51 protein-coding genes and 1 pseudogene (2 of these 52 cut by a window edge) are annotated in these 56560 nt (G+C 60.4%); 27 read left to right on the plus strand and 25 right to left on the minus strand.

Annotated features, from left to right (window positions below; all coding sequences use genetic code 11):
* Positions 1–265, plus strand: partial view of a beta-glucosidase BglX gene (bglX, locus tag ACIP8I_RS05935; RefSeq protein WP_400759438.1) — the 3' end only. It extends 2027 nt beyond the left edge of the window; the window shows 265 of its 2292 coding nt (coding positions 2028–2292); its start codon lies off the left edge, out of view; the stop codon is at positions 263–265.
* 134 nt (positions 266–399) lie between these two features.
* Here the strand turns inward: bglX and ACIP8I_RS05940 are convergent, their stop codons facing one another.
* From ACIP8I_RS05940 to ACIP8I_RS05960, 5 genes are all read right to left on the minus strand, one after another.
* Positions 400–1557, minus strand: coding sequence for a phosphatidylserine/phosphatidylglycerophosphate/cardiolipin synthase family protein (locus ACIP8I_RS05940; protein WP_400759440.1), 1158 nt, complete (start codon positions 1555–1557; stop codon positions 400–402).
* A 1-nt stretch (position 1558) separates the two neighbouring features.
* On the minus strand, positions 1559–2149 hold the full coding sequence (locus ACIP8I_RS05945) for a YceI family protein (RefSeq protein ID WP_400759442.1): 591 nt from the start codon (positions 2147–2149) through the stop codon (positions 1559–1561).
* Positions 2150–2392: 243 nt separating this feature from the next.
* Positions 2393–2698 (minus strand): amidase, encoded by a 306-nt coding sequence (locus ACIP8I_RS05950; protein ID WP_400759445.1) that lies wholly within the window; start codon positions 2696–2698, stop codon positions 2393–2395.
* A complete protein-coding gene (locus ACIP8I_RS05955; RefSeq protein ID WP_400759447.1) occupies positions 2695–3774 on the minus strand; it encodes a serine hydrolase domain-containing protein in 1080 nt (359 codons plus the stop codon). Before ACIP8I_RS05955 ends, ACIP8I_RS05950 begins: the two co-directional genes overlap by 4 nt.
* Before the next feature lie 149 nt (positions 3775–3923).
* A complete protein-coding gene (locus ACIP8I_RS05960) occupies positions 3924–4802 on the minus strand; it encodes an acyl-CoA dehydrogenase (protein WP_400759450.1) in 879 nt (292 codons plus the stop codon).
* 153 nt (positions 4803–4955) lie between these two features.
* Between ACIP8I_RS05960 and olsB the strand changes: the two genes are divergently transcribed.
* Both olsB and ACIP8I_RS05970 read left to right on the plus strand, forming a co-directional pair.
* Positions 4956–5711 carry an L-ornithine N(alpha)-acyltransferase gene (gene olsB / locus ACIP8I_RS05965; RefSeq protein ID WP_007963187.1) on the plus strand — a complete coding sequence of 252 codons (756 nt, stop codon included), beginning with the start codon at positions 4956–4958 and terminating at the stop codon, positions 5709–5711.
* Entirely contained in the window at positions 5711–6505 is a 795-nt protein-coding gene (locus ACIP8I_RS05970; RefSeq protein ID WP_400759453.1) for a lysophospholipid acyltransferase family protein, read from the plus strand. Before olsB ends, ACIP8I_RS05970 begins: the two co-directional genes overlap by 1 nt.
* Positions 6506–6613: 108 nt before the next feature.
* Here ACIP8I_RS05970 and ACIP8I_RS05975 read toward each other — a convergent pair whose 3' ends face one another.
* Positions 6614–7192: an ACP phosphodiesterase gene (locus ACIP8I_RS05975; RefSeq protein ID WP_400759456.1), complete on the minus strand. Its 579-nt coding sequence runs from the start codon at positions 7190–7192 to the stop codon at positions 6614–6616.
* Between the two features lie 169 nt (positions 7193–7361).
* On the opposite strand from ACIP8I_RS05975, the gene ACIP8I_RS05980 reads away from it, so the two are divergent.
* The 4 genes from ACIP8I_RS05980 (at position 7362) to ACIP8I_RS05995 (ending at position 10543) form a co-directional block, all read left to right on the plus strand.
* Positions 7362–7682, plus strand: a complete 321-nt coding sequence (locus tag ACIP8I_RS05980) for a helix-turn-helix transcriptional regulator (protein WP_003222436.1) — start codon at positions 7362–7364, stop codon at positions 7680–7682.
* Positions 7683–7687: 5 nt separating this feature from the next.
* Positions 7688–8854 carry an MFS transporter gene (locus tag ACIP8I_RS05985; protein ID WP_400759458.1) on the plus strand — a complete coding sequence of 389 codons (1167 nt, stop codon included), beginning with the start codon at positions 7688–7690 and terminating at the stop codon, positions 8852–8854.
* A 30-nt stretch (positions 8855–8884) separates the two neighbouring features.
* Positions 8885–9934, plus strand: a complete 1050-nt coding sequence (locus ACIP8I_RS05990) for an alkene reductase (protein WP_007963183.1) — start codon at positions 8885–8887, stop codon at positions 9932–9934.
* A gap of 159 nt (positions 9935–10093) precedes the next feature.
* Positions 10094–10543 carry a hypothetical protein gene (locus tag ACIP8I_RS05995; protein ID WP_367083543.1) on the plus strand — a complete coding sequence of 150 codons (450 nt, stop codon included), beginning with the start codon at positions 10094–10096 and terminating at the stop codon, positions 10541–10543.
* 344 nt (positions 10544–10887) lie between these two features.
* On the opposite strand, the gene emhR is transcribed toward ACIP8I_RS05995, so the two are convergent.
* Positions 10888–11520: an efflux system transcriptional repressor EmhR gene (emhR, locus tag ACIP8I_RS06000; protein WP_027614407.1), complete on the minus strand. Its 633-nt coding sequence runs from the start codon at positions 11518–11520 to the stop codon at positions 10888–10890.
* 267 nt (positions 11521–11787) lie between these two features.
* Here emhR and emhA point away from each other — a divergent pair, with 267 nt between their 5' ends.
* Genes emhA through emhC form a run of 3 tightly spaced genes read left to right on the plus strand, consistent with a single transcriptional unit; the run spans position 11788 to position 17552 of the window.
* Positions 11788–12942 carry an efflux RND transporter periplasmic adaptor subunit EmhA gene (gene emhA, locus ACIP8I_RS06005; RefSeq protein ID WP_400759461.1) on the plus strand — a complete coding sequence of 385 codons (1155 nt, stop codon included), beginning with the start codon at positions 11788–11790 and terminating at the stop codon, positions 12940–12942.
* Positions 12943–12945: 3 nt separating this feature from the next.
* Entirely contained in the window at positions 12946–16095 is a 3150-nt protein-coding gene (emhB, locus tag ACIP8I_RS06010; RefSeq protein ID WP_400759464.1) for an efflux RND transporter permease subunit EmhB, read from the plus strand.
* A complete protein-coding gene (gene emhC / locus ACIP8I_RS06015) occupies positions 16092–17552 on the plus strand; it encodes an efflux RND transporter outer membrane subunit EmhC (protein ID WP_007963178.1) in 1461 nt (486 codons plus the stop codon). The genes emhB and emhC overlap by 4 nt, the downstream gene beginning before the upstream one ends.
* 80 nt (positions 17553–17632) lie before the next feature.
* Here the strand turns inward: emhC and ACIP8I_RS06020 are convergent, their stop codons facing one another.
* Positions 17633–18130 (minus strand): hypothetical protein, encoded by a 498-nt coding sequence (locus ACIP8I_RS06020; protein ID WP_400759467.1) that lies wholly within the window; start codon positions 18128–18130, stop codon positions 17633–17635.
* Between the two features lie 239 nt (positions 18131–18369).
* Between ACIP8I_RS06020 and ACIP8I_RS06025 the strand changes: the two are divergent.
* The 5 genes and pseudogenes from ACIP8I_RS06025 to ACIP8I_RS06045 all read left to right on the plus strand — a co-directional run.
* Positions 18370–18540, plus strand: a pseudogene (locus ACIP8I_RS06025) (multidrug transporter); the annotation flags it as partial.
* Positions 18541–18903: 363 nt separating this feature from the next.
* The gene (locus ACIP8I_RS06030; protein WP_400759470.1) at positions 18904–20163 is read left to right on the plus strand and encodes an OprD family porin; all 1260 of its coding nucleotides are present in this window, start codon (positions 18904–18906) and stop codon (positions 20161–20163) included.
* Positions 20164–20345: 182 nt separating this feature from the next.
* Positions 20346–21536 carry an FAD/NAD(P)-binding oxidoreductase gene (locus ACIP8I_RS06035; protein ID WP_400759472.1) on the plus strand — a complete coding sequence of 397 codons (1191 nt, stop codon included), beginning with the start codon at positions 20346–20348 and terminating at the stop codon, positions 21534–21536.
* A gap of 26 nt (positions 21537–21562) precedes the next feature.
* Positions 21563–21943: a DUF1641 domain-containing protein gene (locus ACIP8I_RS06040; protein WP_400759474.1), complete on the plus strand. Its 381-nt coding sequence runs from the start codon at positions 21563–21565 to the stop codon at positions 21941–21943.
* Complete coding sequence (locus ACIP8I_RS06045) at positions 21940–22758, plus strand: methyltransferase domain-containing protein (protein ID WP_400759475.1); 819 nt, start codon at positions 21940–21942, stop codon at positions 22756–22758. The genes ACIP8I_RS06040 and ACIP8I_RS06045 overlap by 4 nt, the downstream gene beginning before the upstream one ends.
* Positions 22759–22862: 104 nt before the next feature.
* Here the strand turns inward: ACIP8I_RS06045 and pcaC are convergent, their stop codons facing one another.
* The 11 genes from pcaC to pcaR all read right to left on the minus strand — a co-directional run bounded on the left by pcaC (position 22863) and on the right by pcaR (position 33947).
* Entirely contained in the window at positions 22863–23255 is a 393-nt protein-coding gene (pcaC, locus tag ACIP8I_RS06050; protein WP_400759478.1) for a 4-carboxymuconolactone decarboxylase, read from the minus strand.
* Positions 23256–23265: 10 nt separating this feature from the next.
* The gene (gene pcaD, locus ACIP8I_RS06055; RefSeq protein ID WP_400759481.1) at positions 23266–24057 is read right to left on the minus strand and encodes a 3-oxoadipate enol-lactonase; all 792 of its coding nucleotides are present in this window, start codon (positions 24055–24057) and stop codon (positions 23266–23268) included.
* A gap of 11 nt (positions 24058–24068) precedes the next feature.
* On the minus strand, positions 24069–25433 hold the full coding sequence (locus tag ACIP8I_RS06060) for a 3-carboxy-cis,cis-muconate cycloisomerase (RefSeq protein WP_400759484.1): 1365 nt from the start codon (positions 25431–25433) through the stop codon (positions 24069–24071).
* A gap of 46 nt (positions 25434–25479) precedes the next feature.
* Positions 25480–26775: an MFS family transporter gene (locus tag ACIP8I_RS06065; protein WP_007963165.1), complete on the minus strand. Its 1296-nt coding sequence runs from the start codon at positions 26773–26775 to the stop codon at positions 25480–25482.
* 279 nt (positions 26776–27054) lie between these two features.
* Positions 27055–27621, minus strand: coding sequence for a protocatechuate 3,4-dioxygenase subunit alpha (gene pcaG, locus ACIP8I_RS06070; protein ID WP_003222412.1), 567 nt, complete (start codon positions 27619–27621; stop codon positions 27055–27057).
* A gap of 1 nt (position 27622) precedes the next feature.
* Positions 27623–28327: a protocatechuate 3,4-dioxygenase subunit beta gene (gene pcaH, locus ACIP8I_RS06075; RefSeq protein WP_025110743.1), complete on the minus strand. Its 705-nt coding sequence runs from the start codon at positions 28325–28327 to the stop codon at positions 27623–27625.
* Positions 28328–28363: 36 nt separating this feature from the next.
* Entirely contained in the window at positions 28364–29569 is a 1206-nt protein-coding gene (pcaF, locus tag ACIP8I_RS06080; protein ID WP_400759486.1) for a 3-oxoadipyl-CoA thiolase, read from the minus strand.
* Positions 29566–30345, minus strand: a complete 780-nt coding sequence (locus ACIP8I_RS06085) for a CoA-transferase subunit beta (RefSeq protein WP_400759489.1) — start codon at positions 30343–30345, stop codon at positions 29566–29568. Before ACIP8I_RS06085 ends, pcaF begins: the two co-directional genes overlap by 4 nt.
* Complete coding sequence (locus ACIP8I_RS06090; RefSeq protein WP_226501527.1) at positions 30345–31202, minus strand: CoA transferase subunit A; 858 nt, start codon at positions 31200–31202, stop codon at positions 30345–30347. Before ACIP8I_RS06090 ends, ACIP8I_RS06085 begins: the two co-directional genes overlap by 1 nt.
* Before the next feature lie 262 nt (positions 31203–31464).
* Positions 31465–32811, minus strand: coding sequence for an MFS transporter (locus ACIP8I_RS06095; RefSeq protein ID WP_400759491.1), 1347 nt, complete (start codon positions 32809–32811; stop codon positions 31465–31467).
* A 293-nt stretch (positions 32812–33104) separates the two neighbouring features.
* Positions 33105–33947, minus strand: a complete 843-nt coding sequence (gene pcaR / locus ACIP8I_RS06100) for a pca regulon transcriptional regulator PcaR (protein ID WP_007963153.1) — start codon at positions 33945–33947, stop codon at positions 33105–33107.
* Between the two features lie 655 nt (positions 33948–34602).
* Between pcaR and ACIP8I_RS06105 the strand changes: the two genes are divergently transcribed.
* Both ACIP8I_RS06105 and ACIP8I_RS06110 read left to right on the plus strand, forming a co-directional pair.
* Complete coding sequence (locus ACIP8I_RS06105; RefSeq protein ID WP_003222398.1) at positions 34603–34803, plus strand: hypothetical protein; 201 nt, start codon at positions 34603–34605, stop codon at positions 34801–34803.
* Between the two features lie 376 nt (positions 34804–35179).
* Positions 35180–36655 (plus strand): inorganic phosphate transporter, encoded by a 1476-nt coding sequence (locus tag ACIP8I_RS06110; protein WP_400759492.1) that lies wholly within the window; start codon positions 35180–35182, stop codon positions 36653–36655.
* Between the two features lie 1006 nt (positions 36656–37661).
* On the opposite strand, the gene ccoM is transcribed toward ACIP8I_RS06110, so the two are convergent.
* Positions 37662–37775, minus strand: a complete 114-nt coding sequence (ccoM, locus tag ACIP8I_RS06115; RefSeq protein WP_003222396.1) for a cytochrome c oxidase subunit CcoM — start codon at positions 37773–37775, stop codon at positions 37662–37664.
* Positions 37776–37924: 149 nt separating this feature from the next.
* A complete protein-coding gene (locus tag ACIP8I_RS06120) occupies positions 37925–38086 on the minus strand; it encodes a hypothetical protein (protein WP_007969497.1) in 162 nt (53 codons plus the stop codon).
* A 181-nt stretch (positions 38087–38267) separates the two neighbouring features.
* Here ACIP8I_RS06120 and ACIP8I_RS06125 point away from each other — a divergent pair, with 181 nt between their 5' ends.
* From ACIP8I_RS06125 to ACIP8I_RS06135, 3 genes are all read left to right on the plus strand, one after another.
* Positions 38268–39134, plus strand: a complete 867-nt coding sequence (locus ACIP8I_RS06125) for a LysR substrate-binding domain-containing protein (protein ID WP_400759494.1) — start codon at positions 38268–38270, stop codon at positions 39132–39134.
* An 88-nt stretch (positions 39135–39222) separates the two neighbouring features.
* Positions 39223–39693, plus strand: coding sequence for a RidA family protein (locus tag ACIP8I_RS06130; protein WP_007969495.1), 471 nt, complete (start codon positions 39223–39225; stop codon positions 39691–39693).
* On the plus strand, positions 39690–40901 hold the full coding sequence (locus ACIP8I_RS06135; RefSeq protein WP_400759497.1) for an aminotransferase class V-fold PLP-dependent enzyme: 1212 nt from the start codon (positions 39690–39692) through the stop codon (positions 40899–40901). The genes ACIP8I_RS06130 and ACIP8I_RS06135 overlap by 4 nt, the downstream gene beginning before the upstream one ends.
* Here the strand turns inward: ACIP8I_RS06135 and ACIP8I_RS06140 are convergent.
* The gene (locus ACIP8I_RS06140; RefSeq protein WP_003222394.1) at positions 40871–41212 is read right to left on the minus strand and encodes a hypothetical protein; all 342 of its coding nucleotides are present in this window, start codon (positions 41210–41212) and stop codon (positions 40871–40873) included. The two genes, ACIP8I_RS06135 and ACIP8I_RS06140, sit on opposite strands and share 31 nt — an antisense overlap.
* Positions 41213–41463: 251 nt before the next feature.
* Between ACIP8I_RS06140 and rapA the strand changes: the two genes are divergently transcribed.
* Positions 41464–44310 (plus strand): RNA polymerase-associated protein RapA, encoded by a 2847-nt coding sequence (gene rapA / locus ACIP8I_RS06145; RefSeq protein ID WP_400759500.1) that lies wholly within the window; start codon positions 41464–41466, stop codon positions 44308–44310.
* Positions 44311–44496: 186 nt separating this feature from the next.
* Here the strand turns inward: rapA and ACIP8I_RS06150 are convergent, their stop codons facing one another.
* Positions 44497–45846: an MFS transporter gene (locus ACIP8I_RS06150; protein WP_367083517.1), complete on the minus strand. Its 1350-nt coding sequence runs from the start codon at positions 45844–45846 to the stop codon at positions 44497–44499.
* 301 nt (positions 45847–46147) lie between these two features.
* On the opposite strand from ACIP8I_RS06150, the gene ACIP8I_RS06155 reads away from it, so the two are divergent.
* Both ACIP8I_RS06155 and ACIP8I_RS06160 read left to right on the plus strand, forming a co-directional pair.
* Positions 46148–46516: a YkgJ family cysteine cluster protein gene (locus tag ACIP8I_RS06155; RefSeq protein WP_400759503.1), complete on the plus strand. Its 369-nt coding sequence runs from the start codon at positions 46148–46150 to the stop codon at positions 46514–46516.
* 147 nt (positions 46517–46663) lie between these two features.
* Complete coding sequence (locus ACIP8I_RS06160) at positions 46664–48946, plus strand: putative bifunctional diguanylate cyclase/phosphodiesterase (protein ID WP_400759506.1); 2283 nt, start codon at positions 46664–46666, stop codon at positions 48944–48946.
* Here the strand turns inward: ACIP8I_RS06160 and ACIP8I_RS06165 are convergent.
* Positions 48837–49733, minus strand: a complete 897-nt coding sequence (locus tag ACIP8I_RS06165; RefSeq protein ID WP_400759508.1) for an NAD(P)-dependent oxidoreductase — start codon at positions 49731–49733, stop codon at positions 48837–48839. The genes ACIP8I_RS06160 and ACIP8I_RS06165 overlap by 110 nt on opposite strands.
* A 197-nt stretch (positions 49734–49930) precedes the next feature.
* Between ACIP8I_RS06165 and ACIP8I_RS06170 the strand changes: the two genes are divergently transcribed.
* Positions 49931–52129 carry a hypothetical protein gene (locus ACIP8I_RS06170; protein WP_367083513.1) on the plus strand — a complete coding sequence of 733 codons (2199 nt, stop codon included), beginning with the start codon at positions 49931–49933 and terminating at the stop codon, positions 52127–52129.
* 304 nt (positions 52130–52433) lie between these two features.
* On the opposite strand, the gene ACIP8I_RS06175 is transcribed toward ACIP8I_RS06170, so the two are convergent.
* Entirely contained in the window at positions 52434–52754 is a 321-nt protein-coding gene (locus ACIP8I_RS06175; protein ID WP_400759511.1) for a DUF2288 domain-containing protein, read from the minus strand.
* 351 nt (positions 52755–53105) lie between these two features.
* On the opposite strand from ACIP8I_RS06175, the gene ACIP8I_RS06180 reads away from it, so the two are divergent.
* The 3 genes from ACIP8I_RS06180 to ACIP8I_RS06190 form a co-directional block, all read left to right on the plus strand.
* Positions 53106–54233 carry a branched-chain amino acid ABC transporter substrate-binding protein gene (locus ACIP8I_RS06180; protein WP_367083509.1) on the plus strand — a complete coding sequence of 376 codons (1128 nt, stop codon included), beginning with the start codon at positions 53106–53108 and terminating at the stop codon, positions 54231–54233.
* Positions 54234–54463: 230 nt separating this feature from the next.
* Positions 54464–55387, plus strand: coding sequence for a high-affinity branched-chain amino acid ABC transporter permease LivH (gene livH / locus ACIP8I_RS06185; RefSeq protein WP_027614381.1), 924 nt, complete (start codon positions 54464–54466; stop codon positions 55385–55387).
* Positions 55384–56560, plus strand: the 5' portion of a protein-coding gene (locus tag ACIP8I_RS06190) for a high-affinity branched-chain amino acid ABC transporter permease LivM (protein WP_007969481.1). Its footprint extends 80 nt past the window's final position; only the first 1177 of its 1257 coding nucleotides appear in the window; its start codon is at positions 55384–55386; its stop codon lies beyond the right edge, outside the window. Before livH ends, ACIP8I_RS06190 begins: the two co-directional genes overlap by 4 nt.

Raw genomic sequence — 56560 nt, forward strand, 5'->3', positions numbered from 1 at the left:
CGGCAAACGTGACGGCGAAACCGTGGTGCAGCTGTACATCCAGGACGTCGCCGGTTCGATGATCCGCCCGGTGAAGGAACTGAAGAACTTCCAGAAAATCATGCTCAAGGCCGGCGAACAGAAAGTCGTGCACTTCACCATCACCGAGGATGACCTGAAGTTCTACAACGCCCAGCTCAAGTACGCGGCCGAGCCTGGCAAGTTCAACGTGCAGATCGGCCTGGATTCGCAGGATGTGACGCAGCAGAGTTTTGAGTTGCTGTAATTATTCAGGCAACACATAACCCCCTGTAGGAGTGAGCCTGCTCGCGATAGCGGTCTATCAGCCAGATCAATGCTGAATGACACGACGCCATCGCGAGCAGGCTCACTCCTACATTTGGTTTTGGGGTGCGACTGCTAGCCGCGTCGATCGAGAATATTGACCACCAGCCGATCCACCCAGCCCCAGATCCGCTGCTTCACTCGCCGCCACAACGGCCGGCGCTGCCACTCTTCCAAACTGACCTGCTGACTCAGGCCGAAATCCTTCTCGAAACTCTGCACCACCGCTGCCGTCAACGCCGGGTCCAGCGCCTCCAGATTCGCCTCCAGATTGAAGCGCAGGTTCCAGTGATCGAAGTTGCACGAACCGATGCTCACCCACTCGTCCACCAGCACCATTTTCAGATGCAGGAAACACGGCTGATATTCGAAGATCTGCACCCCGGCCTTGAGCAGGCGCGGGTAGTAGCGATGGCCGGCGTAGCGTACCGACGGGTGATCGGTGCGCGGTCCGGTGAGCAATAGCCGGACATCGACACCGCGAGCAGCGGCCTTGCGCAACGAGCGGCGGATTTTCCAGGTCGGCAGGAAATACGGGGTGGCCATCCAGATGCGTTTCTGCCCGCTGTTCAGTGCACGAAACAGCGACTGCAGAATGTCGCGATGCTGACGGGCATCGGCATAGGCCACACGGCCCATGCCCTCGCCCATGTCCGGGACTTTGGGCAAGCGTGGCAGGCCGACATGCGCCGAAGGTTTCCACGCTCGGCGATGGCGGTTGGCGATCCACTGGCGATCGAACAGCACTTGCCAGTCGAGCACCAGCGGGCCGCGAATTTCCACCATCACTTCGTGCCACTCGCTGCTGTCCTGCCCCGGCGTCCAGAACTCATCGGTGACACCGGTACCGCCGACCACTGCCAGACGCTGATCGACCAGCAGCAATTTGCGGTGATCGCGGTAGAAATTGCCGACCCAGCGCCGCCAGTTCAGGCGATTGTAGAAACGCAATTCGACCCCGGCCTTGGTCAGGCGCTGACGCAGGTGCAGGGTAAACGCGAGACTGCCGTAGTCATCGAACAGGCAGCGTACCCGCACGCCGCGCTCGGCAGCCTGGACCAGCGCCTGAACCACGGCTTCGGCGCAGGCGCCCGCCTCCACCAGATACAGCTCCAGTTCAACCTGCTCTTCGGCGCGGGCAATCTCCACCAGCATGCGCGGGAAGAATTGCGGGCCGTCGATCAACAGTTCGAAACGGTTGCCGTCACGCCATGGAAACACCGCGCCGCGCATGTCAGCGCGCCGTGAAAATCAGCACCGCACCCACCGGCACCGACAGACTGATGGCCGACAGACCAGCGAGGTTTCGCAGGGTTTCCAGCCCCGGCACAAGGTCGAAGTCTTCGGCGTTGATCACCAGCGGTTCCAGCGTCACCACCTGAAAACGCCGGTCGTCGAGACGCGTCGCCAGCAGTTCGGCAGGGTATTCATGTTGCTTGCCATGCAGGTTGACGGTCAGCGGCAAACGCAATTCCAGCTGCGCGCCGGGGGCCAGATCGTTGATCGGGCGCAGGTCGATTTGGGTGCTGATGGTCGCTTCGGGGAATTGCTCGATCTGGAACAGCTCCTTGCGCATGCGCTCGTCGCGCAGCGGGATGCCGCTGTTGATCGATTCCAGCTCGACTTCGACCTCGGCCCGACCGTCGGGATCGACCTTGCCGTGCAGCACCAGAAAGCGTTGCACTTCGGAAATGTGGGCGTTTTTCGTGCTGACAAACGACAGCCGCGACGACTCGCCATCCAGATACCAATTGGCCTGCGCCGGCAATGCGGCAGAGGCCAGCAGCAGACTGACAAAGGCTTTGTAGAGGGAGCGGTTGAACATTGAACACTCGTTGGGCGAAAAACCTGCACGAACCTTAACCGCCCACGCCGTTATTGCAAATGTTCAATCTGCGCAAATCTGCCGACAATAAAAATCTCTGTGGCGAGGGAGCTTGCTCCCGCTCGGCTGCGTAGCAGTCGCATGACCCGCCTACACAGTTTTACAGACAGCGCGCAAAGGGCCGCTGCGCGCCCCAACGGGAGCAAGCTCCCTCGCCACAATGGGGAAGTGGCGCTCCACAGATCAGGGATTTAGGCGACAACCCTGCCGTTCGCTCAACCACTGGGCACGGTTGCTGCGGCCCATGCCGCTGACGTTGACGGTTTTGCTCGTGCTGTCATCGCTGAATTCGCTGGTCGGCAGCCACTGTTTCACATAGCCCCGGCAATACTCGGCATCGTTGTTCATCACGTAGCGACACGAACAATATTCCTTCGCCGTGTACGCGCTGATGATGTCGGGGAACGCCCACAGGTTTTCCCGTTCGAGCCAGATCCAGCCCAGCAGCACGATCAGCGCCAGCAGCAGAATCCGCTTGACCAGCTTCATGGCTGCACCGCCTTGAGCACGCGCTTGAGCAATTCGTTATGGCGATAGCTACCGTCGCGATCATCGGCATAGCGCACGATCACCAGTTTCTCGCTGGGAATCACATACAGCGCCTGCCCCCAGTGGCCGAGGGCGGCAAAGGTATCGGGCGGTGCGTCGGGCCACGGTGCGGCGGCGCCATCCGCCGGGCGATTGAGCCACCAGTGGCCACCGGGTACCGCTTCGTCTTGGTGCGCCTTGTAGCCGGCAAAAGCCTCGCGGTTGAAGGCGACCCAATCCTTGGGCAGCAATTGCCGGTCGCGCCAGCGCCCGTCGCGAGCCATCAGCAGACCGACCCGCGCCAGATCCCGCGCCGTGAGATAGGCATAAGAGGACGCGACGAACGTGCCGCCGGCATCGGTTTCCCACACGGCGTGGCGGATGCCCAACGGCTCGAACAGCGCTGTCCATGGATAGTCGGGATAACGCTGCGGGCCAACCATGTTCTTCAGCGCCGCCGCCAGCAGATTGCTGTCGCCACTGGAGTAACGGAACGTCTGCCCCGGCGGCGCATAAGCGTCGTGATTGGCAGTGAACGCGGGCATGTCGCGGTGCCCACGGGTGTAGAGCATCGCCACCACCGAGGATTTCAGCGGGGCGTATTCGTAGTCTTCCTGCCAGTCCAGCCCGGAGGCCCAGTGCAGCAGATCCGCTATGGTGATCGCCGGGTGTTTTTCCAGTGCCGGATAAAACTTCGAAACCGGATCATCCAGTTTGAACAGGCCTTCGCCATAGGCCACACCCAGCACGGTGGCCATCAGGCTTTTGCTGATCGACCAGGTCAAGTGCGGGGTCTCGGCACGGCTCGGGCCGGCGTAGCGTTCGTAGATCAACTGGCCGTCGCGGATGATCAGCAGAGCGTCGGTGCGGATGCCTTGGCGGGTAGTGTCGTCGCGGGGTGGGAAGGCGTAGGTCTCCAATGCCTCGACTGCTGCGCCGCTGATTTTTGCGCCAGCCGGCCATTGCTCACCGGGCCATTGCCCGGCCTGGACCGTGAAGCTGATCAGCAGCAGAAACAGGGACAGGCCTTTGCACATGGTGAGGGCTCTTGGGGGAGAACCTGCTGAGGGTAGTCGGGGTTGATGACAGATGTGTGGTGGTTTCGAGACTGCCATCGCGAGCAGGCTCACTCCTACAAAGGAACGCATTTCACCTGTAGGAGTGAGCCTGCTCGCGATAAGGCCAGTCAGCCCACCGCCAAAGCTTTGGCCAAGCGCTTGGCCCGCGCACCGGCCGCCAACTGCATCACCCCCTGATCACGCTGCCACATCTGCGCCCACTCCGGATTACCCTCGGCCAACACCTGATCGATCTCGGGTTTGAGTGCATCAAACTGCGCAAACAACCCACCCAGCAACACATGCCCCGCCGGATTGTTCGGCGGCTGGCGGCTCGCCTCCGCGCACCCGGCCAACAGCGCCAGCAAGCGCAACAGCAGCGGCTGCGACCAGCCGCTGTCCTGACCGACGCCATACAACCACGCGGTCATCGCGCTCAGCACGTAGATATCTTCCAGGGTGCGAAACGGCTTCACATAAGCATCCCAGCCATCGCCCGCGAGCAACTCGCACAACGCGCCGTCCAGATGCAGCCGACCGTGACTGATGTCCGGCATCAGCGGCAGCGCCGGGAGTTTTTCCACGCGCACGCCGGGCTCGCCGGGATAGACCACCGCCAGACTCAGGCGCGGCGTTTCGCCGGGCTCTTCAGTGCGCGCGGCGATCAATAGCCAGTCCGCCGCATCCCCGGCGGTGACGAAATCCTTTCGCCCGTTGAGGCGCAAATCCGTCAGGCGCGTCTGCATGTCCGCCGGACGCAAACTGCGCTGTTCGGTCGCACACAAGGCGCCAAGGCTCGGCGGCGCGCTGGGCCAGAGCATGCGTAACGCCGCCTGATACCCCACCAGAAATGCCAGCCCCGGCGTCGCCATCCGCCGGCCTCCGGCCACGGCCAGTTCGAACGGCGTCACATTGCCCAATTGATGCAGCAAGGTGGCGAAACCTTCCGCCAGATCAGCCACGGCGGGCAGGCGTTCACGGCTTTCGAGCAGGCTGGGCCAGGGCATAAGAGGCTCCTTGTGGGCTGTCATACAAGCATCACCAAACGTTCATGGCGATGACACCGGGGCTACATAGCCTGACTTTGCACAACATGGCTGCATAAAGAAAGTCGATCGGCTGCAACCCACGACGGGTTCAAGGCCCGTACGGAGATTCAAATGACTCAGATCGCCCGCATCAGCGACACCGGCAATGAACGCCGCCTGCAAGCCGAACGCCTGATCGGCGCCGAGGCCTTGCAGCAAGCCCAGGCCTTGCGTTTCAGCGTATTCAGCGGCGAGTTCAACGCCAAGCTGAAAGGCGCGGAACTGGGTCTGGACATGGATGACTATGATGTTCACTGCAGCCACATCGGCGTGCGTGACCTGAACACCGGGCGTCTGGTCGCCACCACCCGTTTGCTCGATCACACCGCCGCCAGCAGCCTGGGCAAGTTCTACAGTGAAGAAGAATTCAGCCTGCATGGCCTCGCCCATCTGCAAGGCCCGATTCTCGAAATCGGCCGCACCTGCGTCGACCCGGCCTACCGCAACGGCGGCACCATCGCCGTGCTCTGGGGTGAACTGGCCGAAGTGTTGAATCAGGGCGGCTACAGCTACCTGATGGGTTGCGCGAGCATCCCGATGCAGGACGGCGGCGTGCAGGCCCACGCGATCATGCAGCGTCTGCGCGAACGTTATCTGTGCACCGAACATTTGCGCGCCGAACCGAAAAATCCGTTGCCGTCGCTGGATATCCCGTCGAACGTGATCGCCGAGATGCCGCCGCTGCTCAAGGCCTACATGCGTCTGGGTGCGAAGATCTGCGGCGAGCCGTGCTGGGACGAAGACTTCCAGGTCGCCGATGTGTTCATCCTGCTCAAGCGCGACGAACTCTGCCCGCGCTACGCCAAGCACTTCAAGGCGGCCGTGTGATGAGCCGGTTGCGGGTGTACGCGCGGATCGCGCGGGTGCTGCTGGTGGTGGCGCTGGGCCTGACCATGGCCAGCGTCTTCGGCGTGTTCGAACGCCTGGGCCTGGCGCATTCGATGCAACGTCGACAGCGCTGGTCGCGGTTTTTCATGGCGCGCCTGAGCCATGCCCTGCCCTTTCGCGTGACTGTGCATGGCGAATTGCCGAAGCAGCCGATGCTGTGGGTCAGCAATCATGTGTCATGGACTGACATTCCGCTGCTGGGCATGCTCACGCCGCTTTCATTTCTGTCCAAGGCCGAAGTGCGCACCTGGCCGGTGGCGGGTTGGCTGGCGGCCAAGGCTGGCAGTCTATTCATCCGTCGCGGCTCGGGTGACAGCCAGTTGATCCGCAAACAGATGACCCGCCATTTGCAGACGCAGCATCCGCTGCTGATGTTCCCGGAAGGCACCACCACCGATGGCCGCTCGCTGCGCACCTTTCATGGTCGCCTGCTGTCGGCGGCGATTGATTCAGAGGTGATGCTGCAACCGGTGGCGATCCGTTATCTGCGCGATGGCGAGATCGACACGCTGGCACCGTTCATTGGCGACGATGATCTGCTGTCGCACCTGATGCGGCTGTTCAGCCATGATTGCGGCGATGTCGAAGTGCACCTGCTCAAGCCGATCGCCTGTCAGGGACGCGAACGTGCGGCGCTGGCGTTCGAAGCGCAGCAGGCGGTGCAGAAGGCGTTGTTTGGTGATATCGCCAAACCAGCCGAACCACGGCGTGCCGGCGAGTTGATCGCTGCCTGAAACAAAGATCCCTTTTGTAGGAGTGAGCCTGCTCGCGATAGCGGAGGTCGGTCGATATTTATTCGACTGATCCACCGCTATCGCGAGCAGGCTCACTCCTACAAGGTTTCAGGGGGATGGCTGATGTTGTGCAAAATCCTGAAGCTGCGGATAAAAAAGCCGGAAATCCTCACTCAGCGGTTCATACAACCGCCGCAATTCCTGCATCGCCCCCGCCAATTCCTCAGGCCGCGTCAGACGCCGCGAGATCCCGCGCAGCACCTGCTCCAGCACTTCAAACTCCTGATACGACCCCAGCCAGTCATTGGCAACCATGTGCGGCGCGATTTGCGCCAGGCGCTCGGGCAATTGCCGTTCATTCGACAGCACCCGGTACACGTCACGGGTGAACTGCTGCAGCGGTTGATCGGCGTACAGCGTCCAGTCCCGCGCCAGGCAATGGTCGAAAAACACATCGAGGACGATCCCGGCATAACGCCGCCGGGTCGCGGTGAAACGCCCGAGGGCGATGTCCACCAACGGGTGGCGATCGGTGAACACATCAATGCGCCGATGCAGCTGAATCGCCGCTTCAATCGGCGGTGCAAACTGCCCTTGCAGGCGTCCTTTGACGAAATCGCCATACAGACTGCCGAGTAATTGCTCGGGGCGCTGGCCTCCGAGGTGTAAATGTGCGAGATAGTTCATGGGCGCAGCTTAGCACTGCGCGCTTTCATCGTTACACCACACGTATCGTTATAACCCGATATACCGATTTATGCGGTCGTCAGATCAAATTCATATTGGTATATCGCGAAATACCGATTTAAAGTTCGCCTCATCGCGATATAGCGCTACAGATCACGAGCACAAAGCCATGAACCTCGACCTCGACGAAATAATAAAAGCCCTGGCACACCCAGTACGGCGAGACATCCTCATCTGGCTGAAAGACCCCAAAGCCCAGTTTCCTGAGCAGATTCACAACCACGAGTACGGCATCTGCGCCGGGCAGATCGATCAACGCTGCGGCCTGTCGCAGTCGACCGTCTCCGCCCACCTAGCAACCCTGCAACGTGCAGGTTTGATCAGCAGCCAGAAAGCCGGCCAGTGGCACTTCTTCAAACGCAACGAGGACGTGATCCAGGCGTTCCTCGACGCCATCGTCAAAGAGCTCAGCGCTCCCACAAGGAATTGACTCAAATGCCCCTCTCGCTACTCATTCTGGCCTTGAGCGCCTTCGCCATCGGCACCACCGAGTTCGTCATCATGGGCCTGCTGCCCGATGTGGCGGCCGACCTTGGTGTGTCGATCCCCGGCGCTGGCTGGCTGGTGACCGGTTACGCCCTGGGCGTGGCCATCGGTGCGCCGTTCATGGCACTGGCCACCGCAAAACTGCCGCGCAAGGCTGCACTGGTAGCGCTGATGGGGATTTTCATCGTCGGTAACCTGCTGTGCGCCATCGCCAGTGACTACAACGTGCTGATGTTCGCCCGTGTCATCACCGCGCTGTGCCATGGTGCGTTCTTTGGTATCGGTTCTGTGGTAGCTGCCGGGTTGGTGGCGCCGAACAAGCGTGCATCCGCCGTGGCGCTGATGTTCACTGGCCTGACCCTGGCCAACGTCCTCGGTGTCCCGCTGGGTACGGCGCTGGGCCAGGAAGCCGGTTGGCGTTCGACCTTCTGGGCGGTGACCGTGATTGGTGTGATCGCGCTGATCGGTCTGATCCGCTTCCTGCCGGCCAAGCGTGACGAGGAAAAACTCGACATGCGCGCCGAACTCGCCGCCCTCAAAGGCGCCGGCATCTGGCTGTCGCTGAGCATGACCGCGCTGTTCGCTGCGTCGATGTTCACCCTCTTCACCTATGTCGCGCCGCTGCTCGGTGATGTCACCGGTGTCTCGCCAAAAGGCGTGACCTGGACCCTGCTGCTGATCGGCCTGGGCCTGACGGTGGGCAACATCATCGGTGGCAAATTGGCGGACAAGCGTCTCGGCGCGACCCTGATCGGCGTGTTCGTGGCGATGGCGGTGGTTTCCACCGTGCTGAGCTGGACCAGCGTTGCGCTGATCCCGACAGAAATCACTCTGTTCCTCTGGGCCACCGCTTCGTTCGCCGCCGTCCCGGCGCTGCAAGTCAACGTGGTGACCTTCGGCAAGGCCGCACCGAACCTGGTGTCGACCCTGAACATCGGCGCTTTCAACATCGGCAACGCCCTGGGCGCCTGGGTCGGCGGCAGCGTCATCGCCCACGGTTTCGGCCTGACCAGCGTGCCCTTGGCCGCAGCAGCCCTGGCGGTACTCGCGCTGCTGGTGACCCTGATCACTTTCCGTCAGAACGGCGATGCCGGTCTGGCCCCTGCTACCCACTGATTAACCACTTCACTGACGAGGGTTGTACACATGGCAACTATTTTCGATCCGATCAAACTGGGCGACCTCGAGCTGTCCAACCGCATCATCATGGCCCCGCTGACCCGCTGCCGCGCTGATGAAGGCCGCGTACCGAACGCGCTGATGGCCGAGTACTACGTGCAACGCGCCTCCGCCGGTCTGATCCTGTCCGAAGCCACTTCGGTGACGCCGATGGGCGTTGGCTACCCGGACACCCCGGGCATCTGGTCCAACGACCAGGTGCGCGGCTGGACCAACGTAACCAAAGCGGTGCATGCGGCCGGCGGCAAGATCGTCCTGCAACTGTGGCACGTCGGCCGCATCTCGCACCCGTCGTACCTCAACGGCGAAACCCCGGTCGCGCCGAGCGCCATCCAGCCGAAGGGTCACGTCAGTCTGGTGCGCCCACTGGCCGACTATCCGACCCCGCGTGCTCTGGAAACCGCTGAAATCGCCGAGATCGTCGAGGCCTACCGCACCGGTGCCGAAAACGCCAAAGCCGCCGGCTTCGACGGTGTGGAAATCCACGGCGCCAACGGCTACCTGCTCGACCAGTTCCTGCAAAGCAGCACCAACCAGCGCACCGACAACTACGGCGGCTCCCTGGAGAACCGTGCACGTCTGCTGCTGGAAGTGACTGACGCGGCGATCGACGTCTGGGGCGCCGGCCGTGTCGGCGTGCACCTGGCACCCCGCGCCGACTCCCACGACATGGGCGACGACAATCTGGCCGAGACCTTCACTTATGTGGCTCGCGAGCTGGGCAAGCGCGGCATCGCCTTCATCTGCTCCCGCGAGAAAGAAGGCGCCGACAGCCTCGGCCCACAATTGAAAGAAGCCTTCGGCGGCGCGTACATCGCCAACGAACGTTTCACCAAGGACAGCGCCAATGCTTGGCTGGCTGAAGGCAAGGCAGACGCGGTGGCGTTCGGCGTACCGTTCATTGCCAACCCGGATCTGCCAGCCCGCCTGAAGGCCGATGCACCGCTCAACGATGCGCGTCCTGAACTGTTCTACGGCAAAGGCCCGGTCGGCTATATCGATTATCCAGCGCTGTAAAAAACATCAACCAACAAGTAAGCCCTGCCTCGAAAGAGTCAGGGCTTTTTTATTTGCACACATTTAAAGATTCGCCTTCGAAAGAATACAAACCTAAACTTCGCCTTGCAACTTACCACTTGCACATCAACCAACTTAATCAAGCAAGGATATATAAAAATGAACAATATAGACCCAAATAAACTTACATTTCTCCTGCAAATCACCAATGCCACGGATTCTACTTTCTGGCTTGATGATTCCTCTCCAAAGCACCCACCCTTGACCCCTATCGATAAGATCCTTCCTTACCAGACCGTCTTTATGATGTTTGAGGGAGATCCTCATCTGAAGCAGGACATCGTTATTGATTACGATATCAAAAAAGAGATATTCAGCACTTACGTCTGTTACACCAACTACAAACAGAAAGTACAGTTCGACACCTCGCTCAGTTATTGCTACAGAAAAATGGCGGGGCACCGGGCTCCAAAATTCGAACTCTTCTGGGATAAAAATGCTTTCTCTATTGGCGCCGAACCCATCACCTGCGACGCATTATTGGCAAATGAAAACCCGGTTTATCCTTACAGCAATAAGATGGTCGCATTTATGACGCCATCGGACTGATAGAGAGTTATCCCCTCATGCAGTAACGGTAAAGGCGCAAGGCAACTCACCACCGTGGCTCCAGCCCATCGGAAGTGACGCAGCCCAGTGGTAAAAATCGGGCACAGGGGACACAGAAACAAAACGGACCGGTTGGTGCGTATCGGCTGCTCGGCGCCCTTTTAGCCCGAGCGTTAACACTCATTCACACAGTCGACACAAAACCCCTACAAAATACGTAGCTCGCTACCTATCAACCCGGCCGACGTACGTATATAAAAGCACCCCATTACAGAAAGTCTTGAAGCAGGGACATTTCCCCGCTTCAAGTCTTGACACGGATAGATTCAATTACGCATTTTGTTTCATTTGCGCAGACTGGGGCTCAGGCGCAGCATATCCAGCCCTGTATCGACCCAGCGCTCGGCTTCGGCATGCAATTGAAAGCTGTCCGGCGCCAACAGCCATCCATACAGGAGGCCATCGATATACGCATGAATGCTGATGGCCGCCCGGGCAGTGTCGAGATCTTCCGGCAACTGGCCGCGATTGACCGCATTACGCAGGGTCAGGCCGATGCGCAGGTTGCAATCGAGACTGGCCGTGCGGCGCTGCTGGCGCAGATCGCACATTTCATCGGTGAATTCGCACTTATGAAACAGAATCTCGTTGATGCGACGGGTCTTCGGATCCAGGGCTACCTGATGGAACAGATGGATCAACAGCTTGCGCATGCACCCCAACGGGTCGAGTTCATCCTCGCTCTCGCTGGCCTTGGCCAATTCATCCAGCGGTTCATGCAGGCTGTCGAGCATCGCCTGCACCAGATCAGCCTTGTTGCTGAAATGCCAATAGATGGCCCCGCGCGTGACGCCGGCCATTGTCGCGATATCCGCCAGGGTCGTGCGCGCCACGCCCCTTTCATAAAACGCTTTCTCGGCCGCTTCGAGAATCTGGCTGCGCGTTTCCTGAGCTTCCTCTTTGGTACGACGGACCATGGCAGTAAAACCTCAAACGGGATGTTTCAGGGATGGCTGAATATCCGCTGAATAAAGAGGGGGCCGATCTCTCACGAATCAGCTCCCCGGCCTACAATTTCAAACCTTGCGACGCATTTTGTAACAGGGTGGGTACGACGCCAAGCTATTTACAAACAACCATGAACGTAAGTATATTCCTTAGCAAGCTACTTATCCACTCGACCCGATTTTTTTACCCTTTCACACTTCTTGTGCGCAATGTGCGCGCCTGACCCGAGGATCTTCATGCAATTCAAGCCAGCTGTTACCGCTCTGGTCACTGCCGTCGCCCTGGCATCGCTGCTCAGCGGATGTAAAAAGGAAGAAGCGGCCCCAGCCGCTCCGCCTCCTCAGGTCGGCGTCGTCACCCTGCAACCACAAGCGTTCACCCTCACGTCGGAACTGCCGGGGCGCACCAGTGCGTATCGCATCGCTGAAGTTCGACCACAGGTCAACGGCATCATTCTCAAGCGTCTGTTCAAGGAAGGCGGCGACGTCAAAGCCGGCCAGCAGCTATATCAGATCGATCCGGCAGTCTATGAAGCGACCCTGAAAAGCGCAGAAGCCAACCTGCGTTCGACCAAGTCGATCTCTGACCGCTACAAGCAACTGGTCGACGAGCAGGCCGTGAGCCGCCAGGAATACGACACCGCCGTGGCCAATCGCATGGAATCGGAAGCGTCGCTGCAGAGCGCGCAGATCAACGTGAAATACACCAAGGTCTACGCGCCGATCTCCGGCCGCATTGGCCGTTCTTCGGTGACCGAAGGCGCGCTGGTCAGCAATGGTCAGGCCGACGCGATGGCGACGATCCAGCAACTGGACCCGATCTACGTCGACGTCACCCAGTCCTCGGTTGAACTGCTCGAACTGCGCCGCGAGCTGGAAAGCGGTCGTCTGCAGAAGGCCGGCGACAACTCGGCAGCGGTCAAGCTGACCCTGGAAGACGGCAGCCAGTACAAGCTCGACGGCAAGCTGGAATTCTCCGAAGTATCGGTGGATCCGACTACCGGTTCCGTGACCTTGCGCGCCGTGTTCCCGAACCCGGATCACACCCTGCTGCCAGGCATGTTCGTCCGTGCCCAGTTGCAGGCCGGTGTCAACGCCGCGGCCATTCTGGCGCCGCAGCAAGGCGTGACCCGCGACCTCAAAGGTACGCCGACCGCACTGGTTGTCGGCGCGGACAACAAGGTTGAACTGCGTCAGCTCAAGGCCAGCCGTACCGTCGGCAGCCAGTGGCTGATCGAGGATGGCCTGAAAGCCGGCGATCGTCTGATCACCGAAGGTCTGCAGTACGTTCGCCCAGGTGTTCAGGTCAATCCGACCGAAGCGACCAACGTAGCCAAGAACCCGGCCCCCGCTCAAGCAGCTGACAAAGCCGCTGGCGGCAAAGGGGAGTAACTCATGTCGAAATTTTTTATCGACCGTCCGATTTTCGCCTGGGTAATTGCCCTGGTGATCATGTTGGTCGGGGCTCTATCGATCCTGAAATTGCCGATCAACCAGTACCCGAGCATTGCGCCTCCGGCCATCGCGATCTCCGTAACCTACCCGGGTGCTTCGGCACAGACGGTTCAGGACACCGTGGTCCAGGTGATCGAACAGCAGCTCAACGGTATCGACAACCTGCGTTATGTGTCCTCGGAAAGTAACTCCGACGGCAGCATGACCATCACCGCGACATTCGAGCAAGGCACCAACTCCGACACCGCGCAGGTTCAGGTTCAGAACAAGCTGAACCTGGCCACCCCGCTGCTGCCGCAGGAAGTTCAGCAACAGGGTATCCGCGTGACCAAGGCAGGGAAGAACTTCCTGCTGGTGATCGGCGTGGTGTCGCGTGACGGCAGCATGACCAACGACGACCTGTCCAACTACATCGTGTCGAACATGCAGGACCCGATCTCGCGGACCGCCGGTGTCGGTGACTTCCAGGTCTTCGGTGCCCAGTACGCGATGCGCATCTGGCTCGACCCGGCCAAGCTGAACAAGTACAACCTGACTCCGGCTGATGTCAGCAGCGCGATCTCGGCGCAGAACGTTCAGGTGTCTTCCGGTCAGCTCGGCGGTCTGCCGGCGCTGCCTGGCCAGCAGTTGAACGCCACGATCATCGGCAAGACCCGTCTGCAGACCGCCGAGCAGTTCAAGGCGATTCTGCTGAAGGTCAACCAGGACGGTTCGCAAGTGCACATCGGCGATGTCGCTGACGTTGGTCTGGGTGGCGAAAACTCGACCATCTCGGCGCAGTTCAACGGCAAGCCATCGTCCGGTCTGGCGGTAAAACTGGCCAACGGCGCCAACGCCCTCGACACCGCCAAGGCGCTGCGCAAGACGATTGACGAACTCAAGCCGTTCTTCCCGCAAGGCATGGAAGTGGTATTCCCGTACGACACCACCCCGGTGGTGACCGAATCGATCAAGGGTGTGGTTGAAACCCTGGTCGAAGCGATCGTGCTGGTGTTCCTGGTGATGTTCCTGTTCCTGCAGAACTTCCGCGCCACGGTCATCACCACGATGACCGTGCCGGTGGTATTGCTCGGTACCTTCGGCATCCTCGCGGCGTTCGGCTTCAGCATCAACACCCTGACCATGTTCGGTATGGTGCTGGCCATCGGCTTGCTGGTGGACGACGCCATCGTCGTGGTGGAGAACGTCGAGCGGGTGATGAGCGAAGAAGGCTTGTCACCGAAGGAAGCGACCAAAAAGTCCATGGGCCAGATCCAGGGCGCTCTGGTCGGTATCGCGCTGGTTCTGTCGGCGGTACTGCTGCCAATGGCGTTCTTCAGCGGCTCCACCGGTGTGATCTACAAGCAGTTCTCGATCACCATCGTCTCGGCCATGGCCCTGTCGGTGATGGTTGCCCTGATCTTCACCCCGGCACTGTGCGCCACCATGCTCAAGGCCATCCCGAAAGGCGAGCACGGCACGCCGAAAAAAGGTTTCTTCGGCTGGTTCAACCGCAGCTTCGACCGTGGCGTGAAAAGCTACGAGCGCGGTGTCGGCAACATGCTGTCGCGCAAAGCGCCTTACCTGCTGGCCTACGTCCTGATCGTGGTCGGAATGATCTGGCTGTTCACCCGCATTCCGACCGCGTTCCTGCCGGAAGAAGACCAGGGCGTACTGTTCGCTCAGGTGCAGACCCCGGCCGGCTCCAGCGCCGAACGTACGCAAGTCGTGATCGACGAAATGCGTTCCTATCTGCTGGATAAGGAAGCGGGCGCAGTGGCGTCGGTGTTCACCGTGAACGGCTTCAACTTCGCCGGTCGTGGGCAGAGCTCGGGTCTGGCGTTCATCATGCTCAAGCCGTGGCACGAACGTGATTCGAACAACAGCGTGTTTGCCCTGGCCCAGCGCGCCCAGCAGCACTTCTTCAGCTTCCGCGATGCGATGGTGTTCGCCTTTGCTCCGCCGGCAGTACTGGAGCTGGGTAACGCCACCGGTTTCGACGTGTTCCTGCAGGACCGCGCCGGTATCGGTCACGAAAAACTGATGGAAGCGCGTAACCAGTTCCTCGGCATGGCTGCGCAGAGCAAGGTGCTCTACCAGGTGCGTCCGAACGGGCTGAACGACGAGCCGCAATATCATCTGGAAATCGACGATGCGAAGGCCCGCGCCCTGGGCGTGAGCATTTCCGACATCAACAGCACCCTGTCGATCTCCTTCGGTAGTAGCTACGTCAACGACTTCATCGACCGCGGTCGCGTCAAGAAGGTGTACATCCAGGGCCAGGCCGGCTCGCGGATGAGCCCGGAAGACTTGAAGAAGTGGTACGTGCGCAACAGCGCCGGGACCATGGTGCCGTTCTCCGCATTCGCCAAGGGCGAGTGGATCTACGGCTCGCCGAAACTGGCGCGTTACAACGGTGTGGAAGCGATGGAGATTCTCGGGTCTCCGGCGCCGGGTTACTCCACCGGTGAAGCGATGGCCGAAGTCGAAGCGATTGCCAAGAAGCTGCCGGCCGGTGTCGGTATCTCCTGGACCGGTCTGTCCTACGAGGAACGTCTGTCCGGCTCGCAGGCGCCAGCGCTGTACGCCCTGTCGCTGCTGATGGTGTTCCTGTGTCTGGCGGCGCTGTATGAAAGCTGGTCGATTCCGATTGCGGTCATGCTCGTGGTACCACTGGGGATCATCGGTGCGTTGATGGCCACCAGCCTGCGTGGGCTGTCCAACGACGTGTACTTCCAGGTGGGCCTGTTGACGACCATCGGTCTTGCGGCTAAAAACGCCATTCTGATCGTCGAGTTCGCCAAGGAGCTGCATGAACAAGGGCGCAGTCTGCGCGATGCGGCGATCGAAGCGTGCCGCATGCGTCTGCGACCGATCATCATGACCTCGCTGGCGTTCGTCCTCGGTGTAGTACCGTTGGCTATCTCCACTGGCGCAGGTTCGGGCAGCCAGCATGCGATCGGTACGGGCGTGATTGGCGGTATGCTCACGGCTACGATTCTGGCGATCTTCTGGGTCCCACTGTTCTTCGTCACGGTTTCGTCCATGGGCCAGCGTAAAATCGCCGACCAGGATGAGACGACTGAAACTCCTAAAGAGGCTGGCCAATGAGCAAGTCGCTACTCTCCATCGCAGTCGCCGCCTTCGTGCTGAGCGGTTGTTCGCTGATTCCTGACTATCAGCGACCAGAAGCACCGGTTGCGAACCAGTTCCCGCAGGGCCCGGCTTACTCGCCGGCCCAGGCACCGGCGCAAGCCGCTGCCGAGCAGGGCTGGAAGCAGTTTTTCCATGACCCGGCCCTGCAGCAACTGATCCAGGTATCGCTGGAAAACAACCGCGACCTGCGTGTCGCGGCGTTGAACATCGACGCCTATGCGGCTCAGTACCGCATCCAGCGTGCCGACCTGTTCCCGGCCGTTTCGGCGAACGCCACCGGCAGTCGCCAGCGCGTTCCGGCACGGGCTTCGCAGACCGGTGAAGCGGGCATCACCAGCTCCTACACCGCGACCGTCGGCATCAGCGCCTACGAACTCGACCTGTTCGGTCGGGTGCGCAGCCTGAGCGAACAAGCGCTGCAACAATACTTCGCCACCGAAGAAGCGCGCCGCAGCACGCAGATCAGTCTGGTGGCCAGCGTGGCCAACGCGTACATGACCTGGCAGGCCGACAAGGAACTGCTCAAGCTGACGCAAGACACCCTCGGTGCCTTTGAAGAAAGCTACAAGCTGACCAGCCGCAGCAACGAAGTCGGTGTGGCCTCGGCGCTGGACCTGGCGCAGTCGCGTACCTCGGTGGAAAACGCCCGGGCGCAACTGGCCAAGTACACCCGTCAGGTGGCTCAGGACGAAAACAGCCTGACCCTGCTGCTCGGCACCGGCATCCCGGCCAATCTGCAAGCGGCCAAACCGCTGTCGGATGACCTGCTGAGCGATGTACCGGCCGGTCTGCCTTCGGACCTGCTGCAGCGTCGTCCGGACATCCTGCAAGCCGAGTACAACCTGAAAGCGGCCAACGCCAACATCGGCGCCGCCCGTGCAGCGTTCTTCCCGAGCATCAGCCTGACCGCCAACGCGGGCAGCCTGAGCCCGGACCTGTCCGGTCTGTTCAAGGGCGGCTCGGGTACCTGGCTGTTCCAGCCACAGATCAACCTGCCGATCTTCAACGCCGGCAGCCTGCGCGCCAGCCTCGACTACGCCAAGATCCAGAAGGACATTGGCGTGGCGAACTACGAGAAGTCGATTCAAACCGCCTTCCAGGAAGTCGCCGACGGCCTGGCCGCGCGCCAGACCTACACCGAGCAGCTGCAGGCGCAGCGTGACTTCGTCGCGGCCAACCAGGATTACTACCGCCTGGCCGAGCGTCGTTATCGCATCGGTGTCGACAGCAACCTGACCTTCCTCGACGCCCAGCGTCAGTTGTTCAGTGCGCAACAGGCACTGATCACCGACCGCCTCGCGCAGCTGACCAGTGCGGTCAACCTGTACAAGGCTCTGGGTGGCGGCTGGAATGCGCAGACCGCGCAGAACGAACCGCTGAAAGAAGAAGCGCCGAAGATGAAGCTGTTTTGATCTTTGGTTGAGAAAAAAGCCCGCTATCCAGGCGGGCTTTTTTTTGCATGAAAGAATCTCTCAACAAACGTTCAGAAATATCAATATTCAAACTCAGCCCAAAAATCATCAGCTTCTACTTTTACTACCTGCCCATCACGATCTACATAATTAAACGAAAAAGTTCCATCAATGCGTTGCTTCACGTCATTATCAACGATGCCGTGAACTTTCAGTATGCCCTTACCAAATGCATCCCCACTAATTCCTCCATTCGGCCTTCCGGTTCCAAACATAGCGCAAACTTCCCAGTCGTCGTCGAAAGGATTCTTAATTTCGTAGGTCTTTTTTTGCAACTTATGATTAGCCAGCAGCATGACTGCTGGTACTCTGGCGTCCGTATCCTCCCCAAAGTAGGCCTCAACTACAGTACGCCAACTCTCAATATAGAAGTTGAACCATCCCGTCTGCAGCTTTTCATCCTCCTGCCCCTCTCGCTTGACACGAAGTTCAATGAACCCACTTGTAGATTTTACCAGCTTTAAATTTTCACCAAATTTTTTAACTTCACCAACATCAACACCACTCGAACCTTTCATAACAAGCCCTTCCCTTCCATAACAAGAGCAAAAAATTTACGCCACTTTCTCTCTCACGCACAACTGTCACTACTGACAGTTGACTTTTTTATACCACTGCAATCAGCATGAAATATTTTATAGAAAGCAAAAACTCCTGGTGCCACTTTCTGCAATCGCCGCGCCCAACAAGTTCAGAATATTCAGAGATTTGCAAAAGCCGCTACATCCGGGGCACAACGTTGGTACTGAAATTCACATGCGACGCCCAGCGTCAGTTGTTCAGCGCGCAACAGGCACTGATCACCGACCGCCTCGCGCAGCTGACCAGTGCGGTCAACCTGTACAAGGCCCTGGGCGGTGGCTGGAATGCGCAGACCGCGCAGAACGAACCGCTGAAAGAAGAAGCGCCGAAGATGAAGCTGTTCTGATCATCCGGTGAACACAAGGAGCCCACCATTTGGCGGGCTTTTTGTTGCCTGAAAATCAAAAGATCGCAGCCTTCGGCAGCTCCTGCATTTGAAATGCGTTTCCCCTGTAGGAGCTACCGAGGCTGCGATCTTTTGCTGTTCGATAATCGCCCAAAACCCGCTTTCACCGATTGAATCCCGCCCACCGCGCCCCGCACCATTCGCTCCACAACACCAATAACAACAGGTTCGACACCATGCTCACGCGCCCTGCCTCGCCCGGCTGATCACCACCGCCTTATCCCTGAATCTGCAATTTCTTGCCCGCCCCGAAAGCGGCGCAACGAACCCGTTCGCCCTAAAAAAATAACAAGAGACCCTGCGATGACTCATCCAACCGCGCCGTACGCATTCCCCGGCCTGATCGCCCTGGCCCTGACCGGCGTCGCCTTGCCCGCCGCTGCCGAAGAAGCCGGTTTTGTCGAAGGCGCCAGCGCCAACCTGAACCTGCGCAACTTCTACATCAACCGCAACTTCACCAATCCGACCAAGGCTCAGGGCAAGGCTGAAGAGTGGACGCAGAACTTCATCCTTGATGCCAAATCCGGCTTTACCCAGGGCACCGTCGGCTTCGGCATGGACGTGCTCGGCCTGTACTCGGTAAAGCTCGATGGCGGCAAAGGCACCGGTGGCACGCAACTGCTGCCGCTGGATCACGACGGGCGGCCGGCGGACAACTTCGGCCGCACCAACGTCGCGTTCAAGGCCAAGCTCTCTCAGACCGAAGTGAAGGTCGGCGAATGGATGCCGGTGCTGCCGATCCTGCGCTCGGACGATGGCCGCTCGCTGCCGCAAACCTTCCGTGGCGGGCAGATCACCTCGAAGGAGATCAACGGTCTGACCCTGTATGGCGGGCAGTTCCGCGCCAACAGCCCGCGCGATGACAGCAGCATGAGCGACATGTCGATGTTCGGCAAAGCGGCGTTCACCTCCGATCGCTTCAACTTTAAGGGCGGTGAATACCAGTTCAACGAAAAACGCACGCAGATCGGCCTGTGGAACGCCGAACTCAAGGACATCTACAGCCAGCAATACCTCAACCTGACACACAGCCAGCCACTCGGCGACTGGACGCTGGGCGCCAACCTGGGCTTCTTCTACGGCAAGGACGATGGCAGCGCCCGCGCTGGCGAACTCGACAACAAGACCTGGTCGGGGATGTTCTCGGCTCGCTACGGCGGCAACACCTTCTACGTCGGCCTGCAAAAACTCACCGGCGACAGCGCCTGGATGCGCGTCAACGGCACCAGCGGCGGCACCCTGGCCAACGACAGTTACAACTCCAGCTACGACAACGCTCAGGAGCGATCCTGGCAGGTGCGCCACGACTACAACTTCGCCGCCCTGGGCATCCCCGGCCTGACCCTGATGAACCGCTACATCAGCGGCGACAACGTGCACACCGGAACCATCACCGATGGCAAGGAGTGGGGCCGCGAATCGGAACTGGGCTACACCGTGCAGAGCGGCACCCTGCGCGACCTCAACGTACGCTGGCGCAACTCGACCCTGCGCCGCGACTTCAGCAACAACGAGTTCGACGAAAACCGTCTGATCATCAGCTATCCGATCAGCCTGCTCTGAACCCGCACGCCGGCGCTACGGCGCCGGCATCAACCACTGGTCAGCCCGGACTGGCGATTTGTCGAGGCGCAGATACAGTCAACAGAGTGTGTAAATTCTCCAGCCTGCTGTAGGAGCCCTTAGTTTTCTTCCGTTATCTCCGGATGCTGTACGCGAAGCTGCCTTGGCCACGGAGGTCAGGTATGAGCAAGCGAATAGTTATCGTCGGTGGCGGTGTAGGTGGAACCATGCTGGCCAATCAACTGGTCGGCAAGCTGTATCCCGAAGTTCTACGCGGCGACGTCTCGATCACATTGCTGTCCAGTTCCCCCGATCATTACTACAAACCTGCGTTCATGTACGTGGCGTTCAGTCAGTTCTTCGAAGAGGAACTCAAACGTCCGGAACGCTCATTGTTGCGCCCGGAAATCAGTTTCCACGTTGAAGAAGTCACCCGTTTCGACTTTTCCGGGCAGCAATTGCGCACCCGAACCGGCAAGCGCTTCGACTATGATTTTCTGGTGATCGCCACCGGTTGCGTACCGGCGCCGGAACGCATCGCGGGTCTGCAAGAAGCCGGCGACCACTTCTATCAATACCTTCCTGCCCGGCAGCTGGCGCAACGCCTGAACAGCATCGAAAAAGGCCGGATTTTCATTACCGTGTCCTTCCCGCAAACACCGAACGTCCCGCACCAATGCGGAATCGCGCCCGTGGAAACGACATTGATGCTGGATGATTTGTTGCGTCGCCGGGGCGTTCGCGAGCAAGTGGAAATCATCTACACCTACCCGACGGTTGCCCAGCTATTGCGCAATTGTCTGTTCTTGCAGCGTCCCACGGGTGAAATCCTGCCGAGCATTTTTGCCCGGAAAAACATTCAATTTCAGCGCGGCTTCACCCTGAGCCATGTGGATCCCGATGCAAAAGTCGCCTACTCGGCCGAGGGCGATGCGCAACCCTTCGATATCCTGATGGCTACTCCGCCAATCCAGGCCGTCGAGGTGGTGCGTGAATGCGGCATCTCACAAGCCGCCAATGATGAAGGATGGCTGCCGACCAATCACGAAACGCTGCAGGTCTACGGCCTGGAGAATGTCTACGTGATCGGCGACACCGTCGATCTGCCGGTCAGCAAGGCCGGCGGCGCCTGTCATAACCAGGCGCCGGTGATCGCCAACAACATCACCGCCCAGATCCGTCTTGGCGCACCCAACTCGGTATACGACGGTCGGGTACAGGCGGTAGCACAAATGGGCCTGAATGCCGGGATGCCACTGTGGTACGACTACACCCACGATGTATTGCCGACACCCCCGACCAAATTGGGCGGCCTGCTCAGAAACGGTTTCAATCGCGGTCTTTACTGGGCGGTGGCCCGGGGAATGCTTTGACCCTGCACAGGGAGGAGTGATTGCTCATGAACATGCCCGAGGAAATGTCAGCCACGCCCGGGTTCACTGCCTTGATGGCAAAACTGCAGCCGTTAATCGACGGCGGACGCCTGGAGAATATTGTCGACCTGCTTTCACTGGTTTCCGACATCGCCGATCTGCTCGACACGGCCATGGTGGAAAAACTCGCGCAATTGTTCGAGAGCGGCACTGCCGCCACCTGGACAGTCAGTAATGCAGTGCGCAAGGCCAAAGCCGAAGTATCGGCACAGTCAGAGGCGCCGGGCACTCTGGCGTTACTCAAACTGCTGAATGAAGAGGACACACGCAAAGGCGTGGCCGTTGTTCTGAAAACCCTCAACGTCATTGGACGACAACTGTATCCGCCAGAGAGGACCTCCTCATGAGCGCCAAACTCGAAACGGCAGGGAACGCCTGCACTCACTGGGACGCCAAGGCGTACCAGCAGTTTTCCCGTCTCAGGCAACGCCCGGTCCACGAATTGCTCGACCGTGTCGATCTGCACGACCCCAAACGCATTTATGACCTGGGCTGTGGCACCGGCATCGCCACGCAGTTGCTGGCCGAGCGCTGGCCGCGTGCGCAGTTGCTGGGAGTCGACAGCTCGCGGCAAATGCTTGATCAGGCTCGTTGCCTGCCGATCAACGCCCAATGGCAAGAGTGCGACCTGCTCGATTGGCAACCCGGACAACCCGCCGACCTGCTGCTCGCGGCGGCGGTGCTGCATTTCATCGGCGATCATCAACAGCTGCTGCCGCGCCTGCTGGGGCATCTCAACCCCGGCGGCTGTCTGGCGGCGCACATGCCGGACTGGCGCGATGCCCCGTGGTATCGATTGATGCTCGACACCCTCGACGATGCCGGCCCGGGACACACCCCCATCGGCACAGCAGAACTGCGCCGGCGCATGGCGGCGCGGCCGTTGTTGACGCTGGAGGACTACTACCGCTTGCTGGCGCCGCTGACCACGTCGCTGGATATCTGGGAAACCGAGCAATTGCAGGTGGTTGACGGCAAGTCACCGGTGTACGACTGGGTGAAGGTTTCGGCGCTGCGGCCGGTGATGCAGGCGCTGGATTCAGAGGAACAGGCGCGGTTTATCTATCACTTCCTGATGCGGGTGCACGAGCATTACCCGCCGGAGAAAAACGGGCATACGCTGTTTCCGTTCAAGCGGATTTTCATTGTTGCCAAGGTGTGATGTGTCACGACAAGTATCGCCATCGCGAGCAGGCTCACTCCTAGAATGGAACACGTTCATCTGTAGGAGTGAGCCTGCTCGCGATGGCGTCAGTTCAGGCACCATCACTCCCGGGATTCGACGCCCAGCTCATCCCACACCGACTCCGCCAGATGAAACGTCGCATTCGCCGCCGGGATCCCGCAATAAATCGCGCTCTGCATGATCACTTCCTTGATCTCGCCCCGGCTCACACCGTTGTTGGCCGCCGCACGCAAATGCAGTTTCAGCTCGGCCTCGCGGTTCATCCCGATCAGCATGGCGATGGTGATCAGGCTGCGGGTATGCCGTGGCAGGCCCGGGCGCGTCCAGATGTCGCCCCAGGCGTGGCGGGTGATCATCTCCTGGAATTCCGAGTTGAACTCGGTCAGTGTGGTCAGGCTGCGATCGACATGCGCATCGCCCAACACCGCACGGCGCACTTGCAGGCCTTCGTCGTAACGTTGTTTCTCGTCCACAAATCTTCCCTCACTGAGCGTTCAGAAACGCCAACACCCGATCACTGAAATCGGCACCGGCCTGCACGTTGGACAGGTGCGCGGCATGGAACTCGGCGTACTCGGCGCCGCGCACATGCTCCTGAATGAAATGCCCACCAGACGGTGGCGTTACCGCATCTTCGGTACCCGCGATGACCAGCAGCGGCAGGTTGATCGAGGCCAGTTGCTCACGGAAATCGGCATCACGCACCGCCGCGCAATTGGCCGCATAACCTTCCGGCGAAGTGGCTGCGAGCATGTCGGTGATCTTCTTCGCTGCAGCCGGATTGGCCGCGGAAAAGTCCGGAGTAAACCAGCGCGCAATCGACGCATCACGCAGCGCGACCATCGCTGCCGGGCCATCACGCAGCACGGTTTCGATGCGCGGGTTCCACACCGATGGATCGCCAATTTTTGCGGCGGTATTGCACACAATCAGTTTGTGCAGACGATGACCGGCATTGATCCCCAGCCACTGACCGATCAAGCCACCCATCGACAATCCGCAGAAATGCGCACGTTCGATGTGCAGCGCATCCAGCAGCCCCAGCACATCACGGCCCAGTTGCTCGATGCTGTACGGCCCCGGCGTCACCAGCGACTGGCCGTGACCACGGGTGTCGAAACGCAGCACCCGGAAGTGCTCGGTGAACGCGGGTATCTGTGCGTCCCACATGTGCAGATTGGTGCCCAGCGAGTTGGACAGCACCAACACCGGCGCATCGACCGGGCCGTCCCATTGATAGTGCAGTTCGCCATCGGCGAGTTGAACAAAAGCCACAGCCCTCTCCTTCAGACAGACAATGCGTTGTGTTCGGCCACTGCGCGCTCGACCCAGACTTGTGCCTGGCCGAGGTAGTGCGCAGGGTCGAGCAGATGATCCAGTTCAGCGCTGCTCAGTTCGGCGGTCACTTGCGGCTCGTCGCCGAGCACCGCACGCAGGTGGCGCTGTTCGGCCACCGCGCGTTTGCAGCATTGTTCGAGCAGGTGATGTGCGGTGTCGCGGCCGACCCGCTGGGCGAGGACGATGCTCACCGCTTCGGCCAGCACCAGCCCTTGAGTCAATTGGAGGTTGCGCGCCATGCGTTCGGCATCGACTTCCAGACCATCGGCCAGCAGGCGCGCCTGTTGCAGCGCACCTGACACCAGGCAGCAGATCTCCGGCAGGGTTTCCCATTCGGCATGCCACAGACCGAGACTGCGTTCGTGCTCCTGGGGCATGGCGCTGAACAACGTCGAGACCAGCCCCGGCACCCGTGTCGCCGCGCCGATCAACACCGCCGCGCCGACCGGATTGCGTTTGTGCGGCATGGTCGACGAACCGCCCTTGCCCGGCGCCGACGGCTCGAACACTTCCGCCGCTTCGGTCTGCATCAACAGACTGACGTCGCGCCCGAGTTTGCCGAGGCAGCCGGCGATCAAACCGAGCACCGCGCCGAACTCGACGATGCGATCCCGCTGTGTGTGCCACGGTTGTTCAGGCAAGCTCAGTTGAAGCTCTTCGGCCAACGCCTGGGCGATCGGCAGCGCTTGCTCGCCGAGCGCCGCGAGGGTGCCGGAAGCACCGCCGAATTGCAGCACCAGCAGCCGTGGCTTGAGTTCGCGCAGACGCTGACGGCTGCGGGTCACCGCGCCGAGCCAACCGGCGATCTTCATCCCGAGGGTGACCGGTGTGGCGTGCTGCAGCCAGGTGCGCCCGGCCAGTGGAGTCGCCGCATGCCGTTGGGCTTGGGTGGCGAGCGAATCGGCCAGCGCTGCCAGATCGCTTTCAATCAGTTCCAGCGCCTGCCGTAATTGCAGCACCAGCCCGGAATCCATCACGTCCTGACTGGTGGCGCCCAGATGCACATAACGCTCGGCCTCGGCACTGCTCGCAGCGATCTGCTTGCCCAACGCCTTGACCAGTGGGATCGCCGAGTTACCGGCCGTGGCAATCGCCTCGCCCAGCGCCGCGAAGTCATACAGACCGGCATTGCAGGCGGCGGCAATCGGTGCCACGGCAGACGCCGGAATTACCCCGACCCGCGCCTCGGCCCGGGCCAGTGCCGCTTCGAAATCGAGCATCGCCTGCACCCGGCCCTGATCGCAGAACACCTCGCGCATATCGCGGGCCGTGAAATAGGCATCGAACAATTGATTGCCCGGTCGCTGAGTCATAAACAGTCCTTGCCGGCGCGGGTCAATGCGGCCCGCGCTCATCGGTTTACAGATCGTGGTGCAGATACGCCGCCTGTTTTGGCAGGCGCAGGCTGAACAGGAACGCCACCGCCATCATCACCGTGACGTACCAATAGAACGCGTTTTCCATGCCCCCGGCTTTCAGGCTCAGGGCCACGTATTCCGCCGAACCGCCGAAGATCGCGTTGGCCACCGCGTAGGCCAGACCGACGCCGAGGGCGCGGACTTCCGGCGGAAACATTTCGGCTTTCACCAGGCCACTGATCGAGGTGTAGAAACTGACGATCGCCAGCGCCAGGGTGATCAGCACAAAGGCCAGAATCGGGCTGCTGATGCTTTTCAGGCTCAACAGAATCGGCACGGTGAACAGCGTGCCGAGCGCGCCGAACCAGAGCATCGAATTACGTCGGCCGATCTTGTCGGCGAGCATGCCGAACAGCGGCTGCATGCACATATAGAGGAACAGCGCGCCGGTCATGATGTAGCTGGCGGTCTTGGCGTGCATACCGGCGGTGTTCACCAGATACTTCTGCATGTACGTGGTGAAGGTGTAGAAAATCAGCGAGCCACCGGCGGTGTAACCGAGCACGGTGATGAACGCCGCTTTGTGATCGCGGAACAGTGCACTGATGCTGCCGGCGTCCTTGTTCTCGCGCATTTCCTTACTGGTGGTTTCTTTCAGCGAACGGCGCAGGAACAGCGAAATCACCGCCGCCACCGCACCGACCACAAACGGAATCCGCCAGCCGTAGGCACGCAATTCGTCTTCGCTGAGGAACTGCTGCAGGATCACCACCAGCAACACCGCCAGCAGTTGGCCGCCGATCAGGGTCACGTACTGGAACGAGGCGAAAAAGCCGCGCTGGCCCTTGAGCGCGACTTCACTCATGTAGGTCGCGGTGGTGCCATATTCGCCACCCACCGACAGGCCTTGCAGCAGTCGCGCGAACAGCAACAGCAGCGGTGCCCAGACGCCGATGCTGGCGTAGGTCGGCAGACAGGCGATGAGCAGCGAGCCGAAGCACATCATCAGCACCGAAATCATCATCGAGGTCTTGCGACCCTTCTTGTCCGCCAGCCGCCCGAAAATCCAGCCGCCGATCGGGCGCATCAGGAACCCGGCAGCGAACACCCCGGCCGTGTTGACCAGTTGCACCGTGGGGTTGTCGGAGGGGAAAAACGCCGGGGCGAAATAGATCGCGCAGAAGGCATACACGTAGAAGTCGAACCATTCGACAAGGTTGCCGGACGAGGCACCGACAATGGCGAAGATGCGCTTGCTGCGCTCCTCGCCGGTGTAATGAGCGGTGGTAGTTGTCATTGTTTTTTACTCTGAAGGGACAGGTGAGAGTCTAGACACACTTCGCAACAGTCCCGTTCCACGGATACATCGTCAAGGGCACCGCACGACACTGTGGCGAGGGAGCTTGCTCCCGCTCGGCTGCGAAGCAGTCGTAAAACCGGAAAACACGGTGATATGAATCACCGCATTCACAGGATTTGGGCTTGCTTCGCAAGCCAGCGGGAGCAAGCTCCCTCGCCACAGGTAGATCAACAGTTGCTCTGTGTAGGAGCTGCCGCAGGCTGCGATCTTTTGCTTTTAATAATCGAAGAACACCGTCTCCGCCTCAGTGCCCTGCAAAATCACATTCCACTGATACACCCCCGCCGCATCCGGCTTCGCCAGCAACGTCCCGCGGCGCTCGGCGGGCACACATTCGAGCAGCGGATCATTGACGTTCGCCGGGTCGCCTTCGAAGTAGATCCGCGTCAGCAAGTGCTTGACCAGCCCACGGGCAAACACCAGCACCACCAGATGCGGCGCCTGGGTCGAGCCCTTCAGGCCTTCGACCGTGCCCGGTTTGATCGTGGTGAAACGGAAGCGCCCTTCGGCGTCCACCGGCACCCGGCCAAAACCTTCGAAGTGCGGATCCAGCGGTTTGTCCTGCTCGTCTTCCGGGTGCGCGTACTTGCCGGCGGCGTTGGCCTGCCAGACTTCGAGCATCGCGTCGTTGACCACATCGCCGTTGCCGTCAACGACCTGGCCGGTGATCGCTACGCGCTCGCCGAGGGTTTGTTCGACCGCGAGGTTTTCGCGGTTCAGCCAGGTCAGGCCGATGTGGTAGTACGGCCCGACGGTGTGGGACGTGGTGGCAGTCAGCGTCATCTTATTTCTCCATCGGCGTGGCGTCGCGGCCGCGCAAGACGATGTCCCAGCGATAGCCGAGGGCGTAGGACGGAATGGTTTTTTCCAGATCGAAAGCGGCGATCAGACGCTCCTTGGCGGAGGTGTCCGGCACGCAGTTGTAGATCGGGTCATAAGCCAGCAGCGGATCGCCGGGGAAATACATCTGCGTCACCAGACGGGTGAGGATGCTCGGCCCGAACAGCGAAAAATGGATGTGCGCCGGACGCCACGCGTTGTGGTGGTTGCCCCACGGATAGGCGCCGGGCTTGATGGTCTGGAACTGATACCAGCCGTCGGCGTCGGTCACGGTGCGGCCGGTGCCGGTAAAATTCGGGTCCAGCGGCGCGTCGTGCAGATCACGCTGGTGGTTGTAGCGGCCGGCGGCGTTGGCCTGCCAGATCTCCACCAGAATCCCCGGCACCGGCAGACCGTTTTCGTCGAGCACACGGCCGTGAATGATGATGCGCTCGCCCAATGGCTCGCCGTCGTGCTGAGCAGTCAGGTCGTTGTCTTTCTCGGCGACGCGTTCGGCACCGATAGTCGGGCCGGTGATCTCCGACAACGAATGCGGCAGAAACACCAACGGCTTGGACGGCGAGCGCAGGTTGGTGGATTGATACGTCGGGTGCAGGTACTCGGGCTGGGTGCCTTCCTGCGGACGACGGTAGCCAGGCTTGTCAGTCATTTCGCTTTCCTCAGTTCTTATTCGTGCAGCTGTGCGTCAGACGCGTTCGATGGCCAGGGCCAGACCCTGCCCGACGCCGACGCACATGGTCGCCAGACCTTTCTTGCCGCCGGTCTTTTCCAGCTGATGCAGCGCCGTCAGCACCAGTCGCGCGCCGCTCATGCCCAACGGGTGACCCAAGGCAATCGCGCCACCGTTCGGGTTGACCTGCGGCGCATCATCCGCCAGACCCAACTCACGCAGCACCGCCAGGCCTTGGCTGGCGAAGGCTTCGTTGAGTTCGATCACGTCGAAATCGCTGACCGCCACGCCGAGACGCTCGATCAGTTTGCGCACCGCTGGCACCGGGCCGATGCCCATCACCCGTGGAGCAACCCCGGCGCTGGCCATGCCCAGCACTTTGGCCCGTGCTGTCAGGCCGTGTTTTTTCACCGCTTCCGCCGACGCGAGAATCAGCGCAGCAGCACCGTCGTTGACCCCGGACGCGTTGCCGGCGGTGACGGTCTTGTCCGGGCCGTTGACCGGTTTGAGTTTGCTCAGCGCTTCAAGCGTGGTGTCGGCGCGCGGATGTTCGTCCTGGCTGACCACGGTTTCGCCCTTCTTGTGGACGATCCGCACTTCGACGATTTCCTCGGCGAAGTAGCCCGCCGCTTGTGCAGCGGCCGTGCGTTGCTGACTGCGCAGGGCGAAAGCGTCCTGATCGGCACGCGAAACCTTATAGTCGTCAGCGACGTTGTCGGCGGTCTGCGGCATCGCATCGACGCCGTACTGGGCTTTCATCAACGGGTTGATGAACCGCCAGCCAATGGTGGTGTCTTCCAGTTTCATGTTGCGCGAGAACGCTGCGTCCGCCTTGCCCATCACGAACGGCGCGCGGGACATCGACTCGACGCCGCCGGCAATCGCCAGCTCCATCTCGCCACTGGCAATGGCACGGAACGCCGTGCCGATCGCGTCCATGCCCGAAGCGCAGAGACGGTTGAGGGTCACCCCCGGCACGCTCTCCGGCAGGCCCGCCAGCAGCAGCGCCATGCGCGCCACGTTGCGGTTGTCTTCGCCAGCCTGGTTGGCGCAGCCGAGGAACACTTCGTCGATTGCATTCCAGTCCACCGAGGGATTGCGTTCCATCAGCGCCTTGATCGGCACAGCGGCCAGATCATCGGCGCGCACGGCGGACAAACCGCCGCCAAAACGGCCGATGGGGGTGCGAATCGCGTCGCAGATATACACGTCACGCATCATGCTTCTCCCGGTGCCTGGCCGTGGGCCGCAGCGGTGCGCGCTTCGAGATCGCGCAGCGCGGTCAGTTCAACCTCGGTCGGCGCAGCGGTGGTTTCAACGTTGTCGGCAAAGCGGATCGCCCAACCGGTGGCAGCGACCACTTGCTCGCGGCTCACCCCCGGGTGCAGTGCGGTGACCACGAATTCGTGAGTGTCCGCCTCCGGCTCCATGATGCACAGGTCGGTGATGATCCCGACCGGGCCGGCACCCGGCAGGCCCAGACGCTTGCGCGAATCGCCGCCCTCGCCGTGACCAACCGAGGTAATGAAGTCGAGCTTGTCGACAAACGAACGCGCCGACTGCTTGAGGATGATCAGCACGCTTTTCGCCGAGCCGGCGATTTCCGGCGCGCCACCGGCACCCGGCAGGCGTACTTTCGGTGCGTGATAGTCGCCGACCACCGTGGTGTTGATGTTGCCGAAACGGTCGACCTGCGCCGCGCCGAGAAAACCGACGTCGATGCGCCCGCCCTGCAGCCAGTAGCGAAAAATCTCACCGGTCGGCACGACGGTGTCTGCAGTTTCCGCCAACTCGCCGTCACCGATCGACAGCGGCAGCACGCTGGGCTTGGCGCCAATCGGGCCGGATTCGTAGATCAGTACCACGTCCGGCGACGACGTCAGGCGCGCGAGGTTGGCGGCTTTCGATGGCAGGCCGATGCCGACGAAGCACACCGAACCGTTCTTCAGGCGACGGGCCGCGGCGACGGTCATCATTTCATTGGTGGTGTAAGTCATTACTTGGCCTCCGAAGCAGCAGCCAGTTTGGCCTGGAACTCGCTGAAGTCAGCGCAGCCATGGATGTATTCGTTGATCCACGCGGTAAACGTCTCACGGTCACGGGCGATCGGATCCCACGCCTGATAGAAACGATTGTCACGCTCGGTGTAACCGTGAGCGTAGGACGGATGCGCGCCACCGGGAACGTGGCAGACCGCGCTCAAAGCCCAGGTCGGCAGCACGCAGGCATTCATCGGGGCGTTGAGGTTGTCGACGATTTCCTCGACGGTGACGATGCAGCGCTTGGCCGCCAGTGCCGCTTCTTTCTGCACCCCGAGAATGCCCCACAGCAGCACGTTGCCCTGACGGTCGGCTTTCTGTGCGTGGATCACGGTCACGTCCGGACGTACCGACGGCACCGCCGCCAGCACTTCACCGGTGAACGGGCAAGTGACCGTTTTGATCAGCGGATTGACCTTCGGCAAGTCGGAACCGGCGTAGGCCCGCAGCACGGCGAACGGTAGGCCGGACGCGCCGGCGACGTAGGCATTGGCGAGGTCGGCGTGGCTGTGCTCTTCGATTTCCAGCGCATGCGGCCATTGTTTCTCGACCGCGTCGCGCAGTCGGTGCAACGAACCCACACCCGGGTTGCCGCCCCAGGAAAAGATCAGCTTGCGCGCACAACCGGCACCGATCAGTTGGTCGTAGATCAGGTCAGGCGTCATCCGCACCAGGGTCAGATCTTTCTTGCCCTGACGAATGATTTCATGACCTGCCGCCGTAGGGATCAGGTGAGTGAAGCCTTCGAGCGCGACGGTGTCGCCGTCGTTGACGAATTGCTTCACCGCGGCGTGCAGCGAAAGGATCTCGGCCATGGAGCAGGCTCCCGTTTTTGTAGTGAATCGCCAGTGATAAAAAGGCGCGAGGTTCAGCGCCGGAGTCACTGCAGATTAAGCCGCTGAAAATCGCCAAACAATCCGATAATCGACTGAGTGTTCGTTTATCGAACAGATTGTTATCAACCTATCGTTCTGTGTTGTCGGCAAAAGATCGCAGCCTGCGGCAGCTCCTACAGGTGTACGCATTCCAATGTACGAGCTGCCGAAGGCTGCGATCTTTTCGGCTTAAACCGCGATATCAGGTCGCATCCGCATGACTGACCATGCCTTTGATCACCACCGCCGCCGTCGCCAGCCCCGCCGGAATCACCAACGCCGTCAGCACCTGCTCGAAATTCCAGCCCAACCCCAGCAACGTCGCCCCCATCCACGCCCCAAGAATCGCGCCAAAGCGGCCAATCCCGAGCATCCACGAGACCCCGGTCGCGCGCCCCTGGGTCGGATAAAACCGCGCCGCCAGCGACGGCATCGCCGATTGCGCGCCGTTGACGCACATACCCGCCACCAACACCAAGGTCGCGAGCAGCGTGATGTTGCCCAGGCTCTGCCCCACCGCGTAGGCAAACACCCCGGCCAACAGATAGAACGTGCCGATGACCTTGTGCGGATTGAAGCGGTCCATCGCCCAACCCACAGCGACCGCACTCAACACCCCGCCGAACTGGAACAGCGCACCGATGAACGCTGCCTGCTCCATGCTCGCGCCGCTGTCACGCATCAGGGTCGGCAGCCAACTGGTCAGCAGATAAACGATGACCAGGCCCATGAAGTAGGTCAGCCACAGCAGCAAGGTGCCGACGCTGTAGGTGCCGGAGAAAATCACCGCGAACACGTTGCGCGCCTTGACGGTTTTCTGTTCCGGCACGCTGAAACTCGAGGCCTGCGCGACGGTGACCGGATCGATCGGCGACAAGGTCTTGCGTACTTTGTCGGTGCCGCGATTGCGCACCACCAGAAAACGCGCCGACTCCGGCAGCCAGAACAGCAGCACCACCGCGAGGATCAGCGGCAGAATCCCGCCGATCAGCAACAGGCTGTGCCAGCCGAACGCCGGGATCAGCTTCGCCGAAATGAAGCCGCCACCGGCCATGCCGAGGTTGAAGCCGCAGAACATGCTGGTCACCAGCAACGACTTTTTGCGCTCCGGGGTGTATTCCGAGAGCAGCGTGGTGGCGTTGGGCATGCCGGCGCCCAGACCGAGGCCGGTAAGGAAACGCAACACCAGCAGTTGCTCGACGTTGGTGCTGTAGGCCGAGGCCAGGCTGAAAGCGCCGAACAGCAGCACCGCGCCAACCAGCACCACTTTGCGCCCGAAGCGGTCAGCCAGTGGGCCGGAACCCAATGCACCGAAGACCATGCCGATCAACGCGGCACTCATCACCGGGCCGAGGCTGGCGCGGTCGATGCCCCAGTCCTGGGACAGCGCTGGCGCGATGAAGCCCATCGCGGCGGTGTCGAGGCCATCGAGAAACACGATCAAGAAACACAGGATCACCACGCGCCACTGATAGCGCGAGATCGGTTGGGCATTGATGAAGGTCTGCACGTCGAGGCAGTTACCTACAGCGGACTGAGGCTGGTTCATTATTTTTATTCCACGCAAAAAACGCAGTCGAACGGCGGCCGGCCAATGAGCGGCACGGTCACAAGAATAGAAGGCTGAAATCAGATGTTGCGGTGAATCCGGCAACAGGGAATGGGGCTGAGACAGTCGGGGAGCATGCGCATGATGAATTGCCTCTTGTCATTATTATGGGAGTCGACAATCCGGCAGGCTCATTCACATCTGGCCGGATGACGCTGCCGCGACATTAATGATCCGAGGCTTTTAGCGTCAATTCGATAAACGCAACACTGTGCGTTTATCGAACAGCTTCCTCAGGCGAACAACTGCGCGCTGAGGTCGCGGCTGGCGCTGAGCAGGCCCGGCAGAAAGCGTTGTTCCAGTTCGGTACGGCTGACGCGACCGGCGTGGGTGCTGACATTAAGCGCCGCTACCACCTGGCCCGACGCATCGTAAACCGGCACGGCAATCGAACGCAGGCCTTGTTCGAGTTCCTGATCGACGATGCACCAGCCCTGCTGCCGTACTTCCTGCAGGCATTCGAGCAGACTTTCCGGGGTATGCAGCGTGCGGCTGGTCTTGGCCACCAGTTCGGCATGGTCGAGGTATTCGCGCAGCGAGGTGTCGTCCAGCGCCGCCAGCAGGATGCGGCCCATCGAGGTGCAATAGGCCGGCAGCCGCCCGCCCACCGACAGATCCACCGAGATCAGCCGTTGCGTGGTCGCCGAACGGGCGATGTACAGAATGTCGTCACCTTCGAGCGTGGCCATGTTGCAGGCTTCGTGCAGTTGCTCGCTCATGCGGTCGAGGTACGGCTGAGCCGATACCGCCAGCGGCGTCGAAGACAGATACGCGTGTCCCAGGGTCAGCACTTTGGGCAGCAACGAGTAAGTACGGCCATCAGTGGTGGCGTAACCCAGTTTGATCAGTGTGTGCAGGCAACGGCGCACGGCGGCGCGGGGAATCTCCGTGCGATGGCTGATCTGAGCGATGGTCAGGTGCCGCTTGCGCTCCTGAAATGCCTGCACCACCGCCAGGCCACGGGCCAGCGAAGTCATGAAATCCGGATCGCCGGTCAGCGCCTGGATACGCTTGGCCGGCGAAGCGACGATCGGCGGCGCCACGGAAGTGAAGGAGTTGCGCATTTGATCGTTCATTTCTTGTCCTTTTTTGCGGCACGGATCAATGGCTATACAAGCGACTCGCCAGCGGATGCACAAGAGTCGAGACGCCAAGATTGGGCGATTATCGAACCGCCGACCGATTATCGCAATCCATCACCCGCTGTCCTTCGCAGCGTCTTCAATCGTTCGCCTGACCTGTTCATCCAACTTTGCATGCCCCATTAGTTGATCGACTTAATGGCGCCAGAAACTGAACGCGAGTCCTTAAAAGGTTTCGGCGAATTTCAACTAGCGATAAAACTTGTCAGTAACAAAACGATCACACATCCCGAACCGTTTTTAACTTGGCAAAGATAGTCATTCCCGAATCGACCGCTATAATGCACCTCAGTGGCGCCGCGTTTTCATTGGCCGAGGGTGCCGCCTGCTGACCCGATGCCTATTGCCGTCAGCCCCGGCCAGCGCCTGACGCTCTTTATTCATGCACCGCCAGCGCGCTTGCTGAAACAGGAAACTGATGCTGCGTCAGTTTTAGTCTGGTGCCGTAGCCGCCTGCAACATGGAAGTCTTGATCGCCCTGCCGATAACGCCAATGCCTGAACCGGCATGGCCCTTCGTTGGACGTGTTCAATCGACTCGTTGCCGTGCGTTTCACCAGATATTTATCTCAACTCAAACAGGTAGCACTGTGACGAAAGACGAACTGCGCGCGGAACTTGAGCGCCAGGAACAACGTTACAAGGAAGTTTACGGCGGGGAAGTCACCACCTACGCCGCGCAACCCGAACCGGAACGCAAGGCATGGCGCAAACGCCCGACCGTTCAGGATCAGGTTTTCCAGCAAGAACTGAAAAAGATGGAAGAAGAACTCAAAACCGAAGAGCCATGACCGGGCGATCCTGAGATTTTCGAGGGTCTGCGTCGCCACCGGCTAAAAGCTCGGTGACCCGACCATGCCTTGCGCGCCCGCTACCCGCGGGCAGCGGCCCCCCTCCCCCGGCCTGAACGGGAAAGGAGCGTGTCTGACTCGTTTCAGAGATATTTCACACAGACGTTTGAGGCCCTTACGCACTCGACAAAATGCCTGCCGCCTGAAGGTTTTTCCAAGCCAATCAATGACTTGAAAAACCCTGCAACACGCTGGGGCTTTGCACCTTGCAACAATTTAATTCGACATTGATTGCTACCGATGAGCAGGTAGGGGATCGATTTCCAGTCTTTTCTGGCATAATCGCGCCCCCTTATGACCGGGTCAGAAAACCTTCATGATCGATTTATTCAGCGGACTGGATGCTTGGGTGCTTGTGAGCCTCTTGCTCGCCCTGACGTTTGTCCTCGCCTTCGAGTTCATCAATGGATTTCATGACACCGCTAACGCGGTAGCCACTGTTATCTACACCAAAGCCATGCCGCCTCACCTGGCGGTGTTCTTCTCCGGTGTGTTCAACTTCCTCGGCGTGTTGCTGGGCGGCGTTGGCGTGGCGTATGCCATTGTTCACCTGCTGCCGGTAGAACTGCTGATCAATGTGAACACCGGCCATGGCCTGGCGATGGTGTTCTCGTTGCTCGCCGCGGCGATCACCTGGAACCTGGGCACCTGGTACTTCGGTATCCCGGCTTCCAGTTCCCACACCCTGATCGGCTCGATCCTCGGTGTCGGCCTGGCCAACGCCCTGATCAACAACATCCCGTTGGCCGACGGCGTGAACTGGCAGAAAGCGATCGACATCGGCGCCTCGCTGGTGTTCTCGCCAATGGCCGGTTTCCTGATCGCCGCGCTGGTCCTGATCGGCCTGAAGTGGTGGCGCCCGCTGTCGAAGATGCACAAGACCCCGGAACAGCGCCGCAAGATCGACGACAAGAAGCACCCACCGTTCTGGAACCGCCTGGTCCTGGTGATCTCGGCCATGGCCGTGAGCTTCGTGCACGGTTCCAACGATGGTCAGAAAGGCATCGGCCTGATCATGCTGGTGCTGATCGGTATCGTGCCTGCGCAGTTCGTACTCGACCTGAGCAGCACCACCTACCAGATCGAACGCACCCGCGACGCGACCCTGCACCTGAGCCAGTTCTACAAGCGCAATGCCGACTCCCTGGGCGAATTCCTGGCCCTGGGCAAAAGCGTCGAAGGCGACCTGCCGGAGAAATTCCGCTGCAACCCGCAGCAGACCGAACCGACCATCAACGCCTTGCTTGACACCCTTAAAGGTGTAGCGGACTACCATTCGCTGTCCTCGGAAAGCCGCATCGAAGTGCGTCGCTATCTGTTGTGCCTGGATGACACCGCGAAGAAAGTCGGCAAGCTGCCGGGCCTTGAAGCCCGTGAAAAGGCTGACCTGGACAAACTGCGCAAAGACCTGACCACCACCACTGAATACGCCCCGTTCTGGGTGATTCTCGCGGTGGCCCTGGCCCTTGGCCTGGGTACCATGGTCGGCTGGAAACGCGTGGTACTGACCATCGGCGAGAAGATCGGCAAGCAAGGCATGACCTACTCTCAGGGCATGTCGGCGCAGATCACTACTGCCAGTTTGATCGGTATGGCCAACATCTTCAGTCTGCCAGTGTCCACCACTCACGTGCTGTCCTCGGGCGTGGCTGGCACCATGGTCGCCAACAAGAGCGGCCTGCAGGGTGGGACTGTTCGCACTATCCTGCTGGCGTGGGTTCTGACCTTGCCAGCGACTGTGGCGTTGTCGGCTGGGTTGTTCTGGTTGGCGTCCAAAGCGTTGGGTAGCTGATAGACCGCAACACATGAGAAAGGCGTGATTCGTGAGGATCGCGCCTTTTTTTTGGGTTTGGTTTTGTGAGCATATCCGTTGTTGCGGTAACGGCCTCCTATGGTTCCGCCCTTACGGCGGGTCACTTTTTCCAAACGCCGAAAAAGTAACCAAAAAGGCTTCCCCCGGCGTACGGCACTTCGCTGAGGCTCAGTGTTCCCTCGCTACGGTATCCATCCGGGGGCATCGCCTACGGTTTGCTTCGCTGCACCTCCTCTCGATGTATGCGGCTTCGCCGCATGGCGCTACGCGCCTAACCCCCGGATGGACACCTACGCTCGGCCTGCCGAAGGGGCTGAAGATCAAAAGCTAGAGCCAAAGCCAAAGCCAAAGCCAAAGCAGATCAAAAGATCACAGCCTTCGGCAGTTCCTACAGGGGATTGGGTTTATTCAGATAGAGATTGGTCGGCTGTCAGGCCGCCATCGCTGGCAAGCCAGCTCCCACATTTGGACTGAGTGAATTGAGTTAGAGACTGGTCGGCTCGCAGGCCGCCATCGCCAGCAGGTACAGTTCAGATTGCGTGCTCCCCATGCGGCAAAGCCGCCCCACTCAACACAATGAGCGTTAGCTCGAGTACCGCTTTTGATCTCCAGGCCCGTCGGCAGGCTGAGTGGAGGGATTTATCCGGGGGTGGGAGCGCAGCGACCGTTTGGCGCAGCCAAACACAGCGAGAGGAGGTGCAGCGAAGCAAACCGTAGGCGCTGCCCCCGGATGAATCCCGCAGCGAAGGAACCCGAGCCTAGGCGAGGGCCGAACGTCAGGGTAAAGCCTTTTGGGTTACCTTTTCGGCGTTTGGAAAAGGTGACCCGCCGTAAGGGCGGAACCGTAATAAGCAACACCCGCAGCAACGGATATGCACACCCAACAACCCACAACATGGTCGGCCCAAAGGCCGCCAAGTAGCCAAAAAAAAGGGCAACCGAAGTTGCCCAAAATGCCTTGCGTGCTCATCAAACCCGGAAAGACCTACTTCTTGCGCTTATTCGCATCCTTCCAGATAAAAAATCCAAACCCTGCAAAAAACAGAACCATGAGACCTACGGTCAGAACCCCGGCAAACACCACGTTATCGAAAAACATGACTGTGGCCTCCTGGCCCCTGCTTTGCTGCGATGGAGCTAAGTTAACCAATCACGCAGGCGCAGAAATTGACCAGGATCAAGTCCGGTCAACACAGAAGGCAAAGGCGGGAAAATAACTGACCTGCATCAAAGGATGCAGGGGGGAGATCAACGCTTTTTCGGCTTGTTTTTCGACTTTTTCTTTACTTTTCCCAACGGCATCGCCTGCTCGAAGGCCTTGCGCACTTCGTTCAGGCGCTTCTCGTTGAGGTCATGCACACGCTTGGCGCGTTCGGTGCTGAGGTCGATCAGTTTGTCGTCTTGGCTCATGGCGGGAGCATCACTTAGAAGAATCACAACTGCCGCATCAAAGGCAGGACTGCGCCAATAATGCCGCCTGGCGCCGAGCCTGACCAGCCGTCGACGCTGGCGACCTGGAACAATTGATGTACCGCATGACGGTTTTCACCGCACAATCTGCGCTTTGCCGCGAACCCCAAGGATGTTTGCCGTGCCCCTGCATCAGGACCTGCCACCGCTGATGGCCCTGCGCGCCTTTGAAGCCGTGGCCCGCCATTTGAGTTTCATCAAGGCTGCCGACGAGTTGTCAGTGACCCAGAGTGCGGTCAGTCATCAGGTGCAAAAACTCGAAGAGTTTCTCCGCCTGCGTCTGTTTGTCCGACGCACCCGCGCCATCGATCTGACGCCGGCCGGGCAAGCGTACTACCAGCAAATCGAACCTGCCCTCGCCGCCATCGCTGCCGCCACCCGGCCACTGCGCGGTGAGCAGCCAAGCACCTTGCGCATTGGCCTGCTCGCCTCGTTCGCCACTTTATGGCTGGCACCGCGACTGGCGGATTTCAGCACGAAAAACCCACACATCCACGTCGAACTGCTGCCCTCCGTGCAACTGGCCGATGTCGCTGGCGGCGAGGTGGATCTGGCGATCCGCTATGGCAAGGGTGGCTGGCCGAAAGTCCTGGCCCGACGCTTCATGAGCGAAACCCTGACCCCGGTATGCAGCCCCGACTTCAAGGCCAATGGCGTGAAAAACGGCCCGTTGCTGATGGCCAAGTCGCACCAGCCTTTCGAATGGACAGACTGGTATCAGCACAGCGGCATCGACCTGAGCCACGTCCCCAGTGTCATGCTCCATGACTACAACATCGTCGTCGAGGCGGCGGTCGCCGGTCAGGGCATCGCCATGGGCCGTCAATGCCTGATCGAACGCCGGCTCAAGGAGGGCTCACTGGTCCCGGCCTTTGACACGCCGCCGTTGCACGGCGAAATCGGTTATTGGCTGGTCACTCCCCAGCGCCTGCCCGAGGCAGACGTGCAGAGTTTCAGCCAATGGCTGGATGCAAAGGCCCACCCATGAGCGATTTCGATACATCGGATTAGATCTATCCGTTTGTCGGTGATCCGTCGCTTCAACATGCTGATGCCCTCACTCAGGAGGACTCAACATGACAGATCTGCTCAGCAAGCGCGTTGAACAACTCGGGCTGCAACTTCCGCCTCCCAGCCAGCCCATCGCCAATTACGTCAATCAGGTCGGCACTCAAAACCGCCTGTACATCTCCGGACAAATTCCGTTGATTGACGGCAAACCGGCCTTCATCGGGCGCCTGGGTGAAGCCATCAGCGAAGAGGAAGGGATCAAGGCTGCCGAACTGGCGGCCTTGGGCCTGCTCGCGCAATTGGGTGATGCCTTGGGCGATGATTTGTCCAGGCTGGGACGTATCCTGCGACTCGGCGTTTTTATCGCCACCACGCCCGACTTTCAACGCCAGGGCGCTGTGGCCAACGGGGCTTCGAATCTGCTGGTCAACGCACTCGGTGAAAAGGGCAGGCATGTCCGTACCGCTGTGGGTGTGTGCAGTCTGCCGAGCGGTGTGGCGGTTGAAGTCGATGCGATTTTCGAGCTGCTCCCGTGAATGCCGAGGCCGTCGAATATCTGCGAGCGGCCACGCCCGGCTGCGCCCGGATCATTCACTTCAACCATGCGGGTGCCTCCCTTCCGAGCCAGGCAACCCTCGATGCAATCATCGAGCAGTTGCAACGCGAAGCGCTCGGCGGCCCGATGGAGGCCGCTGATACTCAACTGCAGCACAGAGCACGCAGCGCCGCCGCGACACTGCTCAATGCGCCCCCTGAAGACATCGCCTTCGCCAGCAGCGGCTCGGCGGCATGGAGTCAGGCGTTCAATGCGCTGGGGCCATGGCAACCCGGCGAGCGGATCCTCGTCGGACGTCACGAATGGGCCGGTAATCTGGCGTGCATGGCTGAAGCGGTAAAGTCCGGTGCGCGACTGCAGGTGATCCCGTGCGATGCCGATGGCGCTGTCGATCCACAAGCGCTCGCGCGGATGATCGACCGCAATGTGCGCCTGATCGCCCTGACCTGGCTGCCGGCCAATGGTGGCCTGATCAACCCCGCCGAGCGGATCGGCCAGGTCGCTCGACAACATGGAGTCCCCTACTTCATCGACGCCGGTCAGGCGCTGGGGCAGTTGCCCTGCGACGTCCAGGCCTTGCAGTGCGATGTGCTCAAGGGCGCCGGGCGCAAGTTTTTGCGCGGCCCGCGCGGTACGGCATTGATGTACATCCGGGAGGCGTTTCTGCAACGTCTGTTGCCACAGCAACGTGATGTGTTGTCAGCGCCATGGGATGGCCGGCGCTTCACCCTGCGCGATGATGCGCGCCGTTTTGAAACCAGTGAAGTGTCGCTGGCCCTGCTGGCCGGGCTGGCCAATGCGCTGGAAGAACACAACCGGATCGGCGCAGGGGCGATTCGCCAGCGCATCGAACACTTGAGCGAGAGCCTGCGCCAACGCCTGCCGAGCATTCCCGGCCTGACCCTGCGCAATCTCGGTCCGGCGGACCAACAGTCCGGGCTGATCGCCTTCACCCTGGAAGGCTGGGATTGTGTCGAACTGAAGCAGGCGCTGGCTGCACGGCGAATCAACATCGGCGCCAACGGCGTGGCCTACACGCCCCTCGACATGCAGGCCCGCGGGCTCGAAAGCCTGGCGCGGGTCGCGGTGAGTTATCTCAACACTGAAGAGGAAATCGAGGCGTTGCTGGACAATCTGGGCGAACTGGCGGCCTCGCCTCAGATCTCGATATCGACCCACAAGCCCTGACGCGGCTGATCTTCCATCAGCGGCACCACCGGAACGGTGTTGTCGGCATTCAGCTCGGTGCCCGGCACGGCCAGATGCTCTTCCGGGTCTTCGTCGGCTTCGCGGCGGCGACGATCACGCTCCTGCTGACGGCGCTGCTCTTCGCGCGCCAGCAGGCGATCCTCTTCCGGGTCGCGTTTTTGCAGGTCGATCGTGCTTTCGTTGGAGCTTTCCTGCACCGGCACCACCGGAGGAATGTCCGGCCGCTGGCGAATCGGATCCTGCTGGGAAGTGATCGGCACAGCGCTCAGGGGGAGCATCGGTGGCAGCATATGAAGGGTCTCCTGTCAGCAGGCTATCGGCTGCGGCAAAGGCGCCTTGAGCCACTGGTCGCAAACTTGTGACCGGGTTGGCACTGTAGGAGCTGCCGCAGGCTGCGATCTTTAATGGAACACCGTAGAACGCAAGCGTTCCCAAAGATCAAAAGATCGCAGCCTGCGGCAGCTCCTACCCAGTAATCTTTGGCCCTGAAGCCTGCATTCCGTTAAGATAGCCCGCTTTTTCAAGGTGGGAGTCAGGCAGCATGGCGCAGCAGTATCAACCGGGGCAACGCTGGATCAGTGACAGCGAAGCAGAGCTTGGTTTAGGCACCGTTCTGGCACAGGACGGCCGCTTGTTGACCGTGCTTTACCCGGCCACTGGCGAAACCCGCCAGTACGCGCTACGGAATGCGCCCCTCACCCGCGTGCGGTTCTCGCCGGGTGACACCATTACGCACTTCGAAGGCTGGAAGATGACCGTGCGCGAAGTCGACGACGTCGACGGGCTGATGGTCTATCACGGTCTCAACGGGCAGAACGAAGCCGTCACCCTGCCGGAAACCCAGCTGTCGAACTTCATTCAGTTCCGCCTGGCCAGCGACCGTCTGTTCGCCGGGCAGATCGACCCGCTGTCGTGGTTCTCCCTGCGCTACAACACCCTGGAACACACCAGCCGCCAGTTGCAGTCCTCGCTCTGGGGCCTGGGCGGCGTGCGTGCGCAACCGATCGCGCACCAGCTGCACATCGCCCGTGAAGTTGCCGACCGTATCGCGCCGCGGGTTCTGCTGGCGGACGAAGTGGGTCTGGGGAAAACCATCGAAGCCGGTCTGGTGATCCATCGCCAACTGCTCTCGGGCCGCGCCAATCGCGTGCTGATCCTGGTGCCGGAAAACCTGCAGCACCAGTGGCTGGTGGAAATGCGCCGCCGTTTCAACCTGCAGGTCGCGCTGTTCGACGAAGAACGCTTCATCGAAAGCGATGCCACCAACCCGTTCGAAGACACCCAGCTGGCGCTGGTGGCGCTGGAGTGGCTGGTCGACGACGAGAAAGCCCAGGACGCTCTGTTCGCCGCCGGCTGGGACTTGATGGTGGTCGACGAAGCCCACCACCTGGTGTGGCACGAAGACAAGGCCAGCCCCGAGTATTCGCTGGTCGAACAACTGGCTGAAGTGATTCCCGGCGTGCTGCTGCTCACCGCCACCCCGGAACAGCTCGGTCAGGACAGCCACTTCGCCCGTCTGCGCCTGCTCGACCCGAACCGTTTCCATGACCTGGCCGCGTTCCGCGCCGAGAGCGAGAACTATCGCCCGGTGGCCGAAGCCGTTCAGGAACTGCTCGACAAGGGACGCCTGTCGCCGGAAGCACACAAGACCATCCACGGTTTCCTCGGCAACGAAGGCGAAGCCCTGTTGACCGCGGTCAACGATGGCGATACCGAAGCCAGCGCCCGCCTGGTGCGCGAGCTGCTCGACCGCCACGGCACCGGCCGCGTGCTGTTCCGCAACACCCGCGCCGCGGTGCAGGGTTTCCCCGAGCGCAAACTGCACCCGTACCCGCTGCCATGCCCGGACGAATACCTCGAACTGCCGCTGGGCGATCACGCCGAGCTGTACCCGGAAGTCAGCTTCCAGGCCCAGCCGGACGCCAGCGAAGAAGAACGCTGGTGGAAATTCGACCCGCGCGTCGAGTGGCTGATCGATCAGCTGAAAATGCTCAAGCGCACCAAAGTGCTGGTGATCTGCGCCCACGCCGAAACCGCGATGGACCTGGAAGACGCCCTGCGCGTGCGTTCCGGCATCCCGGCCACGGTGTTCCACGAAGGCATGAACATCCTCGAGCGTGACCGCGCCGCCGCCTACTTCGCCGACGAAGAATTTGGCGCACAGGTGCTGATCTGCTCGGAAATCGGCAGTGAAGGTCGTAACTTCCAGTTCGCCCACCACCTGGTGCTGTTCGATCTGCCGTCGCACCCGGACCTGCTCGAGCAACGTATCGGCCGTCTCGACCGGATCGGCCAGAAGCACATCATCGAACTGCACGTGCCGTACCTGGAAACCAGCCCGCAAGAGCGCCTGTTCCAGTGGTACCACGAAGCGCTGAACGCCTTCCTCAATACCTGCCCGACCGGCAACGCCTTGCAGCATCAGTTCGGCCCGCGCCTGCTGCCACTGCTTGAAGAAGCCGATGACGGCGAGTGGCAAGCCCTGATCGACGAAGCCCGCGCCGAGCGCGAGCGTCTGGAGCAAGAGCTGCACACCGGTCGCGACCGTCTGCTGGAACTCAACTCCGGCGGTGCTGGCGAAGGTGACGCGCTGGTCGAGGCGATCCTTGAGCAGGACGACCAGTTCGCCCTGCCGATCTACATGGAAACCCTGTTCGACGCGTTCGGCATCGACAGCGAAGACCATTCGGAAAATGCCCTGATCCTCAAGCCGAGCGAGAAGATGCTCGACGCCAGTTTCCCGCTGGGTGACGACGAAGGCGTGACCATCACCTACGACCGCAACCAGGCGCTGTCGCGCGAAGACATGCAGTTCATCACCTGGGAACACCCGATGGTGCAGGGCGGCATGGACCTGGTGCTGTCCGGTTCGATGGGCAACACCGCCGTCGCGCTGATCAAGAACAAGGCGCTGAAACCGGGCACCGTGCTGCTGGAACTGCTCTACGTCAGCGAAGTGGTGGCCCCGCGTTCGCTGCAACTGGGCCGCTACCTGCCGCCGGCTGCGCTACGCTGCCTGCTCGACGCCAACGGCAACGACCTGTCGCCACGGGTCTCGTTCGAAACCCTCAACGATCAACTGGAAAGCGTGCCTCGTGCCAGCGCCAACAAGTTCATCCAGGCCCAGCGCGATCAGCTGACGCCACGGATCAACGCCGGTGAAGACAAGATCACCCCGCGTCACGCCGAGCGCGTGGCCGAGGCCCGTCGTCGTCTGGCGGCGGACACCGAAGAAGAACTGGCGCGCCTGACCGCGTTGCAAGCGGTCAACCCGACCGTACGCGACAGCGAACTGGATGCGTTGCGCAAGCAGCGTGAACTGGGCCTGGCGATGCTGGATAAAGCGGCACTGCGTCTGGAAGCGATCCGGGTGTTGGTGGCGGGTTAAAGCGCCCTGCTCCAACGCTATAAATGAAAAGGCCCGCAGCGATGCGGGCCTTTTTGTTTGTCTGGTATTTATCGGCTGATGCTGATGGCCTTATCGCTGGCAAGCCAGCTCCCACAGGGTTTGGAGTGTTTACAAATTATGCGTATGACTCGGTCACTGTGGGAGCTGGCTTGCCAGCGATAGCAATCATGCCGTCGCCACAGAAACATCAGGCTCAACCACAGCCACCAACCCCTCCCTCATCCGCTGCGCATCGCGCACAAAACACCGCGCTGCCAGAAACAGAAACACCATGGTGAAGAACAGCGCCACCGGAATCAGGTACATCGCATCATGCAGGCCGACAGCCTTGAACGCTTCGGTCATCTGCTCCGCGCCTGCCGAGAGCATCGCCGATTTGGCAAAGTGATCGGACAAGGCTCCCACCACCACCGGACCCAAGCCGCCGCCGAGCAGGTACAACCCGGCAAAGAACAGCGCCATCGCCGTCGCCCGCAGGCGCGGTTCGACCACGTCCTGAATCGCCGTGTACACGCAGGTATAGAAGTTATAGGCAAACAGCCAGCCGACGCTGAACACCGCAACGAACACGCCGATCTCGACCCGTCCGGCATGCAGCGCCCACGCCGTGCACAGGGTCGAGATGATCAGACTGAAGCCGGCAAACAGCAGCCGCCCGTTGGCGACCCGCTGATGAATCTTGTCGGCGATCCAGCCGCCGAGGGTCAGGCCGATCAGCCCGGTGATACCGACAATCACCCCGGTCGCCACCGCCGCATCCTGCAACGGCATCAGGAAGTAGCGCTGCAGCATCGGCACCAGGAACGAGTTGCAGGCATAGGTGGCGAAGTTGAAGCACAAACCGGCCATCACCAGCCACAAGAATGTCGGCACCGCGAGCACTCGGCGGATCGGCTTGTCGACTCTTTCCTGCGAGACCTGGACGGTTTCCGCCGCACCGCGTTTCGGCTCCTTGATGAAGAACATGAACACCGCGAGGATCAGCCCCGGCACCGCCGCGATAAAGAACGGCGCGCGCCAGCTGTCGAAGGCCTTGACCATCGCGCCGATGGTGAAGAACGCCAACAGCAGGCCCAACGGCAGGCCGAGCATGAAAATACCCATGGCCCGCGCCCGACGGTGCGCCGGGAACAGGTCACCGATCAGCGAGTTGGCCGCCGGTGCATAACTGGCCTCGCCAATACCGATGCCCATGCGCACCAGCAGAAAACTCCAGAAGCTGCCGACCAGACCGTTGACCGCCGTCAGCGCGCTCCAGGTCGCCAGGCCCCAGCCCATCAGTTTGCTGCGCGAACCGGTATCGGCCATGCGCCCCAACGGCAGGCCGGCGATCGCATAAACCAGGGTGAACGCAGTGCCGACGATCCCCAGTTGAAAGTCGCTGAGGTGCCATTCCATGCGGATCGGCTCGATGATGATCGCCGGAATGGTGCGGTCGAAGAAATTGAACAGGTTGGCAAGGAACAACAGGAACAGAATGCGCCAGGCATTCGCCGCTTGGGTCGAGTTCTGCATGGGTCCGTCTCTTTATTGTTATGAGGGCTTCACTGCCGACGCATCCGAGCCCGGAACCTGCAATCTAGACAGGCGGACCGGGGCTGTCTGTGATCATTCGTCAGCCTGATAATGAGCCATGGCACTGTAAAGAAACGTAAGCCCTTGATAACGCAGCAATCCCCCATAAACCGGGGGTTTTGCAGCAAAATCCTGCCACAAAAAAATACTTTCGCGCCCCCCTTCCCAAGTTCTTGGCGAAGCCTAGAATAGCCGCCGGATCCGTCCGGATTCGCCGATCAACCCCTTTGATGCCCTCCCAATGTCCGAAGTCAGTCCGTGTCTGAATTGCGGTGCCTGCTGTTCCCATTTTCGCGTGTCTTTTTTCTGGGGTGAATGCGCCTCCTCCGGCGGAACGGTGCCCGATGAACTGGTCACCCAGATCAGCCCCAGTCGGGTGGCAATGAACGGCACCGACTGCAAATCGCCGCGGTGTACGGCGTTGGTCGGCGAGGTGGGCAGCAAGGTGCAGTGCTCGATTTACGAACAGCGTTCCAGCCCCTGCCGCGAATTCGAGTCGTCCTGGGAAAACGGCGAACAGAATGTCGATTGCGACAAGGCGCGCGCCCGCTTCGGCTTGCCGCCGCTTGAGCCTGACTGGAATCAGATCCCTTACGAGCAAAGCGCCTGAGATTTAGCGCCAATCGCTATAAAGCTCATGCCGAAATCGTTGGCGCCAATGTGCCACTACCGCTTGCATGGCAAAAACCGCCTCTATACTCCTCTCATTCGCCTGCGTTGCTGACGCAGCAGGGACGACTTCACAGACGGGGATGCTATGGAGTGGCTTGGTTTGCAGTTTGTTACCGAGCTGCCGGAGAGCGGGCAGGTCATTCTCGATTGCACCCATAATCCCTTGCTGGTGCTGGTGGCCTATCTGGTCGCCTGCGCCGCGAGTTTTGCCACCCTCGACATGGCCGAGCGGGTCGGGCATGCCGAAGACCCGGGCTCGCAACGAGTGTGGCGCTGGATCGGCGCCTCGTGCCTGGCCGGCGGCATCTGGGCCATGCATTTCATTGCCATGCTGGCGTTCCAGGCGCCGATCGAAGTCCACTACGATCTGGCGATTACCCTGTTCTCCCTGCTGATCGCCCTGCTCGCCTCGTGGCTGGCGATGCACACCTTGAGTGAGCCGCAACCCAGCCTTGTGCACTACCTGAAAACCGCGATCGTCATTGGCCTGGGCATCGCCGGCATGCATTACGTCGGCATGGCGGCGATGCACTCGGCGGCCACTGCCTACTATCAGCCACTGCTGTTCTGCCTGTCGATCGTGATTGCCATCGGCGCCAGCTTCGCCGCACTGTGGGTCGCCGGTTATCTGCGTGAAGGCAGCGGGCGTTTTCATCAATTGCTCAAATACACCGCCGCAGTGATCCTCGGCGCCGGCATCATCAGCATGCACTTCACCGGCATGGCCGCGTTGCATCTGGTCTTGCCCGAAGGCACCGCGCCGACCATGGCGAGCGAAACCAGCCATCTGCAACTGGGTCTGACGGTCGCGCTGATCATCCTGCTGATTCTCGGCAGCGCGATCAGTGCGGCACTCGCCGACAAGAAACTGCAGAACAAGGAGCACGACCTGCGCCGGGTCAACGCCCTGCTCGGCCAGCTCGATCAGGCGCGCATGTCACTGCAGCAAGTGGCCAATTACGACGCGCTGACCAACCTGATCAACCGCCGCGGTTTCAACCAGATCTTCGCCGAAAAACTCAACCAGAAAACCAGCGAAGGCGGCATGCTCGCGGTGATGTTTCTCGACATCGACCACTTCAAAAGGATCAACGACAGCCTCGGCCATGACGCCGGTGACGCCCTGCTCAAAGTCATCGCCAATCACATCAAAGGCTCGGTGCGCAGCCATGAAGACGTGGTTGCGCGCTTCGGCGGCGACGAGTTCTGCATCCTGATCGGCCTGCATGACCGCGAAGAAGCGCGCAACATGGCGCAACGGATCATGCTGAAAATGAAGGAGCCGATCGAGCTGGCCGGCCGCCGTATGGTGATGACCACCAGCATCGGCATCAGCCTGTTTCCCGACGACGGCACCACCTGCGAAGAACTGCTCAAGCACGCGGATCTGGCGCTGTATCAGTCCAAGGGCGCCGGGCGAAACGGCCTGCATTTTTTCAGTTCCAACATGAAGACCCGCGCCAGCCTCGAACTGCAACTGGAAGAAGAACTGCGCCACGCCCTGCGCGAAGAAAACGGGCTGATGCTCTACTACCAGCCGATTTTCGAACTGAAAACCGGTCGAGTGACCAAACTCGAAGCGCTGATTCGCTGGCAGCACCCGGTGCATGGCTTGCTGGCCCCGGATCGTTTCATCGCGATTGCCGAAACCAACGGCCTGATTGCCGAACTGGATAACTGGGTGCTGCGCCGGGCCTGCACCGACCTTGGCGAACTGACGCGCCACGGCTGCGACGAACTGAAAATCGCCTGGAACTGCTCGCCGCTCAACCTTGCCCGGGAAGAACTCGCCGATGAAATCGAAAATGCGCTGCGCACCGCTGGCGTCGCGCCGGAACGCCTGGAACTGGAAGTCACCGAAAATGCGCTGATGGGCAACATCGCCAACACCCTGGTGTTGCTGCGGCAGATCCGCGCCCTCGGGGTGTCGCTGTCGATCGATGACTTCGGCACCGGCTATTCATCGCTGGCCTACCTCAAGCGCCTGCCGCTCAACACATTGAAGATCGACCGTTCCTTCATCCTCGACATCCCCAAGGCGACCGCCGACATGGAGATCGTCCAGGCGATCATCGTCATGGCCCACACCCTGCATCTGCAGGTGGTGACCGAAGGCGTGGAAAGCCTGGAGCAGTACGAATTTCTTGAGCGCTCGGGCTGCGATTTCATTCAGGGCTACCTGCTGAGCCGCCCGGTGCCGCTGAACGAATTACGCCCGGTGCTGGAAGAAATCAATCAGCGCAAACACTCGCACGCGGTCAATCCGTTGAGTCTGGCGCGCGGTACATTTGTACCAGTGTCGCTGGATCCTTCTGCAAAAAGCCCTGCGCCCCATGCAGGCGCATCAATTGTGCGGCCAATCCGCTGATCGGCGTGGCCGAGCCTTGTTCGCGGGAGAATTTCACCGCGGTATCGAGATCCTTGAGCAGCGTGCGCACGTGCCATTTCACCGGTTGAAAACGGCTCTCGGCCATTTGCGGCGCGAGGATCTGCAACGGTTTCGAATCGGCAAACCCACCGGCCAGCGCCTCGGCGATCAGGCGCGCATCGACGCCGGACTGCTCGGCCAGCGCCACCACTTCGGCGATCACCAGCGCATTGCAGGCGACGATCATCTGGTTGCAGGCCTTGGTCACTTGCCCGGCGCCAATGCCGCCCATGTGCGTGACCCGTTGACCGAGGTTGAGCAGCACCGGGCGCACCCGATCCAGATCCAATGCTGCACCGCCGACCATGATTGCCAGACTGCCGGCCTCGGCACCCACCACGCCGCCGGACACCGGTGAATCGAGCCAGCTCATCCCGGTCTTGCCTGCCAACTCGGCCGCCATCTCGCGAGTTGCCGTCGGTTCGAGGCTGGAAAAGTCCACCAGCAACTGGCCGTTTTTCGCACCTTCAGCCACACCCCCGGCGCCAAACACCACCTCGCGCACCACTGCCGTGTCGGCCAGACAGAGCATCACCATGTCCGCGTGTTCACACAATTCAGCGGGGCTCGCCACCTGCCGGGCGCCGGCTTCGACCAGCGGCGCGCACTTGGCCGGATTGCGGTTCCACACGGTCAGCGGATAACCCGCCGCCAGCAGACGACGGCACATCGGCAGGCCCATCAGGCCGATTCCGGCAAAGCCCAACGAAGGTAGCGTTGACATCATTTTGCCTCTTTTCGATTAAAGATCACTGAATAATGGCCGATTCATGAACGATCAGGAAAGGATTCCCCCGCGCGACGATCAGGCCAAGCCCCTGACGCCCGGGCCAAATACGCGCAGTCAAAGACGCGAGATCCTCTTTCCGTGAGGCTCGATGACAACGGTCGCCGAGCCAACCCTGTCCAGGTATATGGCGCACAATGACTTCTAAAAACAATCCGGCCACTGCGGTATCCGATCTGACCCTGAGCCCTGCGGCGAACAGCCCGGCTCCGATGAAGCCATTGCCTCCTTCGCGCCCGCTGGGCACTCAGCAATATCTGTACTACACCGAAACCAACACCGACCGCATCCTCGACAATCTCGACGGGCTGCGTGATCTGGTATTCCCGCGTCCACCGCACCTGGAAGGCGACAACGAGCAGCATAACGACCAGGAATTTCCCTCGGTGTGCCTGATCGGCCTCGGTCGCTGCGGCTCGAACATCGCCCTCGACGTCGCGGAGCTGGTGTACAACGCGCGCAAGTTCTACCTCAACGAATTCAACAACGAAGACCGTGCAGCGGATCGGCGTCTGGCCGACAAGGGCTACAGCCCGGCGCAGTGGATCAAGCAGAATCTGCGGATCGGCCCGAACAAATCGAGCAAACCGGTGTTCCTCGTCGAACCTCTGGTGATGCTCGGCGACCTCGACAAGGACATCGCCGGGCGCATCCGTTTCTCGCGCAAGGGCGAGAAAAGCGGCTTCCTGCGCGACTACAGCAAAATGAAGATCATGGACTTGTCCGAAGTCCACGCCGGTGGCGCCGGTAACGCGCCGATCCTCGGCCAGTACCTGGCCAAGATCATCCTCAACAAGGACACTCAGCGCTTCTCCAGCCCCGACTGGAAAATGATCCACTCGTACCTGATCGACAGCTGCGGCATCAAGGCCAACCAGTCGCGCCTGTACTTTTCGATCTTCAGTGCCGGCGGCGGTACCGGTTCGGGCATGGCTTCGGAGTTCGGCCTGGCCCAGCAGCACTCGTACATGAACAAGACGTTCGACACCAAGCCGATGGACGAGCATGACGGCAAGAGCGGGCATTCGTTCGTGTTCGAGCCGATCTTCACCAGCGGCATCTGCGTGCTGCCGAACATTTCCGATCACCGCAGTGAAATGTCCGAAGCGCTGCACATCAACGCCGGACGCCTGCTGTGCAAATACCTCTCAGAAGAATGGGATTTCTCCTACAACTTCGCCAATGAAGACAGCAGCGAAGCCAGCGTCATGGGCCGTATCCGCCCATGGAACGCGATGATGCTGATCTCCAACGACATCATGCGTTACGCCGAAGAGAGCGATGACGGCAACATCCAGAACATTGATGTCAATGCGATGGAGAAGCACGCCAACCAGTACATCTCGCAGCAGATCTTCAACATTCTGACGGCGCAGGCGGTAACCACCGACTACGACCAGAACTACTTCCGTCGCGCCGGCATCGACATCGGCGAAACCATTCGCCTCGATGCCAACGACTTGTTCATGAGCCTGGCCGGCCCGGTGGCGATTGCCTACGCCGAATCGGTGGTGCCGGAAACCCCGCCGCCGAGCAGCGACAAGTTCAAGGTGTTCGACAAAGAGCCGCAGCGTCTGAACATCGACGACCTGTTCTTCCGCTCGATCGACTTGCCGCACTTCAACAAGGTCACCCAGGCCATCGAAGGCATCAGCTTGCTGCCGATCGAATCCAAGCGCTATCGCGCCTCGCTTGAGCAGTACAAGAATTCCGGCTACGACGCCGCCGCGCTGCACGACCTGCACTTCTTCAAGAACTGCTCGTCGGTGGTCTCGATCGTCTCGCTGCCCAAAGACTACAAACTGTCGTACATGGACCTGAACCGGCTGAAGACCCACCTCAACAGCCTGTTCCCCAACACCACGCTCAAGCGCTATGCGCTGGTGATCGGCGCTTCGGCCAACTTGTCGCTGACCACCCTGATCGCCAAGAGCCCGTGCCTGTCGGACGACTTCCTGACCCTGATCGTGGCCTTCATCAAGCGCTGCTTCGCCAAGACCCCGTACCGTTTCGACGAAACCCTGGACAACTCGATCCTCGACTTCATCATTAATGAGGACTTCGACGAAGACCGCATCGACGACTTACTCAACGAGTTCGAAAATCCGGCGAAGATCCTCGACACCAACTGGTATGCGATCAAACCGATGTACGAGAAGAAGTACCGCGAGCTGATCAACGACAAAGACAAGTTCGTCTCGATCAACGACATTCGCCTGTCGCGCGATTGCGTGAAGAAGTCGATCAAGTACCTGCGCGAGATCTACCGTCACCGGATCGGCAAGACCAAGGTTATTTCCCTGAATAACCATACCGGGAAGACTTACTCGGTCTGATCCGGAACCGAGTAGCGCCTATCGCTGGCAAGCCAGCTCCCACAGGATCTGCGTGAACACAACTATTTGTGAACACCACAAAACCTGTGGGAGCTGGCTTGCCAGCGATGAGGCCCGCAAATGTCCTGAAGATTTCAGTCAAACCAACATCCAGAAACAATTAAGCAGCCCTCAGGCTGCTCAATAAACTGTTCCCGTTACGTTTACGTCACCGTGAGGCCACCCACGCTTGTGGCCTTTCTCTACGGCAACGTGCCATCACGCTACTCGGCTACACACTTTTCGCGGTCAACCATTCGCACCATCAAGGTGCAACGTTGGAATTGCCCGCCCTTTCCTGGATCAGAATCCACGGACTCACCACCACCGCCCACAGCTGCGGATCACGCTCGAAAATATCCAGCGCCCGCGTTTCAGACAGCTTGGCGACTTTGTCTTCGGCCAGCCAGGCGGCGACTTTCTCGCCATCGTCCGCGGCCACGGCCTCGGCGGCGGCGATCAAATCCAGGGCCGGGTCGACCCACAATAGGGCACCCTTGGCGAAGAACGGCTCCAGCTCTTTCCAGGTAATAGATGCGGTTTCACCAAGCAGCTTGGCATAGAGGGTGCTAGGTTCTTGATTCATGGGACTGTCCGGAAAAGAAATCGACGCGAATGATAACGTCGGTGGTCCGGCAGAAAAACCCGGTTGCAAATGGCTTCACCGAACGAAAAGAGCAGGAACGCCAAGGAATGCTGGTGATTGGGATATATGCCCACGAATGCCCCGCCGCAATTCTGTCTTTTTCATTCAAAAATGCGACACCCCCAAGTTTTGCCCCTCGGCGCCCGCTTCCCAGGCCAACAACCGGCGCTCTACACTGTACCGGTACAGTTGCCGGGGGCGTTTCCGGAGGGTATCGCAAAGATATCTGACCCGGTTCTGCTGCTACGGCGCCAGAACTCAAAAAAATTACAACAGTAAGAGTGGAGCACTATGACTAAGGCTACTAAGCAGATTTCCAAACTGTTTGCCGCTATGGTTCTGGCCGGGGTTGCCAGCCATTCGTTCGCCGCTGACACCATCAAGATCGGTATTGCCGGCCCTAAAACCGGCCCGGTAGCCCAATACGGCGACATGCAGTTCAGTGGCGCGAAAATGGCCATCGAGCAGATCAACGCCAAGGGCGGCGTCGACGGCAAGAAACTCGAAGCCGTTGAATACGATGACGCGTGCGATCCGAAACAAGCGGTAGCGGTTGCGAACAAGGTCGTCAACGACGGCGTCAAGTTCGTGGTCGGTCACCTGTGCTCCAGCTCCACCCAGCCTGCTTCGGACATTTACGAAGACGAAGGCGTCGTGATGATCACCCCGGCTGCCACCAGCCCGGACATCACCGCCCGTGGTTACAAAATGGTCTTCCGCACCATCGGTCTGGACAGCGCCCAGGGCCCTGCCGCCGGTAACTACATCGCCGACCACGTGAAGCCGAAAATCGTTGCCGTCCTGCACGACAAGCAGCAATACGGTGAAGGCATCGCTACCGCAGTCAAGGCGACTCTGGAGAAGAAAGGCGTGAAAGTCGCCGTGTTCGAAGGCGTCAACGCCGGCGACAAGGACTTCTCCTCGATCATCTCCAAGCTCAAGCAAGCCAACGTCGACTTCGTCTACTACGGCGGCTACCACCCGGAGCTGGGTCTGATCCTGCGTCAATCCCAGGAAAAAGGCCTGAAAGCCAAGTTCATGGGTCCGGAAGGCGTGGGTAACGACTCCATTTCGCAGATCGCCAAGGACGCTTCCGAAGGCCTGCTGGTGACCCTGCCGAAATCCTTCGACCAGGATCCGGCCAACGTCGCCCTGGCTGATGCATTCAAGGCGAAGAAAGAAGACCCGAGCGGCCCGTTCGTGTTCCCTTCCTACTCGGCGGTTGAAGTGATTGCCGGCGGTATCGCCGCTGCCAAATCCGAAGACCCTGCCAAAGTGGCCGAAGCCATTCATGCCGGCACCTTCAAGACCCCTACCGGCGACCTGAGCTTCGACGCCAAGGGCGACCTGAAGGACTTCAAATTCGTGGTTTACGAGTGGCACTTCGGCAAACCTAAAACTGAAGTTTCGCCTCAGTAAGGCGCGCCCTGACTGACTGCCAATAAAGCCCACGGCGTGCCGTGGGCTTTGTTTTACGAATGTATGGGCCGCGCTGGCGTGATCCGCCAGTCTCCCCACCTGAAAATCTCAAAACCGTCATCAGCGGTTCGCTGGCAAAACCCGGATTCGAAGTGGATAAAGATCCACGGGGCCGGGCGGGAAAATGACTCCACCAGTGAAATGCGTATCAGGTTTTTAGGAGCGTTGTAATGCCTGACATCTATCACTTCTTCCAACAGCTGGTTAATGGCCTGACCATTGGCAGCACGTATGCCCTGATCGCCATCGGCTATACGATGGTTTACGGCATCATTGGAATGATCAACTTCGCCCACGGCGAGGTGTACATGATCGGTTCCTACGTGGCGTTCATCGCCATCGCCGGGCTGGCCATGATGGGAATCGACAACGTGCCGCTGTTGATGACTGCCGCGTTCATCGCGAGCATCGTCGTCACCAGTTCCTACGGTTACAGCATCGAACGGATCGCCTACCGCCCCCTGCGCGGCAGCAACCGTCTGATCCCGCTGATTTCCGCGATCGGTATGTCGATCTTCCTGCAGAACACGGTTCTGCTCGCGCAAGACTCCAAGGACAAATCCATCCCCAACCTGATCCCCGGCAACTTCTCCATCGGGCCAGGTGGCGCACATGAAGTGCTGATTTCCTACATGCAAATCGTGGTGTTCGTGGTGACTCTGGTCGCCATGCTCGGCCTCACGCTGTTCATCTCCCGTTCTCGCCTGGGTCGCGCCTGCCGCGCCTGCGCCGAAGACATAAAGATGGCCAACCTGCTGGGCATCAACACCAACAACATCATCGCCCTGACCTTCGTCATCGGTGCTGCGCTGGCAGCCGTCGCCGCTGTGCTGCTGAGCATGCAGTACGGCGTGATCAACCCCAACGCCGGTTTCCTCGTCGGCCTCAAGGCCTTCACCGCTGCGGTACTCGGCGGAATCGGCAGCATCCCCGGCGCAATGCTCGGCGGGCTGGTGCTCGGGGTGGCGGAAGCCTTTGGCGCCGATATCTTCGGCGACCAGTACAAGGACGTCGTGGCTTTCGGCTTGTTGGTTCTGGTGCTGTTGTTCCGTCCGACCGGCATTCTGGGCCGTCCGGAGGTTGAGAAAGTATGACTAGGAATCTTAAACAGGCACTGTTCAGTGCCTTGCTGGTGTGGGCCGTGGCCTACCCGGTACTCGGTCTGAAACTGACCATCGTCGGCATCAACCTTGAAGTGCACGGCACCAGCCCGGCCATTCTGGCGACCATCGCCGTGTGCTCGGTGCTGATGTTCCTGCGGGTGCTGTTCAACCAGCAGATCAGCAAGGCGTGGAAATCCTCACCGGGCCTGCCGTTGATCCCGGCCAAGGCCAGCAACTTCCTGACCCTGCCGACCACGCAACGCTACATCATCATTGCGCTGATCCTCGGTGCACTGGTGTGGCCGTTCTTCGGCTCCCGTGGCGCGGTGGACATCGCCACGCTGATCCTGATCTACGTGATGCTCGGCCTTGGCCTGAACATCGTCGTCGGTCTGGCCGGTCTGCTTGACCTGGGTTACGTCGGCTTCTACGCCGTCGGCGCCTACAGCTACGCGCTACTGTCGCACTACTATGGCCTGAGCTTCTGGATCTGCCTGCCGATTGCCGGCCTGATGGCAGCGACGTTCGGCTTCCTGCTGGGCTTCCCGGTGTTGCGTCTGCGCGGTGACTATCTGGCGATCGTGACCCTCGGTTTCGGCGAAATCATTCGTCTGTTCCTGCGTAACCTGACCGACATCACCGGTGGCCCGAACGGCATCAGCAACATCGAGAAGCCGACGTTCTTCGGTCTGACCTTCGAACGCAAAGCGGCGGAAGGCATGCAAACCTTCCACGAATATTTCGGCCTCGAATACAACTCGATCAACAAGGTGATCTTCCTCTACCTGGTTGCCCTGTTGCTGGCGCTGGCGGCGCTGTTCATCATCAACCGCCTGCTGCGCATGCCGATCGGCCGTGCGTGGGAAGCGCTGCGTGAAGACGAAATCGCCTGCCGTGCACTGGGCCTGAATCCGACGATCATCAAGCTGTCGGCGTTCACCCTGGGTGCGAGCTTCGCCGGTTTCGCCGGGAGCTTCTTCGCCGCCCGTCAGGGTCTGGTGACGCCGGAATCGTTCACCTTCATCGAGTCGGCGATCATCCTCGCCATCGTCGTGCTGGGTGGCATGGGCTCGCAGCTGGGCGTGATTCTCGCGGCCGTGGTGATGATCCTGTTGCCGGAAATGATGCGTGAGTTCAGCGAATACCGGATGTTGATGTTCGGTG

Origin of the sequence: Pseudomonas sp. NPDC088414, assembly GCF_044753325.1 — a bacterium.
GTDB lineage: Bacteria > Pseudomonadota > Gammaproteobacteria > Pseudomonadales > Pseudomonadaceae > Aquipseudomonas.

Excerpts from the sequence above, each read along its gene's own strand:
- ACIP8I_RS05940 (WP_400759440.1), bottom strand. The coding sequence starts at position 1,557 with ATGCGCGGCGCGGTGTTTCCATGGCGTGACGGCAACCGTTTCGAACTG.
- ACIP8I_RS05945 (WP_400759442.1), bottom strand. The coding sequence starts at position 2,149 with ATGTTCAACCGCTCCCTCTACAAAGCCTTTGTCAGTCTGCTGCTGGCC.
- ACIP8I_RS05950 (WP_400759445.1), bottom strand. The coding sequence starts at position 2,698 with ATGAAGCTGGTCAAGCGGATTCTGCTGCTGGCGCTGATCGTGCTGCTG.
- ACIP8I_RS05955 (WP_400759447.1), bottom strand. The coding sequence starts at position 3,774 with ATGTGCAAAGGCCTGTCCCTGTTTCTGCTGCTGATCAGCTTCACGGTC.
- ACIP8I_RS05960 (WP_400759450.1), bottom strand. The coding sequence starts at position 4,802 with ATGCCCTGGCCCAGCCTGCTCGAAAGCCGTGAACGCCTGCCCGCCGTG.
- olsB (WP_007963187.1), top strand. The coding sequence starts at position 4,956 with ATGACTCAGATCGCCCGCATCAGCGACACCGGCAATGAACGCCGCCTG.
- ACIP8I_RS05970 (WP_400759453.1), top strand. The coding sequence starts at position 5,711 with ATGAGCCGGTTGCGGGTGTACGCGCGGATCGCGCGGGTGCTGCTGGTG.
- ACIP8I_RS05975 (WP_400759456.1), bottom strand. The coding sequence starts at position 7,192 with ATGAACTATCTCGCACATTTACACCTCGGAGGCCAGCGCCCCGAGCAA.
- ACIP8I_RS05980 (WP_003222436.1), top strand. The coding sequence starts at position 7,362 with ATGAACCTCGACCTCGACGAAATAATAAAAGCCCTGGCACACCCAGTA.
- ACIP8I_RS05985 (WP_400759458.1), top strand. The coding sequence starts at position 7,688 with ATGCCCCTCTCGCTACTCATTCTGGCCTTGAGCGCCTTCGCCATCGGC.
- ACIP8I_RS05990 (WP_007963183.1), top strand. The coding sequence starts at position 8,885 with ATGGCAACTATTTTCGATCCGATCAAACTGGGCGACCTCGAGCTGTCC.
- ACIP8I_RS05995 (WP_367083543.1), top strand. The coding sequence starts at position 10,094 with ATGAACAATATAGACCCAAATAAACTTACATTTCTCCTGCAAATCACC.
- emhR (WP_027614407.1), bottom strand. The coding sequence starts at position 11,520 with ATGGTCCGTCGTACCAAAGAGGAAGCTCAGGAAACGCGCAGCCAGATT.
- emhA (WP_400759461.1), top strand. The coding sequence starts at position 11,788 with ATGCAATTCAAGCCAGCTGTTACCGCTCTGGTCACTGCCGTCGCCCTG.
- emhB (WP_400759464.1), top strand. The coding sequence starts at position 12,946 with ATGTCGAAATTTTTTATCGACCGTCCGATTTTCGCCTGGGTAATTGCC.
- emhC (WP_007963178.1), top strand. The coding sequence starts at position 16,092 with ATGAGCAAGTCGCTACTCTCCATCGCAGTCGCCGCCTTCGTGCTGAGC.
- ACIP8I_RS06020 (WP_400759467.1), bottom strand. The coding sequence starts at position 18,130 with ATGAAAGGTTCGAGTGGTGTTGATGTTGGTGAAGTTAAAAAATTTGGT.
- ACIP8I_RS06030 (WP_400759470.1), top strand. The coding sequence starts at position 18,904 with ATGACTCATCCAACCGCGCCGTACGCATTCCCCGGCCTGATCGCCCTG.
- ACIP8I_RS06035 (WP_400759472.1), top strand. The coding sequence starts at position 20,346 with ATGAGCAAGCGAATAGTTATCGTCGGTGGCGGTGTAGGTGGAACCATG.
- ACIP8I_RS06040 (WP_400759474.1), top strand. The coding sequence starts at position 21,563 with ATGAACATGCCCGAGGAAATGTCAGCCACGCCCGGGTTCACTGCCTTG.
- ACIP8I_RS06045 (WP_400759475.1), top strand. The coding sequence starts at position 21,940 with ATGAGCGCCAAACTCGAAACGGCAGGGAACGCCTGCACTCACTGGGAC.
- ACIP8I_RS06060 (WP_400759484.1), bottom strand. The coding sequence starts at position 25,433 with ATGACTCAGCGACCGGGCAATCAATTGTTCGATGCCTATTTCACGGCC.
- ACIP8I_RS06065 (WP_007963165.1), bottom strand. The coding sequence starts at position 26,775 with ATGACAACTACCACCGCTCATTACACCGGCGAGGAGCGCAGCAAGCGC.
- pcaG (WP_003222412.1), bottom strand. The coding sequence starts at position 27,621 with ATGACGCTGACTGCCACCACGTCCCACACCGTCGGGCCGTACTACCAC.
- pcaH (WP_025110743.1), bottom strand. The coding sequence starts at position 28,327 with ATGACTGACAAGCCTGGCTACCGTCGTCCGCAGGAAGGCACCCAGCCC.
- pcaF (WP_400759486.1), bottom strand. The coding sequence starts at position 29,569 with ATGATGCGTGACGTGTATATCTGCGACGCGATTCGCACCCCCATCGGC.
- ACIP8I_RS06085 (WP_400759489.1), bottom strand. The coding sequence starts at position 30,345 with ATGACTTACACCACCAATGAAATGATGACCGTCGCCGCGGCCCGTCGC.
- ACIP8I_RS06090 (WP_226501527.1), bottom strand. The coding sequence starts at position 31,202 with ATGGCCGAGATCCTTTCGCTGCACGCCGCGGTGAAGCAATTCGTCAAC.
- ACIP8I_RS06095 (WP_400759491.1), bottom strand. The coding sequence starts at position 32,811 with ATGAACCAGCCTCAGTCCGCTGTAGGTAACTGCCTCGACGTGCAGACC.
- pcaR (WP_007963153.1), bottom strand. The coding sequence starts at position 33,947 with ATGAACGATCAAATGCGCAACTCCTTCACTTCCGTGGCGCCGCCGATC.
- ACIP8I_RS06110 (WP_400759492.1), top strand. The coding sequence starts at position 35,180 with ATGATCGATTTATTCAGCGGACTGGATGCTTGGGTGCTTGTGAGCCTC.
- ccoM (WP_003222396.1), bottom strand. The coding sequence starts at position 37,775 with ATGTTTTTCGATAACGTGGTGTTTGCCGGGGTTCTGACCGTAGGTCTC.
- ACIP8I_RS06120 (WP_007969497.1), bottom strand. The coding sequence starts at position 38,086 with ATGAGCCAAGACGACAAACTGATCGACCTCAGCACCGAACGCGCCAAG.
- ACIP8I_RS06130 (WP_007969495.1), top strand. The coding sequence starts at position 39,223 with ATGACAGATCTGCTCAGCAAGCGCGTTGAACAACTCGGGCTGCAACTT.
- ACIP8I_RS06140 (WP_003222394.1), bottom strand. The coding sequence starts at position 41,212 with ATGCTGCCACCGATGCTCCCCCTGAGCGCTGTGCCGATCACTTCCCAG.
- rapA (WP_400759500.1), top strand. The coding sequence starts at position 41,464 with ATGGCGCAGCAGTATCAACCGGGGCAACGCTGGATCAGTGACAGCGAA.
- ACIP8I_RS06150 (WP_367083517.1), bottom strand. The coding sequence starts at position 45,846 with ATGCAGAACTCGACCCAAGCGGCGAATGCCTGGCGCATTCTGTTCCTG.
- ACIP8I_RS06155 (WP_400759503.1), top strand. The coding sequence starts at position 46,148 with ATGTCCGAAGTCAGTCCGTGTCTGAATTGCGGTGCCTGCTGTTCCCAT.
- ACIP8I_RS06160 (WP_400759506.1), top strand. The coding sequence starts at position 46,664 with ATGGAGTGGCTTGGTTTGCAGTTTGTTACCGAGCTGCCGGAGAGCGGG.
- ACIP8I_RS06165 (WP_400759508.1), bottom strand. The coding sequence starts at position 49,733 with ATGATGTCAACGCTACCTTCGTTGGGCTTTGCCGGAATCGGCCTGATG.
- ACIP8I_RS06170 (WP_367083513.1), top strand. The coding sequence starts at position 49,931 with ATGACTTCTAAAAACAATCCGGCCACTGCGGTATCCGATCTGACCCTG.
- ACIP8I_RS06175 (WP_400759511.1), bottom strand. The coding sequence starts at position 52,754 with ATGAATCAAGAACCTAGCACCCTCTATGCCAAGCTGCTTGGTGAAACC.
- ACIP8I_RS06180 (WP_367083509.1), top strand. The coding sequence starts at position 53,106 with ATGACTAAGGCTACTAAGCAGATTTCCAAACTGTTTGCCGCTATGGTT.
- livH (WP_027614381.1), top strand. The coding sequence starts at position 54,464 with ATGCCTGACATCTATCACTTCTTCCAACAGCTGGTTAATGGCCTGACC.